Raw genomic sequence first — 57,671 nt, 5'->3', positions numbered from 1 at the left:
AACCGCCACTGCTCCCGCCTTCTTCTGACATGGCAGGCATTTTTATGGCTGCAGCCATGATCTGTAAAAAATCGTCCATGGAAAGATCAGAATTGCTTTGGCTTTTATTGCTCACCAGCTGTTCCGTCGATCCGATCGTAAAATTTGATGTGATATCCACTTTCTGTTCACCTCCTCATTATGCCAATAAGCTCAGCCCTCTTGAAGACTGTTTCGTCGTTGGTTTTTGTTTTGTTTCTGTTTTTTCTTTGGATGCTCTTTTTCTGGATTCTTGCCTTTCCATTTTTCGATGGCCTGGATCAGCTCCTTCGGAAAATGAAAAAGCCAAATTCGGATCAGTAACAACCGTAAGTGTCAACGGACTTTCAGAAACGCTATGTTTGAACGGCTCCATCAATAGTGGCAATTGCTCCTCCAATAGCCCCTTCGTTTCGGCATCCTGGACATGCAGGACGGCAGTGATGCTGTCTTTCGTTTTGATCAGCTGCACACGGATATCCCCGATATTATCGGGAGTAAGAAGTATTTTCACGACTGTAGTACCCAATAAAGGCGTTTTTTCTATCTGCATTTCAATTGTCTTTTGGATGTCTTCGATATGAGATGCAGTCACTTTTGACGGCTTGAGCCCAAACACAGTCTCTGTGGGCAGCTCACGGATAACTGGTCCTTGATTTACCACTGCTTTGTTTTCTTTTAAATTCGGTGTTTTTTCCGCTGCTTCCGGTTGGTCTCTATTATCTTCTCCATCAGCAATCCGGTGCGGAACTGTTGCAGAATTTTCCGGAAAGTTCGTTAAGGATTCATCAGGCGGGCTGCTTTCCTGGATAGGAAAGGCGCGATCCGTTTGTTTCATTTTATATTCCCGGGAAAGTGTAGCAGTATCTTTCAACAGATCATCTGCCGGTACTTGAGCATCAGAAATCAAGTTGTTCTCCGATCCCTGTTCGTAGAGGTTTTCAGGTTCTGCCAAATTAAAATCTACTTGTTGGCTCCGCATCTCAACCGCGGTCGGATAGAACTCTTTTTCTCCGTGTTCTCTTATCCCAATGCTTTCTGGAGTGGAGACATGCTCAGGTCGCACAGGTGTCGCGATTTCGGGCGCAGAGTAAGCAAGCTTAGCTGTTATCACTTGCTCTTTCTCTTCCACGCTGACAAGCCACGCTCCCGTCTGATCTGCTTTTTCATCTGTCGGAACATTCCTGACCGAGATCGCAGCTTTCCCATCCTGAAGTATTCTGTAAGGATAGAGATTCAAATAGCCCTGTTCTATTGCCTCCTGATCAGCGTTCTCTTCCGAATGCTCCGTTTCCGCGGAGACGGGTGGCTCTTCTTGTATGATGGTCGCTGGTTCCTTGCTTTTAATCCGGCCTGATAAAACATTGTCAAAAATTAAGCCGTCTGCTTTTGAGGCAGATGACTGAGTCGGATTGAGAACTTGCTCTGAAATTCCGGATGATGCACCAGTAATCAATTTTTCACCTCCTTTCGATACCCACCCTATACTATATCGACTTAAAAGTAGCTTTTTTTATACTGTAGGGTAGCGATTTCGTCAAGCTCCTTTTGTTCTTCACTTTTTACTTGCGCAAGCACCTGCACACTTTCGCGTTCTTTTAATTTTTCCATTATTTTCCGGTCTTTGTGTGCTTGCAACAACGCTTCTTGAAGCCGCTCCATGTCACTTTGCGCTTGATCGATAGCATTTTTTTGAATGACTATTTTTTCGTCGATCAGGCCTTTGAGGTGATGGTTATATCTTAAAGTGTGTATCTCGGTCAACTTCATTTGTTCGTGTTTCAATTTCGTATTTTCATTGACCAGATGCCTGAGTTGCTGCTGCTGCTGTTGCATCTGATTTTGGGCATGGAGCACGGATTTCCTGGCGTTCTCTTCTTCTGTGATTCGCCACTCCAGAATTTTTTCCATTGAGAACTTATGTTTTTTCACCTGATATCACCTTGATTTTCTGATCATTTGAACAAATTTTGTAAAGTAGCCACAATTTCATCATGAGAATGCGGTTCATCCACACGCTGTTTCAAGAAGTTTTTGATGATAGGCGCAAGCAAAATAGCCCGATCAATTTCAGGGCTGCTCCCTTTCCGATAGGCACCTACATCGATCAAGTCTTTCGCTTCTGCATAAATGGCCATATTCTCTTTCAGCATTCCGGCTGCACGGCTGTGGGATTCCGGAACAATATCTTTCATCAAACGACTCACACTGTTTTGGACATCGATTGCCGGATATTGATTCTCTGCGGCAATTTTCCTCGAAAGGATGATGTGACCGTCCAAGATCCCTCGGACCGCATCTGCGATGGGCTCGTTCATGTCATCGCCTTCAACCAAGACGGTGTAGAAAGCTGTGATAGAACCGTGTTCGGACATGCCGCTTCGCTCCAATAATTTCGGGAGCACGGTGAACACTGACGGCGTATACCCTTTCGATGTAGGCGGTTCCCCTGTAGCCAATCCGATTTCCCTTTGTGCCATGGCGACACGCGTCACGGAGTCCATCATCAAAATAACTTTTTTCCCTTGATCCCTGTAGTACTCTGCTATCGCGGTGGCAACATACGCACCCTTAAGCCGGACCAACGGAGGGGAATCTGAAGTAGCACAGACGACCACGGATTTACGGTAGCCTTCTTCACCCAAATCCTTTTCGATGAATTCCAATACTTCGCGTCCACGCTCTCCGATGAGGCCGATCACAATGACGTCCGCTTCGCAGTATCGTGCGATCATCCCTAACAAGGTACTTTTCCCGACGCCACTACCCGCAAAAATACCCACACGCTGGCCTTCACCGATTGTAAGCAGCCCATCGATCGCTTTGATCCCGGTAGGTATGACCTGCTCGATTTTGTTGCGTCTGAATGGATCAGGTGCGCTTCGGTTCACTTTGAACGGAACACCATTCAGTTGTTTAGATTGATCCATCGGTCTTCCCAGACCATCAAGAGTAGTCCCAAGCAATTCATCACTGACTTCAATCTGCAGCGTCTTTCCGGTCGGACGCACCAAACAGCCAGGTCCTATTCCATCGATTTCATCAAGCGGCATCAGCAACACGGTTGCATCCACAAAGCCGACTACTTCGCTTAGGACTGTGCTTCCGGTCGACCTGATCTGAATCTCGCAAACTTCACCAATAAAGGCATCCAGACCCTCTACTCTAATGATGATTCCGGTGACTTGACTCACCTTACCCATCTTTAGATAGAATTTTTTTTCTCTGATTTGTTTATGATAGGTTTCAAAAGGAATTTCAAACATGGCTATTGTCTCCCAGAACATTCAATTCTGCGACAATCGCATCCAATTGTTTCTTTATCTGCAAATCGATTATGGAGCGGCTGCACTCTATGATACAGCCATTCTTTTCCAGTGTCTCATCGCTCAACACGATATAACGCGCTGTAAATTCATCCGTTTCGTGTTCGTTTACTTTTAATTTGACCATTCCAGTATCTTTCGGACGCACTGTGATCGTTATGAAGGGCTCGTTTTTTTCCATTCTTTTTAGGATTGGATTGAGCAGAAGCATGATTTTTTCATCCGTCCTATCAATGGAATGGTGCACGATTTGTTCTGCCATCTGCGCAGCCAGCTCAATGATCGCCTCTTTATTATCTTTATAATAGGCCGATACAAGTGTATCTGTTTCTTTCAATTGATTCAGCAGGCTTACCCGGATTTTGGAAACTGTCTCCAATCCCTCATGCCGACCTTTTTCATAGCCGGCTAGAAAGCCTTCTTGCATACCCAACTCTTTCCCTTGCAGCATACCTTCTTCTTTTGCTTTCTGCTTTATGCGGTCTGCTTCTTCAACGGCTTGGGCAATGACACTTTGTCGTTCTTTCTGGGCCTCCAGCAAAAGCTGCCCAATCTGCTCGGCTTGAGCAGCGAAAGGGTTGGCTGTATCGGCTTGTCGGTTTTCATTCATCCCTTTGTTATTGGCGGAAAGCAATGCCGCTTTTTGGCTCAAGGATAATTTTGTATCGATATCTGAAGTCGTTTCATCCGACTTCCATTGATGCGACTTAATGATGTTATGAGATGACAGCATCTTGCTCACCTCTTCTTAAGTAAATTTCTCCAACTTCATCCAGCCTTCTGATGACTGAGACAACCTTCTGTTGCGCTTCTTCTACAGCAGATAAGCGTGCTGGCCCCATAAACTGCAACTCTTCCTGTAAGGTTTCGACGGCACGACTGGACAGATTTTGGAAAATAAATTGTTTGATGTCTTCAGATACGCCTTTAAGCGCCAATGCCAATTGGTCATTATCCACTTCACGCAGAACTTTTTGGACATCTCCACGTTCCAAGCCGACAATATCTTCGAACGTAAACAGATTGGCTTTGACTTCATCAGCCAATTCAGGTTGTTTCTCCTCCAGCATCGAGATGATGTTCTTCTCCGTGCTACGCCCTACAGAGTTGAGAATTTCAACCAGCGTATGGACTCCTCCCACTGACTCCGTTTCGTTATCCACAAAGCTCGAGAATTTTGTCTCGATTACTTTTTCGATTTTTTCTATTACTGCAGGCGTTGTGCGCGTTATCGTTCCGATTCTTTCCGCAATCTCTGCTTGTTTTTCTATAGAAAACTGGGACAGAATCATCGCGGCTTTATCCGGCTGCATGTAACAAAGGATCAACGCTACTGTCTGAGGCTGCTCGTGCAGGAGCAAATTCGTCAACTGCTGCGGATCGGCTTTTCTCGCTATATCAAAAGGACGTTCCCGTAATTGGATCTGATTCAGCATGTCAATGACTTCTTTGGCTCGCTGCGCACCCAATGCCATATTCAACAAGTTGCGGGCATACTCTACCCCGCCATCCAGGACATATTCTCTCGCTTGCGCCATTTCCAAAAACTCTGTAGCGATTTCGTCTACTTCATCTGGATTGACATAATCAATGTTTGCTATCTCATAGCTTATTTTTTGAATATAACTTTCAGGCAGTTGCCGCATTATTTCTGCAGAGGTTTCTGTTCCTAATGAGATAAGCAAAATTGCTGCCTTCTTGATTCCAGCTACATCGCTCACTTATATAACACCTACTTATCTTTCATCCATATTTTTATCATATCCGCAACCATTTCCGGATTCTCTTTCGCATAAACCTTCATTTTTGCATCCCGCTGGAACTTAGGATTTTGAGTAAAATCAAACAAATCATCCTCTTCATTGTTCACAGAAGGTGGTTGAAGACTATTTTTCTCTTCAACCACGCGTGTTGCATTAGCCATTTCCTCATCAAACGCGCGGTATTTCTTTTCCTTGCTGTTGCGGAAAATGAAACTGATAAGAGACAGGATCAACAGCCCGCCTATGCCCGCCGCAATATACAAACCATATTCTTTTAGGTAAAAGGCAAGTCCTGTTTCGTTTGCAATAACATCTTCTACGGCAGCTTCTGCAGTCACAAATGGAATCCCTTCGATTTCGACCCTGTCATTCCGTCCTGCATCAAATCCGATTGTTGCTTTTGTGATGTTATCAAGTTGAATCTTTTGTTCATTGCTCAAATTGCCATTGTAGATGACAGTAGCTGTTACCCTTTTTATCGTTCCAGGGGCACTTACCCGAACAGTAGTTGTCGAATCCAACTCATTATTGATCGTCTGTTCGTAGGATGACTGTCCACCGTCTTCTTCCGAGATGACAGAGTTTATCGTGTTATCATTTGCGGTCTCACCTGCCGCTTCATTCACATCAACTGTTCCACCGGTAGCTGCAACATTCTGGCTTCGGATCGCTGCATCTCCATAATCGACAATTTCCTGTTCCAAGGAATCAAAATCCATCTCGGCAGTCAAAGCGATGGAGAGATTATCCATTCCATAGATTGGCGCGAGTGCTGCCATCAATTTCTGTTGCAATTGCTGTTCGTAGCTGTTCACGATTGCACTGTAGCGGCTCACCAACTCAGGAGAATATTCATCCGCACCAGCTAATGCTGCATTTCCCAAGACATTCCCGCTTTTGTCGACGATTTTGATGTTGTTGGCCGGCAAATTTTCCACCGCACCAGACACCAAGGAAACTACCCCTTGAATCGTGGCGGAAGACAACTGTTGATTTCCCTTCGTCGCGATCACAACGGATGCACTGGCTTCCGGTTGTTCCGTCCCAAAGACGCTTCCTTCCGGAATGGATAAGATCACTTTGGCTGACTCAACGGATTGAAGGGAGGTGATGGCACGCTCCAATTCCCCTGTGACAGCACGTTGGTACATGATGTTGCGGTCTTCGTCCGTCGCCATCATGCTCGTCTCATCAAAAATTTCGAAACCTGTCGAGGTCTCCGGCATCATCCCATCAACAGCCAATTGAATCCGATATTTATCAAGTTGTGTGTCATCGATCAGAATCGTTCTCCCGTTATCCTCAAGCTTGTAAGAGATCGCTTTGGCTTCCAGATCATTTACGATTATGCCTGCATCTGCCTCTTCCAAGCCGGAAAATAAAGTTGTGTATTCCACGCGTTGGGAATAATAAGAGAGTCCTGAAACAAGAAGAAAGATTGAAAGAAGAGCTGTGATCAGCCCTGCTTTCTTTGGAGTGCTGAGACCAAGCCATCCTTCTCGAATCGCCCCCATTGTGCTCTTCAATTGATTCATGTAGCTTATTCCCCTTGCTTATCATTAAAATTGCATATTTTTGATTTCATTGAAAGCTTCCAAACTTTTATTTCTGACCTGTACTGCCAAATCAAGAGCCAACTGCGCTTCAGTAGCCTTTATCATGACCTCATGCAGGTTTTCACTGTCCCCCATAATCAGACTTTGCGTTGCAGCATCGGAGGCATTCTGTGTTTCATTCAGCAGCGTCATGGATTTTCCGAGAAGATTATCAAACGATGCTGCGTCGCTCTGGTTCTGAATGCCCGTCGTTCCACTTAACGAGCTGATTTCAGATGTAAGATTGGTGTTAGCGATACTACCGCCTAAATTATATATTGGTAAACTGATAGTCATGTGACACTCCATTCACTCATTTATTTATCAATCAGCTGAAATTTGCAACGCTCGCTTCAGCATGTCTTTACTCGCTGCCAATGCAGTAGCATTCGCTTCGTAGGTACGCATCGTCAGCATCATGTCCACCATCTCGTCTGCCATATTCACATTCGGTTTGGTGACGTACCCATTTTCATCTGCGTCTATATGTGTCGGGTCGTACTCCCTGATGACTGCCGTTTCATCTGAATCGATTGCAGTTGGGCGTACACCGAAGCTCTTTTCTGTCGAAGCGTTAAGTCCAGGAGTGTTTGTCCTTTTCATGCTCTCCTCAAAAGAAACCGTCTTTTTCAAATAAGGACCGCCCTCCTCCGTTCGAGTCGTATTGACATTCGCTATATTCGTGGATATGACATCCAACTTCAATCGTTCCAAACTAAGGCCGCTTGAGTTGATGTGCAACGAATCAAAAATGGACATTTGTTCTTTTAACCCCTTTCATTTATCAGCTGGATATCGCAGTATTCAGAAGTCCCAACTTTGCATTCATTTGCGTTACAAGCGCGTTGTAGTACAAACTGTTTTGAGCTTGATTCGCCATCTCCACATCGATATCCACATTGTTTCCGTTCTCTTTAACAGCTGTATCCGTCCTTTTTGTCACCACCGGATCAATTTGGGTCAAATCGTCGAAGCCAATATGCAATTCGTTCGTTTGTTCCATCATCAAACTATTTTTTGATTGACTTAAAAGCGATTCAAATTGAACTTGCCCCACCTTATAATTGTCTGTGTTAACATTCGAGATGTTACTCGAAATAATCTCTTGCCGCATAGAGGATGCATTTAATGCATTTCTCAGCAAGTTATAATTTATGTCAGTCATTCATTATCCCCGCTCTATGTACCGTTTTGTTCACACTTTAGTCACACAAATTTCATCAAGCTTATACATTATACACCACTTTCACTTTTCAAGTATTTAAAAATTGTAATTTCCTTCAATCCTGTTCATAAGTGTTCATAAGTGTTCATAAGCCTTTAGGATAGCCAGAAATTGAATACTATTTTCGATGGAAAGTGCGAAAGTATAAAAAATAATTCCTAATATTTTCCGAAAAATCAGTGCGCATACAAAAAGAACCCCAATCTGACATGATTAAGTCACCACAACACAACCATATCAGATTGGGGTTCTCTCAATGGATACACTACATGAAAAAAATGTGGAATTCAACTCAAAAATGACGATTTCAAATACAGATTGTTTGTTAATTAAATTATAATGAAGAAAAATATAATCTAATCCAAATAGTCGTATAATACTAACCAATTTATCCCACCTCTGCCGGGCACAATAGAGTAGGATGATCCAACAGGCTCCGACCTGTCACACCACCATGCGTACGGTTCCGTACACGGCGGTTCAATTATCTGTAGGATAGCCTGTTGAACGACTCTATCTCTCACTACAGGAATCCCTAGATTACGCATACTGCCATTTCCCTTGGATATAGATACACGTTTAAACGGTTGTGGCTCATAGGTTCCATCCAATAATTTCGCAATGATTGCCTTTTGGTATTTGGCCATATGTTCATCTATTTCGTAGACCGTTATGCCGTCTAAACCTGCAGCGCCTTTATTTTTGTAGACTTTCTCGCAAACAACCACTAGGTTGCTTGTTGTTGCGATTTTCTCGATTAACGTGATACCATCTTGTTTCCTCATATCCATGCTGTATATCTCTACGCTTCTCCATATCTCTTTCGTTTCCAACTTATCCCTACTGGAGACAGCCTTCATTTTGTTCTGTACCACGACGTTTTCTGTAGTATTGAGATACATCCACCCCCTTGTTTCTATCAAGGTTATTATTGTTCAGCCCTTCGTGACCCTAAGGTCACTGCTATAGCTTCTGCTGACTTCTTATGGCAAGCTTTACTCCATGATTCCTCATATCCATAAGACCTCCCCGAGTAAGAATGATAAACTTCCACTCATGTCACTGCCTCATTTACTGTAGGAGATTCGTGCACTATAGGACTTCGCTTTTTTGGGTAAGCTCGTCCATCTCCATTTAGCCTCGCATGAGATTTCTTTTCGTCAGTGCGAGTGTTTGCGTCCGACTTCCTTCAGATTCTACCTCACGGTGGACACCCTTGTCTTTCGCTAACAGTTCCTACTGCAAAGCCTGTAGTGGACTTTCACCACCAAGTTATCACCCATGCCGGGAAGCAACCCAAAAAAATAGAGCATGCGCGGGGCATACTCTATTTCTATAATTTAAAATTTAAACTTCAACCCACGATGCTCTCAAATCTTGCATAATGAGGCAACATTTTTTCACTTGATCCGCATCTTTGTCGATGTTCGCTTTTATCAGCGCTGCATGGATATGTCCATAAATCGTATCAAGTTCCTCAGCGATTACTGCTCCGTCTTCAAAATTTAATGTCCCCTTTAGTTCCATGACGATGTTCTGGGCCTTGATAAGATTGATATGCGCATTTTCCATTTTTTTGTCCAGGATCGCTCGTTCCGCCAAATTCATGAATTTGATACAGCCGTCATAAAGTAGGATGATCAATTTCTTTGGCGTTGCAGTCATGACTTGATTCTGTAAATAAACATTCTGCTTATTTCTGTTGTTCATTTTTCTCTCCCATTCACATGCCTCTATCAACAAAAACCGGCGTTTTTTTCATGTTTATATAGCTTTCGATGATGCGGCTTTTTTGATTCACTTTTTTTGCTTGCTGAAGCAGTTCTTCCTTGCTGTTCCTTAAAGTATACATGACTAATTTCTGTTTTTGAATAACCTTGACGAGTATTTCATTTTCCGGTTTGGAAAGTGGACTTATGTCTTCAAAGCTATCCAATATTTGCAGAGAAGCGATATGTGCTTTATTTTTTTCGATCACTTTGATTCCGTGTGTCGCCGTTCCGTCCCATGAATCAAATAATTGCTTCATTTCAAGTAAAACATCCAATCTTTGCTTAGCGAAATCTGCGTTCTGCATCTTTCACGACACCTTCTTTCCTCCGTGATCATTAGTCATTGGAACTCGTCAACTGGCTAGACAGATAGGACATCTGTGACTCGGCTTGCATCATCGCCGTGTCTAACGCCGTAAAGGTCTTGACGTAGCGCGCTCGCTGCGCTTCCATCCGTTCATTGAATGCTTCTATTTTCTTGGCGATGTCATCCATCGCTTTATCGTAGGTTTTGTTTTTGGCGGTGATCATGCCGTCTTTAGAATCGACGAAGCTGTTTACGACGGTCTGCAGTTTTTCCGCCAAACCAACTTTTTTCTTTTCGGTGGTCCCGTCAACCGTGATGCTTCGGCTGAAGAAGCCGGCAACCCGATCAGGTTCCTTTGTGATGACTTCCTTCAGTTTGGTTTCGTCGATGCTGGCTTTGCCGAAACGATCTACAGAAATGCCTAGCGAACCGATAAAATCGTATTTCTGTGTTTCGTTCGGGTCAGCAGGATCTGTTTTTTGGATTTCCACCCCACCGGTCAGCATTTGCCTCAGGCTGGATTGCAAACGCATTAAGGTGCTGTCGCCGCTAAGGGCGCCGGCCACATTGGTCTCGGAGGAGGGATTGCCGACCGACAATTTTTCCGTGACGAAACTTACAGTGGAATTGTACTGCTCGACAAAATCCTTCACAACCTTCAAGGTGTTGTCTGTGTCATCCGCAACCGATACGGATACTGAAGAGCCCGCTGTGGTCCCTTTCAGATTGAGCGTCATGCCTTCGATCGCGTCGGTGATGGTATTTGTATTCCGTTCCAACGTAATCATGTTGTTAACGATAATTTTGGCTGTGTTTCCGGTTGCTAATGTGGCTTTAGCGGTTCCGGTCGCGGCAGGGTTTAAGGCCAGTTTATCAGCCAAATCAGTTGTGCTTGTCGCCGAAATCGTGCGATCGCCCATCTGCGCATCGGTAAGCGACAAGCGTCCATCGATGATGGTAGCGGAAATACCACTGTCTTTTGTTTGGGCGTTTATTTTGGTGATGACGTCCTTTAAGCTATCCGTATTGGCAATGGTGAGATCCACTTGCTTCAGTGTTTTCGGGTCGCTTGAGCCTATTTCGTTCGTATCCTGACTCGTCAGTTTGAACGTACCTTCGAAACCTAAAGCTGTAGTGGTTGTTTGTCCAGTCGTCAGTATTTGTCCGGAAGTCAATCGAGATGCGGTTGCCAACCTCTCGACCGTGATTTCATACTGGCCGGAGACGGCATTGGTTCCCGCACTGACCGCGAGTTTTGTTTCATCGGAACTCGTTGTTTTTTTTGAAAAGAAGCTCTTTGGATCCATCAAGGTATCCATTTTCGTGTTGAGATTGGTCAATCGAGTTTGGATATCAAACCAGGCTGTTTTTTCTTTGGTTAGGGATTCTTTTTGGTTATTGTATTGGGTCAATTTGCCGGACTGCGCGGCAATCAAGGAATCGATTGATTCGGAAGTGATCCCTGAATAGGACCCCAAAAAATTGATATTGCTGGATACGCTCATTATTTCACTCCGTTCTGTACTGAGAGTATGGTCTAATTAGTGAAGCTGGCCGGTGCCGCTTAACGACATGATAGTATTTTTGATCCCATAAAGCAATCAAAGGCCAGCCACATGGCCGGCCTTTGATTGGAATATATTATTGTAACAAAGAAAGTACAGATTGTGGCATTTGGTTCGCTTGTGCCAACATAGAAGTTGCAGCTTGCGCCAAGATGTTTGACTTCGTGAATGAAGTCATTTCTTCAGCCATATCAACATCTGTGATGCGTGAGTTCGCTTCGGACAAGTTTTCTTTTGTTGTGGAAAGGTTGTTGATTGTGTGATCTAGGCGGTTTTGTTGAGCGCCGAATGTAGCACGCGCATCGGATACCGTTTGGATAGCAGTATCCAGTGCTGTTAATGAAGTGTTAGCTGCTGCTGCAGTCGTTACATCTACTGTAGCTGAAGTTAAAGTTGCAGAGTCAAAATTAGTACTCAAATCCAACGTAAGCGCTGCATCTGATGCATTGGCCCCGATTTGGATATTAACAGCAGCTCCCGCTGATCCGTCAAGAAGTGCTTTACCGTTGAATTTAGTGTCTGTTGAGATACGATCAATTTCTTCGTTCAATGAATCAATTTCAGTCTTGATAGCTGTTCTATCTTCAGTCGAATTGGTATCATTCGCTGCTTGTACAGTAAGATCGCGCATACGGTTCAGGATGCTATGTGTTTCACTCAAACCACCTTCGGCTGTTTGGATCAAGGAAATGCCGTCCTGGGCGTTGCGGCTTGCTTGCGTCAATCCGCTCACCTGGTTTTTCATTTTTTCAGAAATTGCAAGCCCGGCTGCGTCGTCCCCGGCTTTATTGATGCGTAAGCCTGAAGATAATTTTGCTAATGAGCCCGCTTTAGAAGCGTTTGCCGACTTCAAGTTTGAATATGTATTCATTGCTGCTGTATTTGTTCCGATTCTCATGTGTATTTCCTCCTAGTGTATGTTCGTTTTGTTAAGGCCTTGCCTATATCTATATAATCGGAGCGGGTCTGAAATAGTTAAGCATTATTTTGCTAAATTTCAAAAAAAAAAAAAAAAGACTATCTAAAGATAGTCTAAAATATTGGTTTGAAGAATTTTGGTGCCCATGGACAGAGCCGCTTGGAATGCCTGCTGTTCCATCGTAAATTCCATATACTTCTCGGCCAAATCCACATCTTGCTTATTAGAACGTATCGACTTGAGATTGATATTTTCGGAAGTATTCCGCTCTTGGGCAGATTTCAGCCGGTTGGAGATGGCGCCGATTTCGGTCCGCATATTGACGACATTTTCAGTCTCCGCGTTGGATCGCACCAACAATTTTCCTGAGAGGGCTTCTGTATCATTCGCATCCAGAGCTTTCAGTGCATCCGCAAGAAACCTGCCAAGATCATCTTTTTCTGCAGGTGTGCCCTGTTCATTCATCAGCTGTCTGCCATCCGTCTTCAGCGAGACATCCACGCCTGTCGCAATTGTGCGGGATAAGTCGGCTTTTACTGGGATGACGTTTCCGTCTGCATCCATCTCGTCCTGCGTTCCTTGATAAAGGATACCGGTCATTTCGCCTGCAGCATCCCGGCTGATTTCGAATGGTTTCGTAGTCGTGTTCATGCCGGAGAATACATACTTGCCGCCAAAATTCGTGTTCAACGAGTCGACCATTGTACTGATTTCTGTTTCCATTTCGGCTTTGATAGCTTGGCGGTCCGAATCCGACATTGTTCCGGTGGAAGCCGACTGGATCAGTGTCGTGATCCGTCTGAGTGAATTGGTGGCATTTTCCAACGCGGAATCCTGCATGTTGGTCCAATCGGTAGTGTCCGCAATCGTTACGGAAAACTCCTCATTCTGGATCAGGCTGTTGTTTAAATTCATAATTTGCGATGCCCTCAGTGGGTCATCGGAAGGCTTGCTGATTTCCTTCATCGAAGACAATTGGTTGTTGTATTTTTCCAACTTGCCTTGGCTTCGGTTAATACTTTGGATCATATTCGTTGAAGTTATTCTATCCGTTATGCGCATATTTTATACCCCCGTCCGGTTGATCAAAGTGTCCAGCATCTCGGAGGTGACAGCCAACACCTTAGCGTTTGCCTGAAACGCACTTTGGAATTTCATGATGTTCACAACCTCTTCGTTGATGGAGACACCTGAAATAGAACTCTTTCTTTGCTCCAAGAAGGAAACCACTTCATTTTGGTTCTCCATCATGAAATCGGCCTGTTGCTTCGAAATCCCCACTCGGGTGATGGTGTCATTGTACGCATCCGCCGTAGTCGTTCCGTTTGCCTGCGGTTTGATTTGCATTGTTTCAGCGTCAAATACAAGCGGCTCTTTTGAAGCATACGTGATCGCAGTTGCTTGGATCTCCGCGATGGCCCGCGCCCGGGAACCGTCACCGGCTATCTGACCCGTCAGCGATTTGCCTGAGACAATCTTGCTTGGGTCTTCCGTGATGGCGGAATTTACTTTCAAGTTGGAAATGATATTATCCGGATCATCGCCCAAATCAAAAAAGGGAATCCCGGTTCCATTGTCGCTGTGGATTACGTTGACCGCTTCCGCAACCGTCGCTACTAGTTGGTTCAGTTCCTTGATGCCCCGATCGATTTCGATTAGTGCTTCCTGGGAACCGCTGATATGGCCACTCTTACTGGATAGCTCCGTAAACTCGGCAGACCCATCCGCTGCAGTTTGCTGCAGCAACAACGTTCCGGCTGGGAAAGATTCTGATGATTCGACCGTTTTCGACGAGCTCCCGTTAGTGGAGACTAGTGAGCCGCTACCGGAAGTGTCGCCGATTGCTACACTCAACACTTGGCGCTTATTTGCTCCAAGTATTTCTTCACCATCGATACTGATGAAGGTCCGTTGGTAAGCATCCGTCTTCACTTCCAACGAAGTGATGCCTGAGAGTTCCCCCACCAACTGATCCCGTTGATCCAGTAGGGTATTCGGCATTTCTCCTTTCGTGATGACTGAGAAAATTTGCGTGTTGATCGATTCCAATTGCTCGACTTTCGTGTTGAAGTCCAAAACTTTCTTTGAAATTGCCTGAACAGTGCCTTCCTGAAGGCTGTCCAGCTGCGCGCCCATATGCGAAACTGTATCGGTCAGCGTCTGCGCCTGTTGACTGACCATCGTTTTGGAGGTGGTCAGTTCAGGATTGTTTCCCAAGTATTTCCAAGATTCATAGAACTTAGTCAATTTATTGTTGAGTCCTGTTTCGGAAGGCTCATTGAAAACGGACTCCAATTGGCCTAATACATCTGCTTTTTGCGTGAATTTTTCCAAGGAAGCATTTTCTGTGAACGTTTGCTTCACTAAATAATCGTCAACAATCCGTGTGACGGATTCCATGCGTACGCCTGTGCCGAGCTGACCAACACCGGAAAGCGTATAAGGATTGTTCGTTACCAAATTCACCCGTTGGCGGGAATAACCATCCGTATTTGCATTTGAAATGTTGTTGCTTGTTGTCTGCATCGCCGCCTGCGCTGCGCTCATGCCGTTCGTTCCTGCATTTAATACTCCAAATAATCCTGCCATGCTACCTCCACCTTACACTGATTGATTGAACAGACCTGCATTTTTGGCAGGGGACAGTTGCCCTTTCTTGGAGTACGTCCGGGATTTTTTTTCCATCCCTTCGCTTAAAGCATCCAAAACGCTGTCATGATAACTGATTGCTTGTCTTGTCAACAAAACGTTGCATTCCTGCAGCTCTTTTATTTCGTTTACTTCTTTTTCGATAGCAACACGGTTGCATTCTTCAAAAGATGCTTCCTCCAAATGGGACAAAAAAGCCTGCTTTTCGGTGACAATATTATTGAATGCAACACTATCATTCGCTATCAAAGCTTCCTTTTCACGCTGCAAGGTTTCTTTGAGTGCTAGCAACAACGATAAGCCATTTTGTCTGGTTTTCATTATTCCGAGCCAGCTCCTTGTTCTTCCATTGCTTTCATCATGCTCGCAGCAATTTTTTCGGCACTCACTTTATAGGTACCGTTTTGGATGGCTGCTTTTATCTCTTGGGCTTTGGCGCTAGGGGCGCTATCGATTGTCTTTTCAGCCAAGCGCTTCGCTTCTTCTGAAATCTCTACTTTTACAGCTGCCTCATTTGCTCTTGGTTTGAGCGGTTCAGCCTTGATTGTTTCTTTATGTGATGTGTCTTTTTGAATCGCTCTAAGGTAACTATTATAGCCGTTGCCGATTTTCATGCAATTCACTCCTTTTTACTGATTAGTATGTATCTATCTTATTGTATCCACATCACTATTGTCGACCACTTTCCTGAAAAGTTAAGTCAAAATCCAGAAAAAGCCCAAGGAATGATTGATAAATAGAAAGAAAGCAGCGCCTCTTTCCAAAGGTGCTGCTTTCTATAGCGTTTCGATGCGCTTTTCTTTGCTCAGGATGTTTGTGATGCGGATACCGAAGTTCTCATTTATGACAACAACTTCGCCTTCAGCGATCCGCTTGCCGTTTACGTAGATGCTCAAAGGTTCTTCCGTCAGTTTGTTCAGTTCCACAATGGAACCCGTACCTAACGAAAGGATATCTTTGATCGTTTTCTTGCTTTCTCCAAGCATCACACTGAATTCCAGTGGCACATCCAGTATAAGCTCCAAATTTTGTGGAAGATGTTGTCTATCGGATTTATGCAATTCCTGAAAGGCAGGTTTTTGAATCGGAACCACATCTACTGCTGGCTGCACAGGTGGTTGCGAGGGACGCTCTTCGTGCTTCCGTTCGATTGGAGCAAGCACTTCTCCTTGATCCGCCAACATGATTTCGGAAATTTCTTTGACAGCATCCATGGTGAACACCTGCATGATTTCACTCTGCAGGATGCCTTCGACTTCCAGTTGGAAAGCAATCAGACATACGTCCGAATGTAAATTTCCGATACCTATATCAACACTCAAGTTGTCTTTGTCATCAACCAAATGCACTTCCGGAGGCAAAATGTCTATCATTTTCCCCAACATAGTCGCCATGGCTGTTGCAGAAGAACCCATCATCTGATTCATGGCTTCGCCGACCGCACTCAGTTCCAATTCCGTTAACTCCGAACTGGTTACTTGGCCATCTCCACCCATCATCAAGTTGGCGATGATCACGGAGTCCTGCGCATCCATCAGCAAAAGATTGTTCCCTGTCAAACCTTTTTTGAAGCCGATCGAGGTAACAATTTTAGGTTTAACCGCAGCATCTATTACTTCACGGATACTTCTGACGGATACTTTAGGCGTTGTGATGTGTACTTTGTGACCTAAAATTTCGGATAATGTCGTAGCCGCTTGGGACATAGAGATATTACCGACTTCCCCTATGATATCGCTCTCCATTTGGCTGATGGTTGTGGATGTGGCAACTGGCGCTTGGGTTAATTCACTCATCATGCGATCGATTTCTTCTTGTGTTAGTTTTTCCGTGCTCATTTACTCCATGTCTCCTCCGATATAGTGTAATACCTCAACCGCCATTTTATTCCCCAGTACACCAGGCTTCACCAAATAACTTGGCAGATTCTCGATGGACATGACCAATGGCTCGTGTGTGGGTTTATCCAAGGTGATGATATCACCCAACTCTAATTGTAAAAAACTATCCATCGATACGATCGTTTTTCCAAGCAAAACCTCTATGGCCACCGGAACAGATTGCAGATTTTTAGTCAAATTATCTTTGTCTGAAGGATCCGTGGTGCGGCCTGAATGGAACCAATTACGAAAACTCAACTTCTCCAACATACTCTCAAAAAAGACATACGGAATGCACAAATTGATGAATGTCTGATCTTCAAGCAATTCAATGATGAACGTAGTCATGATGACAGGTTCATTGGGGGACATCGTCTGCAGCAACTGTGCATTCGTTTCCATTGCTTCCATCTTAACGTTCAACTCTACGATATCCCTGAAGGCCAATTGCAGTGCATGCCCAAAATTGCCGACCACTTCTTCCAAAATGGCAATCTCGATATCCGTAAAGCTGTCTTTGCTGTTTCCTGTATTTGATAATCTTGTATCCGGTCCGCCACATAATAACTGCAATAACTGCAGACAGACTTGAGAATTGATTTCGACGATCTGCATACCCTCTTGTGGTTCTGAGCGGAATAAACCCATCAAAGTAAAGTTAGGAACAGAATGCAAAAACTCATCAAAACTGATTTGTTCGATAGAAGCAACCCGCAGCGTAACATTTGAACGCACTTGAGTTGTTATTAAATTACTTGCAATCTTAGCGTATTCCTCGAGCAACATCGTTAAAGTCGTCATATATTCTTTCGAGAGCCGTGCCGGCCTTCTGAAATCGTATGTCTTGATCTTAACGTGTTCCGCTTCCTCTACTAAGTCGGTGTCAATTTCTCCACTTTTCACACTTTCCATCAACAAATCTATTTCCTGTTGAGATAGAACTTTACCCACGCTTACCCCTCATTTATAGAAAATAATGCTTCCATACTTATTAGACTGATCATTTTGTTGTTTAATCTGATGATGCCTGCTACTTCTTTTGCATTCGCGTAGTCGGTCATTTGTATATCATTTGAATCAATTTCCGAAACAGATTCAACAGAGTCTACCGCAAAAGCAACTTTTTTATCATTGTTCTTCAAAATGATGATACTATTGTAACATAGTTCTTCTGTTTCACTAGTGCTGCTAAGTAATTTATACAAATTAATCAAAGTGATGGCATTCCCTCGGATATTGATCAACCCTTCTACCCAGTAAGGGGCTTTCGGAACATGGGTAGAAGGCATTTCCTTGACTATTTCTTCGACATCTTCAGTAGGTATAGCATAATACTTTTCTTTTAAAGTAAAGACGATTATTTGCATGTTGCCCTCCTGATCAAATGACTTTATCCAATGCTTTGATGACGCGATCTGTGTCGAAAGGCTTCACGATAAAGTCCGCAGCCCCTGCCCGAATGGCATCCATTACCATACCTTGTTGTCCCATGGCGCTGCACATAACCACTTTCGCATTTGCATCGATCACTTTGATTCCTTTTAAGGCTTCGATCCCGTCCATTTCCGGCATCGTGATGTCCATCGTCACAATTTCCGGACGCACTTCTTTATACTTTTCGATCGCTTCGACGCCATTCTGTGCTTCGGCTACGACACTATACCCATTCTTTTCCAGAATGTCCTTCAGTTTCATCCTCATAAATGCTGCATCATCAACAATCATTACACTTTTCGCCATAATCAATTCTCCTTTTCAGTTGTGATTCCATTTAATAATTCATCTAAAACGCCTTGCTTTGGGATAAAGTACAAGGATGCATCCAGGCGTTCTCCCAAATAAGAAAATTCATTCTTTATGATGAACAGATTTTCTTCATATACACCTTGCTCCATGTAGATGCTGCTGATGATTGCGCCAAACATGTCTTCTATCATGAATGGGATGCCTGTCGTCACGGTCACATCAAACACTTGCGAGATTGCATTCAAAAAAGTGTTGACGATAATATTGACCAATTCGATAAAAGCGGACGCGGCCATTTCATGGTCGCCCTGTGTCTCACCCAGCATCAATGACACCAGTTTGTCGGCTTCATCATCCCTGATCACAAACAAAAACGCGCCTTCCAGTTCTCCATGAATCATCGTAATTGCAGCATTCACGTTGCTCTCATCGGACATGATCCCTTCAAACAATTCGGAATAGTCCATTGTTTCCACCAAGGGCACCGTCATTACGACAGGGTGATTGATCAACTGCGATAGACTTGTCGCTGCATTCCCTCCGCCTATCGAAAAAAACTCGGTTATGATGTCCAGTTGCATCTCTGAATAATCTTTATACATAGACAGCCACATTTCTTTCGTTGCATATTGCGGTGATATCCAGAATCAAGATGATATTCCCGTTCCCCATAATGGTGGCTCCCAGGTACTTATTGATAGTCTTCAGCTCTTTGCCTAGTTCTTTAATGACAATTTCCTGTTGACGGATCAGATTATCCACTGCCAAAGCGTACAGGCGCTCATCAATTTTTACGATTATCAGATAAGGTTTCTCTTCCACTCCGGTATGGATATCCAAACTATCCTGCAGGCGAACGACCGGAATCGTCTCGTCTTCAAAATAGTATACCTCACCGGTATGCGTCTGGACAATCTCTTCCGGTTCAGGGCGAATCACTTTTCTGACAACACCCAGCGGCAGCGCAAACTGCTCCGTTCCGACTGTAACAAGCAAAGCTTGGATGATCGACAATGTCAGCGGCAAGCTCATTCGGAATGCGGTTCCTTTATCAACATCACTGATGATCTCAATCGAACCGCCCAACTCATTGATTTTTTGCTTCACAACGTCCATGCCAACTCCCCGTCCGGAAATGTTGGTTACGTTTATTGCAGTGGAGAAGCCTGGATGGAAAATCAATTGTTGGATTTCCTTATCGGATAAATGGTCGGTTTCGATCCCTTTTCGGCCAGCACTTTCTTTGATGACTGTCGGATTCACACCTTTGCCATCATCGGATACCGTCAGGAACACTCTGTTGCCTTCTTGGTAAGCCGTTATCCGGATCGTTCCTTTAGGGTTCTTTCCTTTTGCCGTTCTGGCTTCAGGCGTTTCTACTCCGTGGTCCACAGCATTCCTCAGAAGATGGATGAGTGGCTCACCCAATTCTGATACGACTGTCTTATCCAATTCCGTATCATCGCCTTCGATGACCAGATCAATATCTTTTTCCAATTCGTTACTCAAGTCACGGATCATTCTGCCGAACCGATTCGTGACAACGCTGAGGGGCTGCATGCGGATTTTGAGCACCAATTCCTGGAGATCCGTCGCAATCCGACTCACTTGTTCCAATGGCTCCCGCAGTTCGGACCTTTGCAGATCCTCATTGATCTCTTCCAAGCGTGTACGATAGATGACCAATTCCGACACAAGATTCATAAAGGAATCCAATTTCTCGATATCGACCCGTATCGACTGATTCATCGCGTTGTTATGATTCGTGGCTTGTTTCGGCTTAGCAATAATTGTTGGCTTTATTTCGTTCTCTGCATTTTGTTCATCTGCTTCAGGATGAATAGCTGCTTCTACGACAGCAGTCTCTGCGTTGAGGTCCTCAGCCGTTATTTCATGAATGAGTACGCATTCTATTTCACTGGTTTCCAGAATCTGTTCTTCGACAGCCGTTTTTTCTGTCTTAGTTAGGTAGACGATGGTGAACTCATTCCCAAAGTCTTCATTCTCCATCGTCACAACATCGGGATCGGAATAAAGAATATCTCCGCTCTTCTCCAGTTTATTGATGACCACATAGACTCTGGCATTCTTCATCATGCTGGTTTCATCGAGACTGACCTTGATAAAAAATGCATGGTAGTTTTTCTCGTGGGCATCGCGGATGACCGAAATATCTGAGGAATCAAGTTTTTCCAATGCAAAGTTTGAATCATCAATCGTTGTCTCGTTTAAATTGACTTCGCTGACTGTCTCATCCTTCGGTGCTGCTTTTGTGCTTGCCAAAAGATTGTCCAATTTGTTTTTGAGCGTTAAAGTATCCTGCTCCCCTTCATTCTCAGCTCTCAGATCTTCCACAATGGCGGAGAGCATATCCAGACAATCGAAGATCAACGTAACAATCCCTTCGTCTGCAGCTAACTTGCCCGTTTTGAGCAATTCAAACACGTTTTCCATTTTGTGCGTCAATTCGGCCATGGTTGTATAGCCCATAGTAGCCGCCATGCCTTTAAGCGTGTGCGCGGAACGGAAAATCTCGTCCAAAATGCTGACTCTTTCCGGATCATTTTCCAGCTCCATCACTTGGTCATTCAAATTTTGCAGATGTTCATCGGTTTCTTCAAAGAAGAGTTCCCTGTATTTACTGTTATCGTCCATTGAATCCCAGCCTTCCTCTCGTAGTCCGCTGCTTTACTTATTTACACCTTTTCATACAGAAATGCAGCTACTTTTTTTAGCCCGTATTGTTCAGGTTTGTAGACAGACTCCGTAGCGCCTATAAAGAACAATCCCCCAGGCACTAACGAATCCGCGATGTTTTGGTATATCTTTTCTTTTACTTCATTCTTGAAATAGATTGTGACGTTTCTGCAGACAATGGCATGGTAGCCCTTTTCGTAGGAGTCCAGAATCAAATCATGTTTTTTGAAATGAACCGTTTTTTTGATGTCATCCGACAACACATACCGGTTGTTCTGCTCGGTAAAATAGAGTCTTTTTTCCATGGGAGGAACGTTCTGCACTTCCAATTTGGAGTACGTTCCAGCCTTAGCTTTTGACAAAATGGTTTCGTCTATATCTGTGGCGATTATTTTACTGTTCGCAGTCAGCTTGTTTTTTTTCAGAATCATAGCGATCGAATAAGCCTCCGCTCCCGTCGAACAGGCCGCACTCCATACTTTCAAGGCTTTGAATTTCGAGGAAAGTCTATTGATGAATACTTCTTCAAATTCCTCAAATATTTCCTTGTTGCGATAGAATTCCGTCACGTTGATTGTGATATAATCCAAAAAACTCTTTTTTATATTTTCATCGGTTTCAATCATTTTGGCAAATTGCTTCAAATCGGTTGCTCCGGATTTTTTCATGATGGTCTCAATCCGTCTTTGTAATTGCCCTTCTTTATATGCTATCAAATTCAAATGCAACGTTTTTTCTGACCAAGCATAAAACCAGTTAAAGTCCAACATTTATTTCCTCCCGCCTAATACTTGGTTTAGCGCATCTGTCAATTCTTCCAGATTGACTACTTCGTCGATCACCTTATTCTGGATGGCATTGCCGGGCATGCCAAAAACCAAGGAAGATTCTTTGTCCTGAGCGAATGTATATCCTCCATTAGTCTTTATTTTCTTTAGACCTTCCGTACCGTCTTTACCCATACCGGTAAGCACAACCCCAATCAGGCGGTTACCGTAACTTTCGGCTGCTGAGCTGAAAAGATGGTCCACAGCTGGCCTCACCCCATGAATTTTATCGGCTTGAGACAGTTGGATGCGGCGATTTTTCACCGTCATATGATAGTCTCCCGGGGCTACATAGGCTTTTCCACCCTCAACCGGCATGCCGTCGTAAGCCTCAATCACCTTTACTGGCGAAACCGCGTCCATACGTTGTGCAAATGATGCAGTGAACCCCTTTGGCATATGCTGCACTATAAAAATGGGCACATTGATCCCTTCCGGCAAGTTCTTCATCACTTGTAAAAGCGCCCTTGGTCCACCGGTTGATGCCCCTATTACTAAAGCCCGCACTGCATTTGGACGGGATTTAGCTGGAATCGATCCCTCATCATTGATCCGGGGAGCGGTCATCTCTTGGGTTCGATTGAAGAACTGCTTCATGACAAATTCAATTTGTTTTTTAAAAGACTCCCCTTGATTTCTTATGTCTGCGGGTTTTTCTATAAAATCAATCGCTCCAGCTTCCAACGCTTCAATCGTAATTTCTTTGCCGCTCAGGGAGCTCATCATCATCACGGGTATGTCGCAACTCGCTTTGATTACCTTCAATGTCTCCAGGCCATTCATACCAGGCATTTCGATGTCCAACGTGATCAGATCCGGATTGAACTGCTTAATTTTTTGAAAAGCTTCTTGGCTGTTCCTTGCTGTCGCGATAACATTCAGTCCATCGATTTCCGCTATTTTCTCTTTTAGTATCTGCCTCATGAATGCTGAGTCATCCACTAATAAGATATTTATTTCCATTACTGTTCCCCCCGTTGAAATTTATAGATCAAAAATTTCTCGATTCCCCATCCTAACTTTCACTTGAAGTGTGTGAAGATCGAAGAACATGGATCTCCCCATTGAACCTCCTGTATGATTTGCCAGAATAGGGATTCCTTGTTCTTTGAGAATAGTTTCAACAGCAGCTACATTGCGCAACCCGATATTCGCTTGAGGCGAATTCAAAGAGTTTTTGAACATGCTTGATCCACCAGCTATTTTCGCAACCAGCCTTCTTTTTGGTGTTTTTTTTGTAAGCTCCGAAATCATATGCGGAATGGCCAAATCGGCAAACTTTTCAATCTTTTTTTCCCCATTGAACATGCTGCTGTCGGGGAGCATAATATGGCTTAATCCACCTACACGGGTGGTTGGATCATAAATCGCTATGCCTACACATGATCCTAGTCCGATGGTAAACAAAGACTGTGGTGCTTCCCCAATTTTATAATCAGAAATCCCGACCTTGAGTTCTTTTTCCAAAGTACGTAATCAACCCCTTTTTCAACTTAACCCGTTATCCGTTTAATGCAACCAACTCTTCCCTGCCATCCGAATGGAATAAAGCATTGATGTCGATATGGATGATGATGTCAGTATCAGTCTTGAATAGGTGCTCAATATATTGGACTTTGTTTTCGACATTCCCGTTTACGGTCGGAAGTTCTTCATCGAATTCACTGACTGAAACGACGCTATCCACCGCAATTCCAAATCTCAGCTCATTGTCCGATACCACAATGATTTTGGATTTTTCTGTAATCTCCATATTGTTCTCAAAGAGCCGCTTGCTCAGATCGACGATAGGCATTGTGGTCTCAGCGTATTGGATAACACCACTGACGTATGGTGAAGCTTCCGGAATCAAGGTTGCCTTTCCTAAAGGCAATATTTTCTCAATGATTTCAATTGGAATGGCGAATTGCTGCTGACTGCAGATAAACACGATAAATTTTTTCATGATGTGACTCCCATCAATTTTTTGGTATATGATTCATACTATTTATGATTCTGGTATTCTTATCTTAATCGGCATACTTTTGAAATTATTTAGTCCTTCTGCATAATTACAGTTCTTCATACAATAGTCCCTTTGATTTTATTCGGAAAATGAATTTATGCTCAAAAAAAAACCCGCCAAAATCACTTTGGCGGGGAGAATCAGTTTTTATTACTGGAATTTAAAGTGGTTAACAATCGCATGCAGCATTTCTGCCAACCCGGAAATCTGTTCTGAATTGGTTGATACTTCTTCCATGGAACTGTTGATTTGCTGCGTAGCTGCGGAAGTCTCTTCGACACCAGCTGCAGATTCTTGAGAAATGGAAGCTATTTCCTCTATCGCCACACTCATACTTGTTGTATTTTCAGTCAAATTAGTCATTTTGTCGGAGACAAGTAAAATATTCTGGATCATATCATTTAATGAACTTTCCATTTCATTCAACATATCTGTTGTTCTTTGAATTTGTTCTGATCCGGCTTTTACCTCCGTATACCCTTGCTCCAAAGATACACTCACATCTCGCGACTCAGTCTGAATCTTACCGACAAATCCGGTAATGTCTTTTACAGAAACCGCAACTTGCTCAGACAATTTTCGGACTTCATCGGCAACTACAGCAAATCCTCTTCCGTGTTCGCCCGCTCGCGCTGCTTCTATCGCTGCATTAAGAGCAAGCAGATTGGTTTGGTCCGCAATATTTTGGATCAATCTCACCAGCGCCGTGATTTCTTGCGTTTGGAATTCCAAAGATTGCATTTTGCTGACCGCTTGCTTCATGATTGTTTCTATTTTATCCATTTGTTGACTTGATACATTCATTAACAGTTCACTCTCATTGGATTGGTCGATTACCTTACGGGAAGCATCCGCAATAATCAAAGAATTTTCGTTAACGGCTTTGAATTCTTCATTAAATGTTTCCATCACATTTGCAAGTGCGCTAGCATTGCTGGCTTGAGCCTCAGACCCCGTTGCCAATTCTTGCATGGTTAACGCAACCTGCTCAGATCCAATTTTCACTTCATTTGCAGATTGAGTCAATTCTTTACTATGACCTGCTAATTGTTCAGATGAATCCAGGATATTTACAACAATTGCAGTTAATTGTTCATGCATCGTATTAGTCGCAATCGCCAATTCAGCCAGCTCATCTCGGCCTGCTATTTCTATCGGTTCGACATTCAATCTGCCATCAGCGATTAATCCCATACGCTCCTTGATAAGCTTGATTTTACCGGAGATTTCATTTGAAAGTACGAATGCAATAACAACACTCATAATTACAGCAGCACCAGAAAGTACCACAGCAAGCCTCAGTGAATTTTGACCTCTAGCGATAATCTCATGGCCATTTTTATCGATCGTCTGAGCTTTTTGGTCAATCATGGTGCTTACAGATTCAATCTGCTCTCGAACGGCAGGATCCGCAATGTTCACCATAGTCAACACTGCTTCTGTATTGCCTGCTTGATAAGATGCAAGAACTTCTGATTCCATCAATTCTGCCCACTGATCGTTCGCTTCAAATAATGCAGTAACATTTTTTGAATTGTCTACAGCCAATATTTCTGCTTTGGCAACATCACTCTGTTCGCTAAATTGTGTAAACATGTCCTTGAAAGCCACATCGCCGGTCATCAAGTAGGCACGCGCCACTGCGATACGTTGAGAAATCAGAAATTTGAACTCTTCTCCGCTTTCTAAAACAATTATATCCTTTTCTATGATGTCCTTCGTGTTATCATTGATTTCTTTCGTCGTCACGTAACTGTTGATTCCTAAGATTGCTATCAAAGCAATGATAGTGAAGTACCCAGCCAACAATTTAATGCGGATACTTTTAAAATTCAATAATTTTGGCAGATTTATTTTCTTACTGTTGCTCATGATATTGCTGATAAAAGTTTCTCTTACTTCCAAATTTCCCACTCCCATTTCTATGATACTTCTATTTTCCCTTTTATGTAATCGGTATCTTTTTGATTATGTTTATATCTGGATGGATATTTTAATGTAAAAAAAAGATCCATACCCCGCTAACGAGTATGGACCTAAGTAAAAAATCTTAAATTGTTCAATCAGCTTCGTCGTTCAACATCGCTTCCCTGCGCTGGAATTGGTGTTCGCTGAGTGTTCTGAAGTGGTGCTGCAGTTCGGGATCGTCGGTCTTATCGGCCATCTCCAAAAGCAGGTGGCCGTTGATGTCGAAGTCGCAGAGCGTACCGAGTGCGGTCTGGACTTTCTTCATCTCTTTGATGGTTTCCTTGTCCTTCTCGCCCATAATCGGAGCGAGGTAGGTCGCGGCATACCGCAGTTTCTTGGCGTTGATGCGCAGGCTGTGGGTCTGTTCATGGTTGGAGAAGTCGACCTCTTCCCACTTACGCATCAGGCGTTTCTTCATTTTTTCCAGCTTTTTGATTGTCGCTTTTTTCTGCTGGTCATCATCCAGACTGATGGATTTCAGGAAGTGGGCTGTTGCGGCTTCCGCATCGAGGATGCGTTCGGTGAGGGCACCGCTTGTGATCAATTCATGAATGCTGGTCTGTTCGCCTTGGCGTTCTTCCATCAACCAAGTCATGACTTGACCATCCTCGGCAAGCATTTCCGGATACAACCCGCGGAGCTCACGGCACTCTTCCATCAGCACATCCAGCTCGCGTAGGTATCCGAACGTAGTTGCGATATCCCGCCAGTCTTCGCCCGCCTCCCGGTAGTATTTCTCCTCTCCGTTCGCTTTGTTGAAGTTCAATAGCGCCCGCAGTTGGCGAATTGCGACGCGCAGCGCATGCGCCGATTCCGGCTCGACGGGATCCTGTTGATAAGCGGCATAAGCATGCTGAACTCCGACTATTTGTTCGTTGATGATACCAGCGTACAACGTGCCTTCACCATCACACGGGTCGTATTTCGACGTCCCTTCGTGTTTATCCGCTGCATGCATTTTTTCAGCGGCATCTTCATATTTGCGTTTCGCCGATTCGCCTGGCGCCAGCAGCCACTCCAGATTGCCGATTGGCTCTGCGGTCATGTCGACCGTAAAGAAGGCGACTGCCCCTTTTTTGAACGGAATCGCGGCACCAATCAATTCTTTCGTCCAGTTGCTCATATAAGGTTCGTGCCCGACAAGCGCAAAATTGAAGCCATCGTCCTCCTGTTTCAATGCCTCCATAAAAGCGACAAAATCACCGGTCTCCAAAAATTCTTGCGGTTGGATCACTTCGACGGCCGTGGCTTCAGCCACCAATTCAGCAGTCTGACGCGCCCGGACCAATGGGCTTGTCCATATCTTCAGGTTTCCGCTCTCGGTAAGTAAGTGTGCGATGTCGGGCAGAAACGCAGTCAGTTCCTCCACTCCTGCTTCCGTCAGTTTTCTGTAGAAGTCATCCCCTTCAGGCGTGCGCTCTTCCGCGATTCCATGCCGAATCAGTATCAGTTGTCCTCCCATACTGCTCATCCTCCTTTATATTGCCCTCTTCTTTACGGCTAACAGATCACACTTTGTAACCGCTCTCTCATTGGATAGTATACCATTTTTCGCCAAATCATGTGAAAAAAATCCGCCTCTTTTTCAGAAAGAGGCGGATTAGCCGAGGCTTGTTGAATTATTTTGGGATGAATTTAGATCAGTTTCATCTTTTTCCATTTGCCGGACCGGAACCGCATCGCAATCAGGAACCAACGGATGATCTGATCCAACATAACGGCCAACCAGGCTCCGAGGATGCCAAGGCCGAGCACCTGAACGAAGAAGGTAGCGGCTGCGACGCGGATAATCAAAATTCCAAGGAAAGTTGAGATGAGGGGAAAAATCGTATCCCCGGCCCCACGCAATGAACCCGCGACGATCAGTTGATGCGACTGAAAAGGCTGCGTGATAGCAGCAACCCGGATGGCGATTGCGGCATTCCTGATGATCTCCGGATCACTGGAATAGAAGCTGACGATGTACTCGGCGCCAAAAAAGAAGGCCACTCCGAGAACCGCACCCCACAGGCTGCCGATTTTACCGGTCCGCGAGGCATATTTTTCGGCCAGATTTGCGTCACCGGCACCCAATGCCCTGCCGACCAAAGCAGACGCCGCAATACCGAAAGCTTGTCCGAGCGTGAATGACAGGGACAGGATATTCATGCCGATGTTGTGGGCGGCAAAGACGACGGTCCCCAAGCCCGACACGATCTGAATGAACAGAATCATCCCGGAGCGTAACGCCAGTTGTTCCAGTGCTGAAGGCAGTCCGATTATCGCCAAACTTTTCATCGTTTTCATCGAAAAGTGGAAAGGATGCGCGAAGGAAAAATTTAGCTTGCTCTTGCCGGAACGTAGGTAACGGATCAGCAGGAAATTCGCCACAAGATTGGCGATGACTGTCGAAATCGCCGCCCCCTCGATGCCAAAAGCCGGAATCCCGAAAAGTCCATAGATCAGCAAGGCATTTCCGACGACATTCAGGAAATTCGCGCGCAAATTCACGCCCATCGGAATCTGCGTTTCGCCTATTCCGCGCAAAGATCCGGAAATGCTGAAGTTGAAAGATTGTAACAGGTAACTGATGCAGATGATGCGGAAATAGAGCCGCCCGACTTCGACCGTATCGGGCTGCGCGCCCATAAAGGCCATAATCTGATCGGAATAAACAAAGGCGGCCAGGGCCAATGGGGCGGAAAGGATCATGCTGACAATCATGACATGCTTCATGACGTTTTCCATCCGGTCGTGTTTTCCGGCTCCAAAATAGCGGGCGATCAAGGCTGTGCCTCCGATGTTCAAAGCCTGTACTACGGCCAGCCCGAGGAATAAAGGTTGGTTCGTCACCCCGACCGCCGAAACGGCCGCCGCGGCATAGGCATGATCTGCGATGTTCCCCAGCATCATCATGTTGATCATCCCGAACAACGAACTCAGGACCAGTTCGATCAGAACAGGCCACGCGATGTTCATGATTTCCTTGTTGATCGGATTTTTCAACTGTTTTATGTCCTTTTGCTTCTCTTCCGCCATAATCAACCTCCTACGACTCGTTCGCTGATCAAGACATCGAACAATCGCTTGTCCACCAGCATTCTTCCTTTCAGTATAGCATATTTTTGTGCAACTATTCTGCAAATAAGTTTCTTTTCAATAAACCGGCATATATTACCTATGCCCTTTCATTCATACAGAAATCGTGCGCTCTTCCATAATATAATTACAATATGATTACGCGTTCCCACTGCCGGCTGCAGGAGAGAGCACATAATACCGTTGCAAAATTAATCCAGTCTTTTATCAATAATGGAACGCAATACCTTTTCCCGTAATTCAACCGTTTCGATTTTATTCTTTATTTCATATCCCCGCACCAGAGTCTCCGAAATGTACAATTGTGAAATTTTCCCGGCCAGCGATCCGCCATCAAAAAATTCTTCATTGGCAGTTTGCAGGACAATGTCACCTAATTCAGCAATCGGCGAGGATTTGAAATTGGTAATCGCAACGATAGGCGTATGGTTTTCTTTGGCTATTTTCAAAGAATCGTGGATATCCTTGGTACGACCGCTCAAAGAGAAACAGATCACGAGATCTTCCGGTCCCAGCAATGCCAAGGCATGAGCTTGAAAATGCGGATCAACGATATGGTTTGCATGCACCCCTACCCGGAGCAACATCTTTTCCAATGAAGCTGCCGACAAGCCACTCGATCCAACTCCAATGATGTATATCCGTTTTGCCTTGGTAATGGCTTCAATTGCTTGCAGGACCACTTCCGAATCGAGCAACTGCCGAGTCGATTCCAAAACTTTGATTTGGTTCTCCAAAATTCGGTCATAAAATTGATGGTCATTATCCCCTTCATATTGACTGGTGAATTCCTCTTTGGCGATGGCGATTTTCAAGTCAGAAAAACCATTAAACCCAATCTTTTGGGAGAAACGGATTAGAGTAGCATCCCCTACCTTCACCGCTTCGGTTACATCCTTCATTGTTTGATACACGGCTTGTTCTTTGTTCGCCAGCAAATAATCCGCAATCCTTTTCTCGGATTTCGTCAACGCATGGTATTTTTCTTGGATCAGGTGAGCAAGTCCCATAAAGTCAGTCCTTTTCATGTTTATGTCTCTCATTATACACGAACTTTTAAAAATGCAAATTACCTATTTACAAACATGAAAGCGTATGCTATATTTCATTTACGGAGATAAACTCCGTAATAAAATAAATAACGGAGGAAATATCCATGAAGAAGGAAGATTTCATCAACAAAGTCCGTGGCGGCATCATTGTTTCTTGTCAAGCGCAGCCAGGGGAACCTTTATACACAGAAGAAGGCGGCATCATGGTTTTGATGGCTCTTGCAGCTGAACAAGCTGGTGCAGTCGGGATTCGCGCTGAATCGGTGAGGGATATTCAACAGATTAAGGAAAGAGTTGATTTACCGATCATCGGGATCATCAAACGTGATTACCCCCCTCAATCACCATTTATTACGGCTACCATGAAGGAAATCGATGAATTGGTTGAAACGGGTGTTGAAGTCATTGCATTAGATTGCACTTTGCGGGAACGCTATGATGGCAAAACAATCAATGCCTTCATCAAAGAAATCAAGGAAAAATATCCCGATCAATTGTTCATGGCGGATATTGCCACCTTTGAGGAAGGCCTCAATGCTTTCCAGGAAGGAATCGATTTTGTCGGCACAACGCTAAGCGGTTACACTGAGGCAAGCATCAAACAGGATGGTCCGGATATCGCCTTGATAAAAAAATTGGTAGAAGCAGGTGTGGATGTCATCGCTGAAGGTAAAATCCATACGCCTGAACAAGCCAAACTAATCCAGCAAATGGGTGTTGTAGGAATCGTCGTAGGAGGTGCAATCACACGGCCAAAAGAAATAGCGAAACGTTTCATTGACAACTTAAAATAAGGAGTGAAAAACATGTTTAAAAAATTCTCTCAAATTGGAAGAGCTATGATGCTCCCAATCGCCATTTTACCTGCTGCCGGCCTTTTACTTGGTTTTGGTGGCGCATTGACCAATCCAAGTACATTGGCTGCTTATCCTTTCCTTGACATTGGCTGGTTGCAAGTGATCCTGAGCATCATGAGTTTTGCCGGAAATGCCGTCTTTGCCAATTTGGCTCTCATCTTCACCATCGGGGTCGCTGTCGGTCTCGCGAACGGAGATAAAGGGACTGCTGGTTTGGCCGGCGGTGTGGGTTACGTTGTTTTCGTCGCAACCATCAGTGGTTTTCTGCAATTATTTTCCGCAGAAGGTGCTTCTATCGACACTGGGGTTGTTGGTTCAATAGCTGTCGGAAGTACCGTTGCCTTCCTGCATAATCGTTATCGTAAAATCGAATTGCCGCAGTTTTTGGGTTTCTTCGGAGGCTCGCGTTTTATTCCGATTGTGGCATCATTTGCAGCTATCATTCTTGGGGCATTCTTTTACCTGATTTGGCCACCGATCCAAGGCGCACTGACATCCGCCGGTACAGCCATCGCAGCTATGGGCAGTTTTGGAACCTTCTTGTACGGGTTTTTGCTTCGTTTGACAGGCGCGGTCGGTTTGCACCATACGATATATCCGCTGTTTTGGTATAGCTCTTTGGGTGGAACCGAAGTTGTAGCGGGTGAAACCATTGCTGGTGCCCAAAACATCTTCTTCGCACAATTGGCTGATCCAAATCATACTGGCCTTTTCACTTACGGAACTCGTTTCTTCGCAGGTCGTTTCGCTACAATGATGTTCGGTTTGCCGGCTGCTTCTTTAGCAATGTACCACTCCATTCCGAAGCAGAACCGCCAAAAAAATGCCGGTCTGTATTTCAGTAGTGCTCTTACTTCATTCTTGACCGGTATTACTGAACCACTTGAATATATGTTCTTGTTCGTCGCACCTTGGTTGTATGTGGTTCATGCTTTTCTTGATGGTGTTTCCTTCTTCGTTGCTGACTTGTTGAGCATCCGTATCGGAAATACATTCTCAGGTGGGTTGATCGACTTCTTGCTGTTTGGTCCGTTGCAAGGTAACGCCAAAACAAACTGGATATGGGTGATCCCGATTGGAATCGTTTGGGCATTGATTTATTACTTCGTATTCCGCTTCTTCATTACGAAATTCAAAGTGATGGTGCCTGGTATGGATGAGTCAGAATCTGACGCAAGCGTTCCGATCACGACCTCCGGCAAGGCTTCTACTTTGAATGATGAAGCGCAAATCATCATTCAAGCATTGGGAAATGAAGCGAACATCGAATCCGTCACTGCTTGTGCAACCCGTCTGCGTGTTTCCGTGAAAGACGGTTCGATCGTTGATAAAAATTCCATCAAGGATCTCGGAGCAACTGCTGTTTTCGAAGTTCAAGGTGGCATCCAAGCTGTATTCGGTGGCAAGGCAGACTTGCTGTCACAAGAGATTAATCAGATTTTGGGAACTGAAGACTGAATCAAATAAATACTTAGTGAACAAGAAAGGGCTGTGTCAAAACCAGAATAGGATTTTCTGGTTTGATACAGCCCTTTCTAATATGAAATTGAATTAACGCCCAGTGATCACCCATCAAAGCCATTTTGGCGGGGAAAACCTGTCACCGAACATCAAAAAATAGGCAGTCTCATTGCGAGACAGCCTATTTTGATGTTCGGTCTTTAATCAGGCTTTGATGCCTTCTTTGCGTCGTTTAGCGAATTCTGCAGTCGCCGTGAAGAGAACATCTGTCGATGAGTTGAGGGCTGTTTCGAATGAATCCTGCAGGACTCCGATGATGAAACCGACACCGACTATTTGCATGGCCACATCGTTGGGGATGCCGAACAGACTTGCTGCCAATGGGATAAGCAACAGCGAGCCACCAGCAACACCCGATGCCCCGCAAGCACTGACCGCTGCAAGGATGCTAAGGATGAAGGCTGTCCCGAAATCCACAGGGATACCCAGCGTATTGACCGCTGCCAAGGTAAGGACGGAAATCGTAACTGCCGCGCCGGCCATATTAATGGTCGCGCCAAGCGGAATGGATACGGAGTAAGTGTCTCTGTCCAGTCCCAAGTCATCACACAGTGTCATGTTCACGGGAATGTTCGCAGCAGAGCTTCTTGTGAAGAAAGCTGTGATACCACTTTCCCTCAAGCATCTGAAAACGAGTGGGAACGGATTGGAACGGATATAGATGTAGACGATGAGTGGGTTGATGATCAACGCCACGAACAGCATACAGCCGATCAGGACCGCAAGTAGTTTCCCGTAGCCCAGCAGAACACCGATTCCGCTTGTCGCGATGACATCGAAGACAAGCCCCATGATTCCCAAAGGAGCGAAGGCAATAACGATTCTGACCATTTCCGTCAGTGCATCAGAAACATTTGACAGCATCAGTTTGGTTGAAGCTGCGGCATTCTTCAAAGTAAACCCGAGCATAAGAGCCCATGACAAGATGCCGATATAATTGGCATTGTAGAGCGCTTTGACTGGATTGTCCACGACGTTCAGAAGCAGTGCCTTCAGGACTTCCACTACACCACCTGGCGCTGTGACGTCCTCAGCTCCGGCCCCTAATGTCAAAGTCACCGGGAAGATGAAGCTTGCGACCACTGCTACGAGTGCCGCCGAGAAGGTTCCTAAAAGGTAGAGCACTATGACAGATTTCATGTTCGTCTGTTGGCCTTTTTTGTGCTGCGAAATCGCGGATGCAACCAAGAAAAAGACAAGCATCGGCGCAATTGCCTTCAAAGCACCGACAAACAGCGCTCCAAAAATGGTAATCGGCTGCGCGGCGTCCGGCATCGTTACACCAAGGATGATACCTATAATCAGACCGATGATGATACGTTTGACAAGGCTCAGCTTGTACCAGTGATTTAATAGTTTATACAATTCAAATTCCTCCTGATGTATGTAAAAAATTACAATAAAATGAGTACGCAGAGTTCCATATTACCATAATTTAATCCCTCGCGGAAGAAAACCGTTCAGTTTCCGGTTTAGCACAATACATCAGCAGGCCCCCTTTCAAAAACTGTTTCTGCCTTTTTGGGCAGTTTTTTTAAATTCCTCTTTTCTGATCGTCCGAAAAGCGTTATAATGTCATTTATGGAGAATTACTCAAGTCCGGCTGAAGAGGACGCACTCGAAATGCGTTAGGTGTCGAAAGGCGCGCGGGGGTTCGAATCCCCCATTCTCCTTAACAACTTTTAATTATTGTCCGACAAAAGGCTGGCACTCCCGAAACGGGGGGCTGGCCTTTTGTTTTGTCGAAATAAACTTGTTTCCCTCTATTATGTTATGCAGGTTTCGGTGTTTTCGCCATTCCAGTCGAAGATCCGCCGTTACGTCCCTACGAAGCTATGCACCTTGGCGACATTAATGAAGATATCAGCTCCCATTTGGCAATGGCGGGTAATACCATCATCGCCAAAATAGAAATAGTTGCTATTTGAAAGTAATATACCCGCGGTTAGGATTGAAATTGATACACCGCAAAATGCTGTTGTAGCAAGTTTAGTAATAGTCATTTGATACTGCATGAATTATACAGGTGAGGTATAGCCTATTAATACAATTACGGTAGTAGTCGTTTATAGTCCTATAAGACTATAAACGGTGGGGGTCATGATATCCATGGAATAATATAATTACATTCGAAAGTAAAACGTTGTTTTCTGTTTCCTTGTATTTTTCGCGGAAACTACATGCTCTCCGAATCACCTTAAATGAATGGAGTGGAATGATGAAAAAAAAAATAAGTCAAAAAAATCGGGCAAAGCAAAGTAGGATTGGTATGCTGATTGGCATCCCGGTAATTCTTTTCGTATCCGGCATCACATTGCTTTCCTTGGCTTTTTTTGATAATGTCTCCTACGCTTTTCACCTGTCTCGGATGTTTTTCCCGCAGGAAGTCGCCATTGCGCAGACGAATCTGAAAAATAGCAGCACGGTTGTGGAGGAGACCTCCGCAACGACCCCACTCTCTTTTCCGAAATATGGGGATGAATACGGGACGCTGAGCGTGGATACGGCAGGCATCGTCTCGCCTGTTTTCGTCGGCGACGGTGCAACCCAATTATTAGATGGTGCCGGCCAATATTATGGTTCCGTTTTTCCGGGGGATATCGGGAACACAGTCATCACTGGGCACACAAATTCGGTCTTCAAGACGCTGGATGAAGCGCAGATCGGCGATGAAATCCGCCTGGAGCTGACCTACGGTACCTACATATATGAAATCAGCAACATCGAAATCAAGAGCAATAACGACGAAAGTATTCTGGCGCCCTCCGAAGAGAAAATTTTGACTTTGTACACTTATTATCCTTTTGACTACATCGGTAACACTCCTGACAGATATGTTGTGACCGCAAAATTGGTCGAGGGCAAGCCACTGTCGGAAATCAATTTTCAAGGAGCATCGTGATGCGAAACATAAAAAAATCGGCAGAGTGATCCTCAGCTTTCTCCTGATGTTTGTAGTGGCTGTCTTGATCGGAGTCATCTTCATGAAGCAAGTCCTAATGAACGCAAGCGACCTCAATCAGCAGCGGGAAGACAGCTCCTACTACACTCAAATGGAACAATAATGATTTATCATCGGCTGACAGATGAATTGAAAGGAGGTGAAAAATATATGAAAAAAGTCATCGTATCTCTTTTGTTTGCATTCGTGTTGTTCTTCGGAGCGCTATCGAATGTTTCTGCTGCAACTGAAAATGATATCATCTCAACTTTGAAAGCAAGTAGCTTACCATCCAATTATGTGCAGCAAGCAAAAAATTATTTGATGTCCAATGATGTGACTGTTGAAGAAGCGGATCAAATCATCGCCCACATCAATAATGCGCAATCTGTCGTGAACGCACGCGGAGCGAAAAGCATGAATCAGCTTACTAAAGTTGATAAACAAGCCATATTGGCTGAGCTTACTGCAACTGCTGCTGTATTGGATATTACTGTTTCTGTGACTTCAAAAGAAGTCGTTTTCAGTGATGCAGACGGCACTATTATCGCTACTTTTCCGACAAAGGGAAATGGTGTAAAATAGACTTAAGTAAAACAATCTATACTTGGCAGGCGGAATCCCCTTGCCAGTATCTGCAGCTGGAGCAGCTGTTGTTGCTAAAAAACATTTCAATTTGCAGTGTAGACTTAAGCGCACTTTGCTGAGTTTGCATAAACGATTGTAAAACACCCTTGGATAGACGGAGGACCCACCCTGAGCCTCCACTTTGCAGGGGTGTTTTTTTGCGATATGGTCCAGTCGGTGGGCACGGCTCCGCTCTGATTTCGGTGCGCTCTTTTTTGTGCTTCCATCCCCAATAGGACGCTGGGTGGATGCTTCACGATCGGATATTCTCTTTTGAAACAATCTATTATCCACATCTTGCTTCCTAATGATGGATTTTCATGGACATCAGCAGTTTTTTGTTTTACACTTGAAAGTATTATTAAGAAAAAATTAAAGGTTAACATTTTTATGTTGCCTGCAATATATTGGCTAAACCATTTTTTTACGAAAATAGACCGGACTGGCCTGCCTATTTCCGCGGAAATGGGAGGCTGCATCAACTAAAATGAATGGAGTGGAATGATGGGGAAAAAATCAAGTCAAAAAAATCGGGCAAAGAGGCGGAGTCTCGGTGCGCTGATCGGCATCCCGGTAATGCTTTTCGTATCCGGCATCACGCTGCTTTCCTTGGCTTTTTTTGATAATATCTCTTATGCCTTTTACTTGTCGCGGATGTTCTTTCCGCAAGAAGTTGCGATCGCGCAGACGAACCTGAACGACAGTAGCACGGTTGTAGAGGATGCCACGGTGGCAACCCAAGTATCCTTCCCGAAGTACGGGGATGAATTCGGGACGCTGAGCGTGGATGCGGCAAGCATCATCTCACCTGTTTTCGTCGGTGACGACGCCACGCAATTATTGTATGGTGCCGGCCAATATTATGGTTCCGTATTTCCAGGAGATATCGGCAACACTGTCATTGCCGGGCACACCAATTCCGTCTTCAAGACTTTGGGGGATGCTCAGATCGGCGACGATATCCGACTCGAGCTGACCTATGGAACCTATGTGTATGAAATCAGCAACATCGAAATCAAGAGCGGGACCGACCAAAGCATCCTGGCACCTTCCGAAGAGCAGATTTTGACGCTGTACACTTGTTATCCTTTCGACTACATCGGAAACACACCTGACAGATATGTCGTGACCGCAAAATTGGTCGAAGGCAAGCCACTGTCAGAAATCAATTTTTAAGGAGCATTGTAATGCGAAACATAAAAAAAATCGGCAGGGCGATCCTCAGCTTTCTCCTGATGTTTGTAGTGGTCGCCTTGATCGGAGTCATCTTCATGAAGCAAGTCCTATTGAGCGCAAGCGACCTCAATCAACAGTTGGACGACAGTCCTTACTACACACTAGTTGAGGAAAGCCTGGCCGCTAAATTTAAGACATTGAGCTTGGAAACGTCCATACCAGAGGAAGTCTTCGTGGAAGCCGCGAAGGACCAATATGGCCTGCAGCAACTTGCCCGCACGAACAATGAACAAGCGCTCAACTATCTGATTGATTCTGATGCAACTTACGCAGCAGCGACCGATCGCAGCATGTTCGAGGAACCCGTGACAGCTTACGTTCAGGTTTACGCCGCAGAGCACAACCAACCGTTCGATGAAGGCCTGCAAGCGCAGACTGCTGCGATCATCGATGAAGCCACCGCCATTGTCGGTAGCCACACTATGCTGTTCAATCTTGACAACGTCATTGCTTTCCCACAGTTCCAAACCGTCAGGAAAATAATGCAAACCGTTCTTGCTTATTTCTATCTCGTACCACTGGCATTCTTTTTGATCGCTGCGGCACTCGTCGGCTTGAACTGGAAACTGCCTCACCGCTCCCTGATTTGGATCGGCAGTGGCTTAGTTTCCGGCTCCGCCTTCGTCATCATCCCAGCAATCGTGGCTTTGGGTCTTAAGATTCCGCAGCGCATCACTGTTTCTGCCGATTACATTAATACCGCCCTGCGCACGTTGGCTATGCATTACACTACCTTCATGTTGGGCGCCGGTGCACTGGTCTTCCTTTTGGGAATAGCATGCCTAGTCGGCTACAGTCTGATCAGCAAGGCCAAACGAGCGGCCTACCGCCGGGAACGCGACTACGCGGCTGAAATGCAACAATACTGATTCATTATCGGCTGATATATACATTGAGAGGAGGTGAAAAATATATGAAAAAAGTCATCGTATCTCTTTTGTTTGCATTCGTGTTGTTCTTCGGAGCACAACCGAATGTTGCTGCTGCAACTGAAAATGATATCATCTCAACTTTGGAAGCAAGTAGCTTGCCATCCAATTATGTGCAGCAAGCAAAAAATTATTTGATGTCCAATGATGTGACTGCTGAAGAAGCGGATCAAATCATCGCCCACATCAATAATGCACAAGCTGTCGTGAATGCCGGCGGAGCGAAAAGCGTGAATCAGCTTACTCAAGCTGAGGGACAAGCCATCTTGGCTGAGCTTACTGCAGCTGCTGCAATTTTGGAAATGACTGTAACCATGAATTCAAAAGAAATCATCATTTATGGTGCAGACGGCACTGTTGTCGCTACTTTCCCGACAAAGGGAAATGATGTCAAACAGACTGGATCAAACAATCTCTACTTGGCAGGCGGAATCTCCCTGTTGGTAGCTGCAGTTGGAACAGCTGTTGTTGCTAAAAAAAGATTTCAATTTGCAATGGAAGCATAAGCGCACGTCGCTGAGTTTGCATAACAGATTGTAAAACACCCCCGCTTAGACGAAGGCTCCATTATGGGCCTCCGCTAGGCAGGGGTGTTTTTTTTCTTGGTAATTTCCAAGCCGGGATCGCAGCTCCGCTCAGTCAGAACAGCCCCCCGGAAAAATCCCGGTAAGCTGCCTTCACTTCCGCATAGAGATCTGGGTAGGCTTGGCTCAATGAGGACAGGATCCCGATCGCAAGCTGGGAACTGTGGATCGTCTGAATTTTATGGACGCGGATATAGGAGACGTCCGCATTCAGGCTCAGTTTGGGGTAGCGGTCCTTTTCGACTTTGATGTCGTGGATGGGATCGATGTTTTGGCTCGTCGACACTTTCGAAATCGGAAAGGCTGTGAAGTCGCACGGCAACGTATCATATTCCGCACCGATGATCAAAAACGGGCGCGATTTGAAGGCAATTTTGTCTGTCTCAAGGTCATGGTAGGCAAATCGGGTCTTCACGATGGCCCCAATATAGGCTTGCGTTTCGTTCATGGTTCCAGCACCCCCCTTCGAATTCCTCCAATTCATCCAGATAAACATCGAACAACGTGTCATAGATCCTCACTTTTTTCGCATCCTCGCGGATATCCGCAAGTTCCAGCAGTTTGGGTTCGGTCACTTCTTCCGCGACACTGGGTCTGCTATTGCGCCAGGATGTTTCGCGGCGCGCCAAATCCGACAAATACCAGCCTTCGTACTGACCGTAGGCAAAGACTACGCGGTCCAGGATGAACTGTTCGCGCTCCGTCAACTTCTTCATCTCCAGTGGTTCGAAGGGATCGTAGCCTTCCTCAAAGAAGAAATGCAGTTCCGGCAGCACAGGACCCTCTTCCCAGCCTTCAAAGCTTCCCTCGAACAACGGCACTCCGACTACCGCCAGACATTCCCGCTGCGCGAAATACAGCATCGTCTGCAGCCTCAGCTCATTGTCGCCGAACCTGGCTCCTGTATGGTTTTCGTAAGAGTAGACCAGGTAACTCGCCAACTGACTCACCTTCGGCATAGCGTTCTCCCCTTTTCTTTACTCATTTTGCAAAATATTCTTCCCAGACGTCCGCCAAAAAGGCGCCCGCATCGGTCTGGACGGCCAACTGGAAGGTCAGCGACTGCGGCACAGGCGTTCGGTTCAGCAAGACGGCGTAATGGCCTTTGAAATAGTGGACGATGCTCGCAGCCGGATATACGGCCAACGAGGTGCCTATGACGACCAGCATGTCTGCCGCGCCGATTGCTGCGGCCGCGCGCTCCATTGCCTCCTCGTCGAGCATTTCGCCGTAGAGGACGATATCGGAACGCACCATCCTGCCTTGGGAATCGCGCTGGATGCCTTGCGCGTCCATGTTGATTGCGGTGGCATCGGCGGGTTCGTCCGTGTCGAACGTCCGCCATCTCGTGCCGTTCCCGTGGAGCTCGATGATTGTGCTGCTGCCGGCGGACTGGTGCAGATTGTCGATGTTCTGGGTGACGACGGTGACTTCTTTGCCTGTCTTTTCGAGGCCCGCAAAGAAGCGGTGCCCGGCGTTCGGGAGCGCCTGTGAAAAATCGAAATGCTCCGCATAATTGCGGAAGAAAAGCGCGGGATACGCCTCCAGGAAACCTATGCTGAGCGTCTCCTCACCGCTGAAATGGCGGCCGCTCAACCTGTCGAAAAGCCCGCCCGCCGAGCGGAAATCCGGGATCCCACTCTCCGTGCTGATGCCCGCACCAGTGAAGGCAACGATGCGCTGCGATTTACGGATCATATCCGCGAAGCGTTCTTTATCTTTCATGTTCGGACTCCTTTCTTTTGTTGTTCTTTCTACTTTCATTATAGCTTTCGCGAGGGTTGACTGGGTACTATTTCGCATTATAGGCCGAATCGGATTTGTTGTGGTCATCGGATACAAACAACGGATTGTCCTCTCGGCTGTTCGCGACCCACTTTTCCCGAAACAGCCAACGCCAATGCTCTGTCTTGACTGTTAAGCATTAGTCCCATTCGGAACAGTCGACACCCGCGCCCTGTCTCGGCTATTCAGCATTCATCTCCTTCGTGAAACACGACACCCCGTTTCCGACGCACTCCACACACGTCTTATTGGCCGATATATTATTACAAACACATCCCCTTCCATCCAAACAACGTTTTCATCCGTTTACATCAGCCAACTCCTTGACTGTTCCCCTTGATTTATTCGGCGAACAGAATTAACATATATAGTATGAGACATGAACCGACAGCACAACATCTAGTGTTTTCGCCATATATAAAGGAGTGAGTATTGTGGATGCAACAAAGACCACATTTAAAGCAGGATTTGAAAAATTGAACAAGGATATCGAGCGGTTCCCGCATGTGTTTCCAATCACGGAAGATATGCACGTGACTTATGAGGGCGTGTCCCGCCTCGTTATGTTGGATCGCTACTCCTACAAGGATTCCACCAAGGAGACTCTGTCCGAAGGCGACCTCGTGATTCTGACGGTCAAGGAGGACCCAAAATATCCGGCCCGCGGAACAGGAACCGTCCTTTCCGTAAACCACAAAGAACAGACTGTGCGCATCAAAGTTTCTGAGGAATACCAGCACAATATCGACGATTTCGAAGTCGAAGAAGGCGGCATCGTGACGCGCCGGATCCTGACGTTGGACAAACCACTGGAGCTTTTCTACGAACAGATTGCGATGCGCAACGCTCATGGTCTAGCCGAGGTTGAAATCACGCCGGAACTGCGCCATGAAGCGTTTCTGAAATTCTACGAAGAACAGAAAGCCTTGAACTTCATCCCGGCCGGGCGCGTGCTTTACGGCGCCGGCTCCGGTACCGATGTGACCTATTTCAACTGTTACGTCATGCCTTTCGTGCCCGACTCGCGCGGCGGCATTTCCGATCACCGCAAAAAAGTCATGGAAATCATGAGCCGTGGTGGCGGCGTCGGTTCGAACGGATCGACGCTGCGTCCGCGCCACACAATAGTGAAAGGAGTCAACGGGCGCTCTTCCGGCTCCGTTTCCTGGATGGACGACATCGCTAAATTGACGCATCTGGTCGAACAAGGTGGATCCCGTCGCGGCGCCCAGATGATCATGCTGGCCGACTGGCATCCGGATATCTTCGAATTCATCATTTCCAAGATGCAGAATCCGCGCATCCTCCGCTACATCATCGAAAATTTCGAGGATGAACAAATCCGCATGTTGGCAAAGGAAAAGCTGCATTTCACGCCTTTTTCTTCCAAAGACATCAACATGTATACCGGCATTGTCAACTACAAGCACATCCCGGGGCATGGCGGTTTTGACGCATCAGTCATACATGAAGCCGAGAAAAAACTGCGCGATGGCGGCACTTACACCGTCAACAATCCTGAGTTCCTGACTGGCGCCAACATTTCCGTCTGCATTACCGACGACTTCATGGACGCAGTGATGAGGGGTGAAGAATACGCGCTTCGTTTTCCGGATGTCGAACATTACGATGCGGATGCGATGGCTCACTACGATGCAGAATGGACAAACTGCGGCGATGTCCGCGATTGGGAAGCTTCCGGAAACGCCGTCCGCACCTACCGGACCGTCAAAGCGCGTGAATTGTGGCGCCTGATCAACGTCTGCGCCACTTATGCCGCCGAACCAGGCATCTTCTTCATCGATAACGCAAACAAAATGACAAATGCGGTAGCATACGGTCAAAAAGTAGTCGCCACCAATCCTTGCGGCGAGCAACCCTTGGCAGCCTATTCCGTCTGCAACTTGGCGGCAGTCAACTTGGCCGAAATGGTGAACAAGGACCTGCAGATGGTCGATTTTGCCAAATTGGAACAGACTGTCCGCACCGGTATCCATATGCAGGACAACGTCATCGACTCCACCCCTTACTTTCTGGAGGAGAACAAAAAACAAGCGCTTGGCGAACGACGGATTGGCCTGGGGATCATGGGCTTGGCCGACATGCTGATCTATTGCGGTGTCCGCTACGGTTCACTGGAAAGCCTGCAGCTGATCGATCAAGTATTCGAAACGATCGCCGTGGCGGCCTACGAGGAAAGCATCGAGTTGGCGAAGACGCGCGGCAGCTTCCCGTTCCTGGTCGGGCAGACCGGAAAAGAGACTCAAATCCTGCGCGAGCGTTTCATTAACACTGGCTATATGAAAAAAATGCCGGAGCATGTCCGTGAAGGCGTCCTGAAATACGGCATCCGCAACTCGCACTTGTTGACGGTGGCGCCTACCGGTTCGACGGGCACGATGGCCGGCGTTTCCACCGGTTTGGAGCCCTACTTCTCGTTCACGTATTACCGCAGCGGCCGTCTCGGCAAATTCATCGAAGTGAAGGCGGATATCGTCCAAGAATATCTGGATCGTCATCCGGATGCTGATCCGAACCAGTTGCCTGATTATTTTGCGACTGCCATGACGCTTGCTCCTGAAGAACACGTCGATGTGCAGACGACAATCCAGCGCTGGGTGGACAGTTCCATTTCAAAAACGGTGAACACGCCGAAAGGCTATACCGTCGATCAAGTCGAAAAAATCTATGAACGCCTCTACCTGGGCGGAGCCAAGGGTGGTACGGTCTACGTCGACGGCAGCCGCGATTCGCAGGTGCTGACGCTGAAAGCCGAAGAAAACGTTTGGGATGATGAAGCCAAGCTCGAAGAAGAGAAAGAACACGTAAAAGTCAACAAGGACAAGACTTTCCTAGTTGATTCGATAGCAAACCTCACGTCTACCGATGTCACAATCGGCAACGAAATCGGTGATACCTGCCCAATCTGCCGACAAGGTACGGTAGAAGATCTGGGCGGCTGCAATACCTGCACCAACTGCGGTGCACAGCTGAAATGCGGTCTCTGATCATATAAAACAAAAAAACGAGCGCGGCCATCCGATTTGGATGAGCCGCGTTCGTTTTTTTGTATCCAGTTGATTACTCTCCGTCCAAAGGTTCCGGCTTGCCAGCTTCAAGCAAGACCCGGTCGCGGATGGCAAAGAAGGCCACGACCATCAGGAACACGCCCGATACGGCCATCAGGATTTCGATCGCCATCCGGTCCGCCAGCGGTCCGAAGATCAGCATCCCCAGCGGCATCATCGAACTTGCGACCATGCTTTGGACGCCGAAGACGCGGCCAAGGAAATCTTCCTCGACCTTTTCCTGCAGCAGCGTCATGCTTGGAGCGTTCAGGAGCGGGATGACGAGACCGACGAGACCCATCAGGAAGAGGTAAATCCAGAAATTCGGGATGACACCCATCCCGAAAGTGCATAAGCCCATCGCTCCGATCGCAAAAGCGATGGAATGGATTCGATTCTTGAAGCCGCCCCACGACGCGATCCAGAGTCCGCCGCCGATCATCCCGATGGAAAAGGCGATTTCGATCGCTGTCAAACGCCAAACATCTTCACCGAATGAACGCGCGACCTGCAGCGGGGAAAGAAACGATACCGGAGCGGCCATCAGGAAAGCCAAGGAAAAATACAGGAACAGCCTTTTGATGAAGGCGTGATTTTGGATATAGCTGAAGCCAAGCTTCATGTCCTCCAGATAATTGCTGACCTGTTCTTTGCTGGCTTTTTCATGTGTAGGGACTTTCAAAAAGAACACCATGATGGCGATCGCCATAGCCGCTGTCACGATATCGATCATGAAAATGCCCTCCATCGGCGCAAATTGGTAAAGCGCGCCGCTGATCATCGGCGAAATCAACATGACGACGGCCTGGACGCTGCCGTTTAGTCCGTTGATTCGGGTCAATTCCTTTTCCGGAACAATCTGCGGCAGGATGGCGCCGACCGCCGGCATCTGAATGCCCGCACCGACTGCGCGGATTGCCGATGTAGCCAACAGGATCCAGATCGAACGCTGCCCCGCCAGGAACAGTAGGACTAGCACCAATGTTGAGAGCGCGGTGATGCCGTCGGAAAGGACGATCAGGCGCTTCCGGTTATAGCGGTCGGCCCATACCCCGGCGAACGGCGATATGAAGAAAGTCGGCAGAAATCCGAAGATGGTCGATAAGGTCATGATGACGCCGGATTGCGTTTCCAAGGTCAGATACCAGAATATCGCGTATTGGACAAGCGATGAGCCGAACAGGGAAATCGTCTGGCTGCCCAAAAAGAGCGCGGTTTGACGCTGCCACTTTTCATATTTCATTTTCTTGATCACACAGTTTGCACTTCCTTGCTGGAGAGGCGGTTATCGTCCCCAAAATGACTGCGTTCAGAATCAAACGACTGAACGTATGTTTCCATTCATGTTATACTATTCTTAACAAAAAGTAAAAGGATTGAAACGGATGAGCAGAGAAGAAATCAACCAAAAATTGGCGCTGCTGCCCGATTTGCCCGGCTGCTACATCATGCGGGACAAGGATGACGAAATCATCTACATCGGCAAGGCCAAAAATTTGAAGAACCGCGTGAAATCCTACTTCCACAGCAAGCACGAAGGCAAGACGCAGCTGTTGGTCGCGGACATCGACCGGTTCGAAACGATCGTCACCAAAACGAACAAAGAATCGCTGCTGCTGGAGATCAACCTGATCAAGCGTTACCAGCCGAAATACAACATCAAACTGAAGCAAGGGACGATGTATCCTTATCTCAAGGTCACGAATGAAAAGGATCCCCAGCTCATCATCACCTCGACGGTCGAGGATGATGGTGGCCTCTACTTCGGCCCCTATCCGCACGTCTACGCGGCGACGGAGACGCAGGAGTTCATCCAGAAGATCTACCCGCTGCGCAAGTGCGCTAAAAATTCCAAACGTGCCTGCCTCTATTACCATATGGGCCAATGCATCGGCTGCTGCGACCATGAAGTTTCGAAAGAAGAATACGATGCCCAGATCAAACGCATTGCCGCTTTCCTGAACGGCGAGGTCAAGGAGATCAAGAAAGATCTGCGGGAAAAAATGCACCGCGCTGCCGACATCCTGAACTTCGAACAGGCTGCCGATTACCGCGACCAGATCAGCTACATCGAGGCGACCGTGGAAAAACAGACAGTCATGTCGCGCGACTACACGAACCGCGATGTCTTCGCGTTCCATATGGACAAAGGCTGGCTGTCGATTCAAGTCTTCCTGTTGCGCCAATCGTCGATCATCAAACGCGAAGCCGCCCTTTTCCCCTGCTATGACACGCCTGAGGAAGAGTTGGCTTCCTTCATTATGCAATTCTATCAGGATCCCAATCACATCCTGCCGCAGGAAGTCCTCGTACCGAAAGGCGTCGACACGGAATTGCTGCAGGAAGCACTGGGAACGAAAGTGCACACCCCTGTCCGCGGCAGCAAGCGCAGCATCCTAGAACTGGCAATCACAAACAGCGAGTTGGCATTGACGGAGAAGTTCATGATGATCGAGCGTGACACCCACAAGACGGTCGGCGCCATCCAAGAACTTTCCGAGGCGCTCGGTATCGAATATCTAGAGATTATTGAGTCGTTCGACCATTCGAACATCCAAGGAACAAATCCGGTCTCGGCGATGGTCGTTTACAAGGACGGCAAGCCTGAACGAAAAAACTACCGAAAATACAAAGTCAAAACGGTCGAAGGCAGCAATGAATTCGCGACGACACAGGAAGTTATCCGCCGCCGCTACAGCCGTTTGTTGCGCGAAGGACGCCCCATGCCCGATTTGATCCTGATGGACGGTGGCAAAGTCCAGGTACATGCCGCCAAGGAAGTGCTGGAGGACGAGCTTGGACTGGACATACCGGTGGCTGGCATGGTCAAGGACACGAAACACAAGACGTCCTCTCTCATCTTCGGTGAGAATGATGAAATCGTTGAGCTCAGTCCAAACAGTCAGGCTTTCCATCTGGTGCAACGGATCCAGGAAGAGGTCCACCGCTTCGCGATCACCTTCCATCGCCAAGTGCGCGCCAAGAACAGCATTTCTTCGCAATTGGACGAGATCGAAGGCGTCGGACCGAAAACCCGCACGAAGATTCTGAAGCATTTCAAGACGATGAAGAACATTCGCGAAGCCAGTCACGAAGACCTCAAAGCATTGGGCATCCCCGAGAAGACCGCGCTGCTCATTAAGAAGGAACTCGGCGAATTGAACGATTGAGCCTTTATTTTACAGCGGCACCGCTCATCTTGGACAGCCATTGCGCTGAAATTTTTAAAACTGGCGAAACGTGCTATACTGTAGAGTAATCCACGGAATATCCCGTGAAAGAACTCGCGCTAGAGGAGGCGTTTATTATGAAAATATTTACCGATAGTGCTTGTGACCTGGCTTATGCCGATCTGCAGGAAAATGATGTGGAAGTCTTCCCGTTGACGACTCTGCTGGATACCGGCGAATACGAAGATATGATCGAAATCCAAGCCGACAAAGTCTATGAAATGATCGCACGCGGCGGTCATCCGAAAACGAGCCAAGTGTCCTTGGAAAAATTCCTTTCCGGTTTCCGGAAAGCGGCCGAAGCCGGTGAATCGGGCATCTACATTTCCCTTTCCTCCAAGCTATCTGGTACCTACCAAGCGGCCTTTCTGGCTTACCAGCAACTGAAGGAGGAGTTTCCGGATTTTGATCTGCGTTTGGTCGACTCCATGAGCGCCTCCGTTGGTGAAGGCTTGTCCGTCGTCGAAGCAATCGAAATGCGCGATGCCGGCTTCACTTTGGATGAGATCGAATCGCGTGTCCGTTTCACGGCTGCGAACGTCGTTTCCCTTTTCACCGTTAAGGATCTGAATTACCTTGCGGAAGGCGGCCGCCTTTCGAAGTCCAGTGCTTTTCTCGGGGGATTGCTGAATATCCAACCGTTACTGGAAGTCATCAATGGTGAATTGGTGCCCGTCGAAAAACTGCGTGGGCGCAAAAAAGTCATGAACCGGATGTACGAACGCCTGCGCGATGAGGCCGATATGATTCAGGAACAAAATGTGTTCCTCTGCCACAGCGACGATGCCGAAGCCATCGAGGAAATGCGTCAATACATCGAAGAGCATTTTCATCCGCGCCGCATCTATGTGAACACGATTGGTTCCACGATCAGTTCGCATACCGGGCTAGGAACTTTAGGCTTGTTCTTCCTGAAGAAATACGAATAACTGCATTTAAAAAAAAGTGAGGCGGAGAATCTGATTCGGATTCTCCACCTCACTTTTTTACTTATTTGTTGATGTACGTACTGATGATTCGGACAAAAATCGGCATCAACAGGATGACCGAGAAGAGCCGGACGAGATGGATGGAGGACACGATGATCGTGTCGGCCTCAAAGGCCGCCGCGAGGATGGTCATATCCGTCAATCCACCCGGTGATGTCCCAAGCAATGCCGTAATCAGATCGATTCCGGCAACTTTATGCAGGATATAGCCCGCAATCACTCCCACGGTCAACAAAATCAGTACGGAAGTGACGGCAGGGAAAAACACCTGTTTCATTTCGGCCAAGCTGCTCTTCGTGAAGTTCATGCCAATCGTCCCGCCGATTATGATTTGGCCGATGATCTTCAGATTGGCCGGCATATAGCCCATCTGTGAAAAATAATTGTAGATTGCGACCGCGACTAGCGAGCCGATCATTCCACCAGCCGGTACCCGGAAACGGATCCCAGCCCAGCCTCCGATGAATGCCACGATCAATGTACCCAATAGTTTCCCGAAATTCATATATTTATGCCCCTTTATGTCAAATTAACGCTCTCTTCCCATTTTCGACTTTCCGGCGAAATAGTCAAGTTCATTTCGGCATAAAAAGAGGAACACCGTGTTCTTTCGGTGTTCCCCTTCGTTCTTTGTAGAATAGTATAAAGTTTTCTGAACTAAAAGTGCTTCACCGCAGGTGTTTCACAGGATTGCAAAATATTTTGTGCATCCCAAGACGTTGGCTAGCTGCACGGGTTAGCCCTTCGGAAAGGGTAAAGGAACCTCTTGTCTCTGCGAGCCAAGACATACTGTTCGACTAACCTGCTGACGCAGGAAGTCTCTCAGCAATTGCGCTCTACGATGCTCATTCAGGGCCAGATTTCCTAAATTTCTTTCAGGGCTGAACGAACCCGTTCCGCTTTTCTTTTTCTTATTCGTATTTCTTTTTCTTTGGTGGCGGGAACGGCAGGATGATGCCTTGACCCTGCTCAGTCGGCTGCGCCTGGAAAAAGGTGCGTTTCAGGACAATAGTGATTTTCGGGCGTTCCATCTCGACTGTCGGCGATTCGAGGATCGCGTATAGACGCTCTTCGGCATCGAGCAGACTTGCCAAGACGGGATTCTCCGAGCGCGGCACATAACCCAACATATAGCCGGCTTGCGTCGCAACGGCGATGGCATTCGCGTCATAAGCATTATCGGCCTCCCGGACAAGCTGCAGTAGGTCCCCCGGTTTCAGGAAATCGGCGACTCCGCTCAGCTCATGGAACTGCGTGCCGGCGATATACGTATGCAGCAATTCCTTGTCCGTATGGGCATGGCTCAAAGGCGGCTGCTTCATCTTCAGATAACGGTTTTCTTTTTGGTTCTTCAGATTTTCCGGCTGCAACAGTCTATCGATTTGCCGCTTCAGTTTGATGTTCGGCTCTTTTTCAAGCGCAATCTGGAGTTCAATTTCTACTTGGTTGGACCATTTTTTTTCTGTGCTGTTGCAGCACCTGCACTGCTTTTTTGCGCACACCGGCATGACGGTAATGGACACCACGGATGCACCAGGCTTCATTGTATTTGCGTTTCTCGCTCATCACTTCAAACAGGCGCAGCAACCATTCGTCGGCGCGCATCAGATCCGTAACGCTCGCATTTTCCGGCTCTTCTGTTTCCAGAGGGAGCGCGTAAAGATCCGGATTCAGGATCGCTTCGAGGTATTCGCAGACATCGTCGAAATAGAATTCGGGATTGATTTTCAGGAAGAAATCGAGCATGTTGAATCCCAACGGTTGCCGACTCAGCACTTCCATGAAGGCCGGAAAATCGGGATGCATGTTCAGATAGACGAGCACTTTCATAATCAGGCTATCCGATTCCTTTGGGGCGGAAATTTCTTGATACACGATATGGCGCCATTTTGGCTGATGCAGGAAACTTTCGACTTTATGCACCAGCTTTTCGTAGCGGGCGATGCGGGTATCCCACATGGTTTTTGTGCGGCGGTATTTCGTTTCATTTTGACTGATGAAGTCGTAATCCTGCTGCCAGTAGTCGACTACCTGATACCAGATGCTGACGAGCGCGCCCAGATCGATGAAGTTCGTCGCATAGTCGCGCTTATCGATGAACTTATACAGGAAGTCCAGTTGGGCATCGATGGTCACGCTGTCATTGTTGTAATCGCCATAACAGATCAGGTAAGCGAAATCCGTAAAATTGGCGGCCGTGATTTCCGTCTTCTTGAAATAGGCGCGCATATCCGTTTTCTGGATACAGAGGTTGGCGTAAATGTTGGCAAGGAATTCGCTCTTGATGCCTTCATGCATCATCCAGTGCTGCTGTTCCCACCTGACCGGCTTCAGCAGGAACATGGCCGCCAGTTTCCCGTATCCTACCGTGTGCTTGGCCAGTTCAAAGATGAAATTGTTCTGCAGAGGGAAAATGAACTGGATGCTCTCGAGCACGTACAAGGTATACTCGCTGTGGTAACCCAATGTGCGCATAATTTGTTTGGTAGTATCGTACGGGAAGAAGCCCAAAAGGATGATGCCCAATTTCACCTGTTCCGGATTGGTGCCGCTGCGTGCGAGCCGCATGCCGAGGTGATAAAGACGCTCCCGTGCTCCTGATTCCGCTTCCAAAGTAATCCTCACTCTTTCGCGCAATTCCAGGAAATAACTGCAGATCGGATAATGCTCCAGAAAATGATGCAGGACAGGATCGGTCAGGATTGCTTCTTCTTTGTTGACGAGGTCCTTCAGAATGCCGCAACACTCCTTCGCCAAGTCCTCTTTTCGCCAAAAAGGGATCCCTTCGGATGCAAGTACATAAAGCACATCTTTTTGCCCAGCTGTCCGCTCATCCTGGAATCGATAAGGCAGGCCAGGCTGTTCTTCCCTCAAACGACAAATTGTATCGAAAATGCTCTGGTTATTCTCCAATTGGCAACCCTTCTTTCCGTTGACTCCGATGCTTTCTTTCTTCAATATTACCATAGATTATAGAGCGTCACTATGTTAGTTTTTAAAATTATTAAATTAACAGGAGCAAAATGCACAAAAAAGCGCTCGGTTTTTATCCCCCGAACGCTTTCCATTATTACCTGATTATTCTTGAAATCCTAAAGAGGCATAACGCCTGTGATGCCGTAGACGAAGATGTAGATGAACAGGATTGGCCACGCAAACTTGATGTAGCCTTTTTGGAAGTCGACAAAGTTGATTTCCGTGTATTCGCAAAGCATATACAAAGCAGGAATGACCGGGCTGATCAAGCGGAATGCTTGCCCTACCATCGAAGCGACAGCAGCCTGATCCGGTGTGATGCCGAACTGGCCCATTACGCCAGCCATTACGCTGGCAATTCCGAAGTAGAAAGCATCTTGCGGCAGGAATGTGATCGCTGGTGCAGAGATGATGGCATAGATTGGCGCCATATGCGTACCCAATGCTTCAGGGATAATTTTGGTGATCCCTTCCGCCAAAGCAGTAGCCATTCCGCTTCCTGTCAAGATTCCGGAAAAGACACCGGCTGCCAAAGTAGCCAAGGCAGGCGCTAAAGAATCAGCAGCAAGTGCATCCAAACGTTCCGTAACCAGTTTGGAAGAGCGATAATTCGCAGTCAAAGCGATTGCGGCTCCCAGCATGAACAGGATACCACCGTGGGCAATGTCCATGATCAACATCGCCAAAAGCGCTAGCGTCATGATCAGGTTGAACCACCACATTTTAGGTCTTTTCAATTCAGGTTCATTATCGCGGATTGCATTCAACATACCTTGGATCGTTTCAGGCGAAACATCTTTAGCATCCTTCGGATTAAAGTTCAGACGTTTTCTTTCCTTAAGTCCGATGATGTAGGCCATGAAGACTGCGTATACAGCCGCAACCAATAGTCCAGGCAACAACGCCGCGAACAAAGTGCTGATTTCAACGCCCATTGCTGTGCTGGCCGCGATTGTCGGGCCGCCCCAAGGCAATTGGTTGAAGATACCGATTGGCGTAACGATGATGACCGCCAAGTAAAGCAAGTTCATCTTCATCTGTTTCCGAAGTTCGATGAAGGCTGCCACACAGATGATGATTGTAGTTGTCGTATCGCCGTTCATGGTTACGACCAATGAAGTCAAAACAGTAGCCAACGTCACTTTCAAAGGGTCACCTTTGGCTTTTTTGATGAAAAATTCGCACAAAGGATCGAACAGACCGACATTCAGCATGACGCCGAAGTACAGTACCGCAAACAGGATGACGATTGCGGGAGAGATAACACCCATCGATACTTTTCCTGTCTCCGCATTGACGCTGTAGAATAGCCCTGTTTTGATCCATTCGAACATGTCCGTCAAAGGCACCTTGTTCACGAAAGTTGCGATAATACCGAAAATCAATGGGATTAAGGTCAAAGCCCCAAAAATGGAAAGTTTCTTTTTCGCCAGTACGACAATAAAGATGGTGATCATTGCGATTGCAAGGAATGTCAATAGCATAAATAATTATGTCCCTTCTTCGTTTGAGTTGTTGGCTCGCTTCAAAATGAACGAGCCTATTAAAAAGCGCTTACAAATAATAAGAATACGCTACTCCACTCAACAACTGGTGGCTTTCCCATTTTATAAAATACTAGCATACTCTCGTCTTATAAAAAAGATTATGCTAGCATTCTCTGCAACTTTAAGGAAGGATGATCGTAACGTTTTGGATCGGTACATCGTAGAACGGATCTTTCTTTTTGCGCAGAAATGGTTCAGCCAGATTTGGGAACAGGGCATACGTCAAGACATCTTCCGTCGTGTCTGCGTAAGTTGCCGTTCCCTTTTTGAAGCTCGCCATCCCTGGTTCAATCAGGTCTGCCGGCCGTACCGTGCAGATTTCCTCATTGCCGATGATTTTTTGTTTGATTTCTTCGAATAGCGGCGCAGGCGATTTCCCATAAGAACCTTTTACGTAATCTTTGATCTCTTTCGGTACCATCTTATAGCGTTCCCCGCTCACCACGTTCATGACGGCCTGTGTGCCGACCATCTGCGATAACGGCGTCACAAGAGGCGGATAACCTAGGTCTTTTCTTACGGCCGGGATTTCCTTCAGCACGGCTTCATATTTATCCTCTTGGTGCGCCTCTTTCAGCTGCGAAAGCAGGTTGGAAAGCATCCCGCCGGGAACTTGGTACAACAAGGTATTCGGCTCGACATCCATCACTTTCGGATTCAAGAGGCCCTTGCTGCGGAAGTCTTCTTTGATCGGGCGGAAATGATCCGCGATCTCCTTCAGGACTTCCATATTCAATCCGGTATCATAGCCCATCTCCTCCAAGGCGATTGCCATCGATTCCGTCGCCGGTTGGCTCGTTCCGCCGGAGAACGGCGAGATAGCGCAATCGATGCCGTCGGCGCCCGCTTGTGCGGCCATCAAGTAGGTCATTTCGGCAATGCCGCTGGTGCAATGCGTGTGGACATGGATCGGCAGCACCGTGGATTTCTTCAGCGCGCTGACCAATTCGAAGACATTCTTCGGCGTCAGGATGCCCGCCATGTCTTTGATGCAGATTGAATCGGCACCCATCGTCTCCATTTGCGCAACCAGCTTCAGGTAATAGTCATTGTTATGCACTTCGCTGGTCGTGTAACTGATCGTCCCTTGACAGTGTCCGCCATACTTTTTGATGGCTTTGAAGGACGTCTTCAGGTTCCTCAGGTCATTCAGCGCATCGAACACCCGGATGACATCGATGCCGTTTTCGATCGCTTTCTGGATGAATGTTTCGACGACATCATCGGGATAGTGCTTATAGCCCAACAAGTTTTGCCCTCTCAAAAGCATCTGCAGCTTCGTGTGCTTCACTTCGCTCCGGATTGTGCGCAGTCTTTCCCATGGGTCCTCGTTCAGGTACCGCAGGCAAGCATCGAAGGTCGCGCCGCCCCAGACTTCAAGCGCATCGTAGCCGGCTTCGTCCATTTTTTTCAGAATCGGCAGCATCTCCGGGGTCGACATGCGGGTCGCCACCAGACTTTGATGCCCATCCCGCAGGACCGTTTCCATAAAACGGATCTTTTTCGTCATTTTCATCAACTCCATCATTTATCGGTCGGGAACCGTTTAATCAGTACAATACAAACCACATACAGGAGGAAGAGTACGAGAAAGATCCCTCCCATCCCAAAAAGCATCAGTTCCAGGGCGATTTGAAAATTTTCAAATGTGCTCATGTCAATCTCCTTTCAAAAGAATAATAGGTTAGCTGAAGAAGCCAAGCACCAAGCCACCCGCGATAACGGATGCGATCTGTCCGGAAACGTTCGATCCTACCGCATACATCAAGACGAAGTTCTGTGGGTCTTCTTCCGTTGCCATTTTTTGGATAACACGGCTTGACATCGGGAATGCGGAAATACCGGCACCACCGATCATCGGATTGATTTTTTGGGTCCTGAACAGGTTCAGGAATTTTGCGAATAACACGCCACCGATCGTATCCATGATGAAGGCAACCAGACCGAAAGCGATGATCATCAATGTCTGCAAGTTCAGGAATAATTCAGACTGCATTTTGACGGAAATCGTCAGACCCAAGAGGATGCTGATGATGTTGACCAATTCGTTTTGGGCAGTCAATGAAAGTCTGTCCAAGACGCCGCATTCGCGCAACAGGTTACCGAACATCAGGAACCCGACAAGCGGCAAGGAGATTGGTGCGATGAAACCCGAAATCAGCGTGATGATGATCGGGAACAGGATTTTTGTCATCTTAGAGACGCCTTCTGCTTTGTAGGTCATGCGGATGCGGCGTTCGGCTTTGGTCGTGACGGCTTTGATGGCAATCGGTTGGATGATCGGCACCAAAGCCATGTAAGAGTAGGCGGCGACGGTGATCGGTCCCAACAGGTTAGGGGCCAGTTGGTTGGATACGAAAATGGCTGTCGGGCCATCGGCAGCGCCGATGATGCCGATCGAAGCGGCTTCCCTGATGTCGAATCCGAAAAATACGGCTACCGCAATCGTGAAGAAGATCCCGAATTGGGCAGCAGCACCGAATAATAGCATGAATGGGTTCTGTAGGAGCGGGCCGAAGTCGATCATGGCCCCGATGCCGATAAAGATCAATAAAGGGAACAACTCGGTGCTGATACCGGCTTCGAAAAGGACATCCAGAACGCCTTCCGATTCGCTTCCGTTGACCATCTGCGTCAAGACGCCGGTCCCCGGGAAGTTGACGAGGATTGTTCCCAATCCCATCGGCACCAACAAAGTCGGCTCATATTCTTTCTTGATTCCCAGATACATCAGCACACAGCCGATGACCATCATGATCAGTTGGCCAGGCGTGACGGATAATATTCCTGCAACAATTTGTTCCAATTTTTATTTCCCTCCGAACGTTTTTTTATTGAATGATTACGATTGTTTGACCGACGTCGATCTGTGCTCCTTTTGTGGCAATGACAGCTGTGATCGTGCCTGCCCGTGGCGCAACGATTTCATTTTCCAGTTTCATGGCTTCCAATACGGCCAGCACTTGGTTTTCTGTCACGACGTCGCCGACGTTCACATTGATGTCCAGGATTTTCCCGGGCATCGGCGCAGTGATTGGGTCGCCTTCTCCACTTCCGACAACTGGTGCAGGTGCCACTGGAGCGGCTGCGGCTACTGGTGCTGCGACTGGCGCGGCTTGTACGGCTACTGCTTGAACTGGTGCCGCGGCTACAGCCGGCGCTCCGAACTCTTCCATTTCCACCATGTATTCTTTTTCGTTGATTTTGATGCGGAATTTCCTTAACATTCTTTTTCCCTCTTTCCGACTAATCTATTCTTGCGATGCTCTTCAACCTAAATTGCGAAGCAGGATGATCTCCTGCAGCAATTGCGCCAATGATGGCCGCAGCAATTTCTTTTTCCAGGTCGATTCCTGTGATGCTCTTCACTTGGACAGTAACATCCGTATCGTCATGAACAAGTATCGCTGAGGCGATCGCTGCAACCAATTCTTTGTCCTCCTGTGAGACAGGCAACGAAAAATCGACTGTTTCCAACGGTTTTACTTGGGCAACGGATGCGTTTGCAGCTATTGTCGGCTGCACAACCTCATTTTTACCTGAAAGAAGTCCACGTAATTTTGATAGCAGGGCCATAACTCTTCCTTCCTACATCCTTAGATGTGCAGTTCTTCACTATGGTTACAATAAGTAAGAGAGTCCGAAAACCTATATTACGATTAAGGACTCCCGCTCATTGCAGCTTACTTTTATTTGATGAAACTTACTTGTTTGCTGATTTCTTCGATTGCTTTGTCTTTTCTTTCATTGAAGATGATTTTGTTTTGTTCAAATAAATTTCCGCCATGTGTGTCGATCGAAATGATCAGCGGGCCAAATTCCTTCACGCGGCACACCCAAAGTGTTTCCGGCATTCCAAGGTCACGCCAGTGTGCTGCTTCGATCTCTTCCACTTGTGTAGCCGCCAATACTGCACAGCCGCCAGGGAAAACTGCGTGGACTGCTTTGAACTCTTGGCAACCTTCCATCGTTCTTTGTCCCATGCCGCCTTTTCCGACGATCAATTTGACGCCTGTTTCTTCGATGAACTCTTTTTCGAATCTTTCCATACGCATGCTGGTTGTTGGGCCAACGGCAACCATTTCAAATTTTTCGTTGCCTAAATCACGGACGATTGGGCCGGCATGGAAGATCGCTCCGCCGTTCAAGTCAACCGGCAATTCTCTTTTTTCTTCAATCAATCTGCGGTGGGCAACGTCACGGCACGTAACGATGTGTCCGTTCAAGTAGACAATGTCGCCGATGTTGATGCTCTCCAAGTCTTCGTTAGTGATTGGTGTTGTCAGAATTTTTTTACCGTTCATTTCGCTCACGCTCATAGTGTTACCCCCGTATGTGAAGTGATTTCATAGTTCAGATTTTTATCAAAGATGATATGTCCACGTCTGTGTGACCAACAACCTGTGTTGACTGCCACTCCGATAGTGGATGGGTGGCGAGCCGAATTTTCGATATGAACGCCCATGACGGATTTTTTGCCGGATAGTCCTTGTGGTCCTAAGCCGATTGAGTTGATGCCATCTTCCAATAATTTTTCCATTGAAGCAGCGCGCTCATTCGGGTTGTGGCTGCCGATCGGTCTCATCAAGGCTTTTTTAGATAAAATCGCTGCTGTTTCTACAGATGTAGCGACGCCGACACCTACCAATAATGGCGGGCAAGCATTGATTCCGTATTCAGTCATGACATCCAATACAAATTTCGTGATGCCTTCGTATCCAGCAGATGGCATCAATACCATTGATTTCCCTGGCAATGTGCAACCGCCGCCTGCCATGTAGACATCCAATTCCAATTTGTCGCTGTTAGGAACGATATCCCAGAAGATGGATGGTGTGCCTTTTCCAATGTTTTTGCCTGTGTTGTACTCATCGAATGTTTCTACACTGTTGTGACGCAGTGGGGAATTTTTGGTAGCTTCAAGTACGGATTCAGTCAATGCCTCTTCCAAGTCTCCGATGAAAGGGAAATTCGATCCGCATTTGATGA

Annotated in this window: 59 protein-coding genes and 1 tRNA gene (2 of these 60 cut by a window edge); 11 read left to right on the top strand and 49 right to left on the bottom strand. The window is 46.5% G+C overall.

Annotated elements, in window-relative coordinates; genetic code table 11:
- From BLV66_RS08895 to BLV66_RS08735, 33 genes are all read right to left on the bottom strand, one after another.
- Positions 1–160, bottom strand: partial view of a flagellar hook capping FlgD N-terminal domain-containing protein gene (locus BLV66_RS08895; RefSeq protein WP_086985755.1) — the 5' end (the start) only. Its footprint begins 260 nt before the window's first position; the window shows 160 of its 420 coding nt (coding positions 1–160); its start codon is at positions 158–160; its stop codon lies off the left edge, out of view.
- An 18-nt stretch (positions 161–178) separates the two neighbouring features.
- A complete protein-coding gene (locus tag BLV66_RS08890; protein WP_086985754.1) occupies positions 179–1,474 on the bottom strand; it encodes a flagellar hook-length control protein FliK in 1,296 nt (431 codons plus the stop codon).
- A 41-nt stretch (positions 1,475–1,515) separates the two neighbouring features.
- A complete protein-coding gene (fliJ, locus tag BLV66_RS08885; RefSeq protein ID WP_086985753.1) occupies positions 1,516–1,950 on the bottom strand; it encodes a flagellar export protein FliJ in 435 nt (144 codons plus the stop codon).
- A gap of 23 nt (positions 1,951–1,973) precedes the next feature.
- On the bottom strand, positions 1,974–3,284 hold the full coding sequence (gene fliI, locus BLV66_RS08880; RefSeq protein ID WP_086628570.1) for a flagellar protein export ATPase FliI: 1,311 nt from the start codon (positions 3,282–3,284) through the stop codon (positions 1,974–1,976).
- On the bottom strand, positions 3,277–4,077 hold the full coding sequence (locus tag BLV66_RS08875; RefSeq protein ID WP_086985752.1) for a FliH/SctL family protein: 801 nt from the start codon (positions 4,075–4,077) through the stop codon (positions 3,277–3,279). The genes fliI and BLV66_RS08875 overlap by 8 nt, the downstream gene beginning before the upstream one ends.
- Positions 4,061–5,065 carry a flagellar motor switch protein FliG gene (gene fliG, locus BLV66_RS08870; RefSeq protein ID WP_086985751.1) on the bottom strand — a complete coding sequence of 335 codons (1,005 nt, stop codon included), beginning with the start codon at positions 5,063–5,065 and terminating at the stop codon, positions 4,061–4,063. The genes BLV66_RS08875 and fliG overlap by 17 nt, the downstream gene beginning before the upstream one ends.
- Positions 5,066–5,076: 11 nt before the next feature.
- The gene (gene fliF, locus BLV66_RS08865; protein WP_086985750.1) at positions 5,077–6,642 is read right to left on the bottom strand and encodes a flagellar basal-body MS-ring/collar protein FliF; all 1,566 of its coding nucleotides are present in this window, start codon (positions 6,640–6,642) and stop codon (positions 5,077–5,079) included.
- Between the two features lie 24 nt (positions 6,643–6,666).
- Positions 6,667–6,999: a flagellar hook-basal body complex protein FliE gene (gene fliE / locus BLV66_RS08860; protein WP_086985749.1), complete on the bottom strand. Its 333-nt coding sequence runs from the start codon at positions 6,997–6,999 to the stop codon at positions 6,667–6,669.
- A 27-nt stretch (positions 7,000–7,026) separates the two neighbouring features.
- Complete coding sequence (gene flgC, locus BLV66_RS08855; RefSeq protein WP_086985748.1) at positions 7,027–7,461, bottom strand: flagellar basal body rod protein FlgC; 435 nt, start codon at positions 7,459–7,461, stop codon at positions 7,027–7,029.
- A gap of 25 nt (positions 7,462–7,486) precedes the next feature.
- On the bottom strand, positions 7,487–7,867 hold the full coding sequence (gene flgB, locus BLV66_RS08850; RefSeq protein WP_086985747.1) for a flagellar basal body rod protein FlgB: 381 nt from the start codon (positions 7,865–7,867) through the stop codon (positions 7,487–7,489).
- Positions 7,868–8,283: 416 nt separating this feature from the next.
- The gene (locus BLV66_RS08845; RefSeq protein ID WP_143033119.1) at positions 8,284–8,718 is read right to left on the bottom strand and encodes a reverse transcriptase family protein; all 435 of its coding nucleotides are present in this window, start codon (positions 8,716–8,718) and stop codon (positions 8,284–8,286) included.
- A 556-nt stretch (positions 8,719–9,274) separates the two neighbouring features.
- Positions 9,275–9,637: a flagellar export chaperone FliS gene (fliS, locus tag BLV66_RS08840; RefSeq protein ID WP_086985745.1), complete on the bottom strand. Its 363-nt coding sequence runs from the start codon at positions 9,635–9,637 to the stop codon at positions 9,275–9,277.
- A gap of 13 nt (positions 9,638–9,650) precedes the next feature.
- On the bottom strand, positions 9,651–10,004 hold the full coding sequence (locus BLV66_RS08835; RefSeq protein ID WP_086985744.1) for a hypothetical protein: 354 nt from the start codon (positions 10,002–10,004) through the stop codon (positions 9,651–9,653).
- Positions 10,005–10,035: 31 nt separating this feature from the next.
- Complete coding sequence (fliD, locus tag BLV66_RS08830) at positions 10,036–11,511, bottom strand: flagellar filament capping protein FliD (RefSeq protein WP_086985743.1); 1,476 nt, start codon at positions 11,509–11,511, stop codon at positions 10,036–10,038.
- 136 nt (positions 11,512–11,647) lie between these two features.
- Entirely contained in the window at positions 11,648–12,469 is an 822-nt protein-coding gene (locus BLV66_RS08825) for a flagellin N-terminal helical domain-containing protein (protein ID WP_086985742.1), read from the bottom strand.
- 123 nt (positions 12,470–12,592) lie between these two features.
- The gene (flgL, locus tag BLV66_RS08820) at positions 12,593–13,552 is read right to left on the bottom strand and encodes a flagellar hook-associated protein FlgL (protein WP_086985741.1); all 960 of its coding nucleotides are present in this window, start codon (positions 13,550–13,552) and stop codon (positions 12,593–12,595) included.
- Between the two features lie 3 nt (positions 13,553–13,555).
- Positions 13,556–15,079, bottom strand: a complete 1,524-nt coding sequence (gene flgK, locus BLV66_RS08815) for a flagellar hook-associated protein FlgK (RefSeq protein WP_086985740.1) — start codon at positions 15,077–15,079, stop codon at positions 13,556–13,558.
- Positions 15,080–15,091: 12 nt separating this feature from the next.
- The gene (locus tag BLV66_RS08810; protein ID WP_086985739.1) at positions 15,092–15,460 is read right to left on the bottom strand and encodes a hypothetical protein; all 369 of its coding nucleotides are present in this window, start codon (positions 15,458–15,460) and stop codon (positions 15,092–15,094) included.
- Entirely contained in the window at positions 15,460–15,753 is a 294-nt protein-coding gene (gene flgM / locus BLV66_RS08805) for a flagellar biosynthesis anti-sigma factor FlgM (RefSeq protein ID WP_086985738.1), read from the bottom strand. The genes BLV66_RS08810 and flgM overlap by 1 nt, the downstream gene beginning before the upstream one ends.
- Positions 15,754–15,915: 162 nt before the next feature.
- Positions 15,916–16,977: a flagellar motor switch phosphatase FliY gene (fliY, locus tag BLV66_RS08800; RefSeq protein ID WP_086985737.1), complete on the bottom strand. Its 1,062-nt coding sequence runs from the start codon at positions 16,975–16,977 to the stop codon at positions 15,916–15,918.
- Positions 16,978–17,970 (bottom strand): flagellar motor switch protein FliM, encoded by a 993-nt coding sequence (gene fliM / locus BLV66_RS08795; RefSeq protein WP_086985736.1) that lies wholly within the window; start codon positions 17,968–17,970, stop codon positions 16,978–16,980.
- 2 nt (positions 17,971–17,972) lie between these two features.
- Entirely contained in the window at positions 17,973–18,386 is a 414-nt protein-coding gene (locus tag BLV66_RS08790) for a chemotaxis protein CheW (protein ID WP_086985735.1), read from the bottom strand.
- Positions 18,387–18,399: 13 nt separating this feature from the next.
- Positions 18,400–18,759: a response regulator gene (locus tag BLV66_RS08785; RefSeq protein WP_086985734.1), complete on the bottom strand. Its 360-nt coding sequence runs from the start codon at positions 18,757–18,759 to the stop codon at positions 18,400–18,402.
- Between the two features lie 2 nt (positions 18,760–18,761).
- Complete coding sequence (locus tag BLV66_RS08780) at positions 18,762–19,367, bottom strand: chemotaxis protein CheC (protein ID WP_245826660.1); 606 nt, start codon at positions 19,365–19,367, stop codon at positions 18,762–18,764.
- A complete protein-coding gene (locus tag BLV66_RS08775) occupies positions 19,360–21,420 on the bottom strand; it encodes a chemotaxis protein CheA (RefSeq protein WP_086985733.1) in 2,061 nt (686 codons plus the stop codon). Before BLV66_RS08775 ends, BLV66_RS08780 begins: the two co-directional genes overlap by 8 nt.
- 41 nt (positions 21,421–21,461) lie before the next feature.
- The gene (locus BLV66_RS08770) at positions 21,462–22,232 is read right to left on the bottom strand and encodes a CheR family methyltransferase (protein ID WP_086628548.1); all 771 of its coding nucleotides are present in this window, start codon (positions 22,230–22,232) and stop codon (positions 21,462–21,464) included.
- Positions 22,233–23,252: a protein-glutamate methylesterase/protein-glutamine glutaminase gene (locus tag BLV66_RS08765; protein WP_086985732.1), complete on the bottom strand. Its 1,020-nt coding sequence runs from the start codon at positions 23,250–23,252 to the stop codon at positions 22,233–22,235.
- Between the two features lie 21 nt (positions 23,253–23,273).
- A complete protein-coding gene (locus BLV66_RS08760; RefSeq protein ID WP_086985731.1) occupies positions 23,274–23,756 on the bottom strand; it encodes a chemotaxis protein CheD in 483 nt (160 codons plus the stop codon).
- A 34-nt stretch (positions 23,757–23,790) separates the two neighbouring features.
- Complete coding sequence (locus BLV66_RS08755; RefSeq protein WP_086985730.1) at positions 23,791–24,234, bottom strand: chemotaxis protein CheW; 444 nt, start codon at positions 24,232–24,234, stop codon at positions 23,791–23,793.
- A 210-nt stretch (positions 24,235–24,444) separates the two neighbouring features.
- A complete protein-coding gene (locus tag BLV66_RS08750) occupies positions 24,445–26,199 on the bottom strand; it encodes a methyl-accepting chemotaxis protein (RefSeq protein WP_176974192.1) in 1,755 nt (584 codons plus the stop codon).
- Positions 26,200–26,353: 154 nt separating this feature from the next.
- Positions 26,354–27,724 carry a CHAD domain-containing protein gene (locus tag BLV66_RS08745; RefSeq protein ID WP_176974191.1) on the bottom strand — a complete coding sequence of 457 codons (1,371 nt, stop codon included), beginning with the start codon at positions 27,722–27,724 and terminating at the stop codon, positions 26,354–26,356.
- A gap of 173 nt (positions 27,725–27,897) precedes the next feature.
- On the bottom strand, positions 27,898–29,280 hold the full coding sequence (locus tag BLV66_RS08740; RefSeq protein WP_086985727.1) for an MATE family efflux transporter: 1,383 nt from the start codon (positions 29,278–29,280) through the stop codon (positions 27,898–27,900).
- Between the two features lie 251 nt (positions 29,281–29,531).
- The gene (locus BLV66_RS08735; RefSeq protein WP_086985726.1) at positions 29,532–30,350 is read right to left on the bottom strand and encodes a MurR/RpiR family transcriptional regulator; all 819 of its coding nucleotides are present in this window, start codon (positions 30,348–30,350) and stop codon (positions 29,532–29,534) included.
- A gap of 146 nt (positions 30,351–30,496) precedes the next feature.
- On the opposite strand from BLV66_RS08735, the gene BLV66_RS08730 reads away from it, so the two are divergent.
- Positions 30,497–31,186 (top strand): N-acetylmannosamine-6-phosphate 2-epimerase, encoded by a 690-nt coding sequence (locus BLV66_RS08730; RefSeq protein ID WP_086985725.1) that lies wholly within the window; start codon positions 30,497–30,499, stop codon positions 31,184–31,186.
- A gap of 12 nt (positions 31,187–31,198) precedes the next feature.
- Positions 31,199–32,707, top strand: coding sequence for a PTS transporter subunit EIIC (locus BLV66_RS08725; protein ID WP_086985724.1), 1,509 nt, complete (start codon positions 31,199–31,201; stop codon positions 32,705–32,707).
- Positions 32,708–32,914: 207 nt separating this feature from the next.
- On the opposite strand, the gene sstT is transcribed toward BLV66_RS08725, so the two are convergent.
- Complete coding sequence (sstT, locus tag BLV66_RS08720; RefSeq protein ID WP_086985723.1) at positions 32,915–34,135, bottom strand: serine/threonine transporter SstT; 1,221 nt, start codon at positions 34,133–34,135, stop codon at positions 32,915–32,917.
- Positions 34,136–34,353: 218 nt separating this feature from the next.
- On the opposite strand from sstT, the gene BLV66_RS08715 reads away from it, so the two are divergent.
- The 6 genes from BLV66_RS08715 (at position 34,354) to BLV66_RS08685 (ending at position 39,009) form a co-directional block, all read left to right on the top strand.
- Positions 34,354–34,443: transfer RNA gene (locus tag BLV66_RS08715), tRNA-Ser, on the top strand.
- A gap of 596 nt (positions 34,444–35,039) precedes the next feature.
- On the top strand, positions 35,040–35,672 hold the full coding sequence (locus BLV66_RS08710; protein WP_176974190.1) for a class D sortase: 633 nt from the start codon (positions 35,040–35,042) through the stop codon (positions 35,670–35,672).
- A 210-nt stretch (positions 35,673–35,882) separates the two neighbouring features.
- Positions 35,883–36,296 carry a hypothetical protein gene (locus tag BLV66_RS08705; RefSeq protein ID WP_143033117.1) on the top strand — a complete coding sequence of 138 codons (414 nt, stop codon included), beginning with the start codon at positions 35,883–35,885 and terminating at the stop codon, positions 36,294–36,296.
- Between the two features lie 546 nt (positions 36,297–36,842).
- Positions 36,843–37,514 carry a class D sortase, LPxTATN-specific gene (gene srtD / locus BLV66_RS08695; RefSeq protein ID WP_176974189.1) on the top strand — a complete coding sequence of 224 codons (672 nt, stop codon included), beginning with the start codon at positions 36,843–36,845 and terminating at the stop codon, positions 37,512–37,514.
- Between the two features lie 11 nt (positions 37,515–37,525).
- Positions 37,526–38,443, top strand: a complete 918-nt coding sequence (locus BLV66_RS08690; RefSeq protein WP_086985718.1) for a hypothetical protein — start codon at positions 37,526–37,528, stop codon at positions 38,441–38,443.
- Between the two features lie 44 nt (positions 38,444–38,487).
- Complete coding sequence (locus tag BLV66_RS08685) at positions 38,488–39,009, top strand: hypothetical protein (protein WP_086985717.1); 522 nt, start codon at positions 38,488–38,490, stop codon at positions 39,007–39,009.
- Between the two features lie 133 nt (positions 39,010–39,142).
- Here BLV66_RS08685 and BLV66_RS08680 read toward each other — a convergent pair whose 3' ends face one another.
- The 3 genes from BLV66_RS08680 to BLV66_RS08670 are packed head-to-tail and all read right to left on the bottom strand — an operon-like array spanning position 39,143 to position 40,812.
- Positions 39,143–39,535, bottom strand: coding sequence for a hypothetical protein (locus tag BLV66_RS08680; protein ID WP_086985716.1), 393 nt, complete (start codon positions 39,533–39,535; stop codon positions 39,143–39,145).
- Entirely contained in the window at positions 39,477–40,046 is a 570-nt protein-coding gene (locus BLV66_RS08675) for a Panacea domain-containing protein (protein ID WP_093114556.1), read from the bottom strand. The genes BLV66_RS08680 and BLV66_RS08675 overlap by 59 nt, the downstream gene beginning before the upstream one ends.
- A 22-nt stretch (positions 40,047–40,068) precedes the next feature.
- Positions 40,069–40,812, bottom strand: coding sequence for an NAD-dependent protein deacylase (locus BLV66_RS08670; RefSeq protein ID WP_176974188.1), 744 nt, complete (start codon positions 40,810–40,812; stop codon positions 40,069–40,071).
- A 491-nt stretch (positions 40,813–41,303) separates the two neighbouring features.
- Here BLV66_RS08670 and BLV66_RS08665 point away from each other — a divergent pair, with 491 nt between their 5' ends.
- A complete protein-coding gene (locus tag BLV66_RS08665) occupies positions 41,304–43,880 on the top strand; it encodes a vitamin B12-dependent ribonucleotide reductase (protein WP_086986037.1) in 2,577 nt (858 codons plus the stop codon).
- Positions 43,881–43,953: 73 nt separating this feature from the next.
- Here the strand turns inward: BLV66_RS08665 and BLV66_RS08660 are convergent, their stop codons facing one another.
- A complete protein-coding gene (locus tag BLV66_RS08660; protein ID WP_245826659.1) occupies positions 43,954–45,195 on the bottom strand; it encodes an MFS transporter in 1,242 nt (413 codons plus the stop codon).
- A 130-nt stretch (positions 45,196–45,325) separates the two neighbouring features.
- Here BLV66_RS08660 and uvrC point away from each other — a divergent pair, with 130 nt between their 5' ends.
- On the top strand, positions 45,326–47,110 hold the full coding sequence (gene uvrC, locus BLV66_RS08655) for an excinuclease ABC subunit UvrC (protein WP_086985713.1): 1,785 nt from the start codon (positions 45,326–45,328) through the stop codon (positions 47,108–47,110).
- A 137-nt stretch (positions 47,111–47,247) separates the two neighbouring features.
- On the top strand, positions 47,248–48,099 hold the full coding sequence (locus tag BLV66_RS08650; RefSeq protein ID WP_086985712.1) for a DegV family protein: 852 nt from the start codon (positions 47,248–47,250) through the stop codon (positions 48,097–48,099).
- Positions 48,100–48,160: 61 nt separating this feature from the next.
- Here the strand turns inward: BLV66_RS08650 and BLV66_RS08645 are convergent, their stop codons facing one another.
- The 11 genes from BLV66_RS08645 to ttdA all read right to left on the bottom strand — a co-directional run.
- Entirely contained in the window at positions 48,161–48,664 is a 504-nt protein-coding gene (locus tag BLV66_RS08645) for an AbrB family transcriptional regulator (protein ID WP_086985711.1), read from the bottom strand.
- Between the two features lie 406 nt (positions 48,665–49,070).
- A complete protein-coding gene (locus BLV66_RS08640) occupies positions 49,071–49,667 on the bottom strand; it encodes an HIRAN domain-containing protein (RefSeq protein WP_176974186.1) in 597 nt (198 codons plus the stop codon).
- Positions 49,591–51,072, bottom strand: a complete 1,482-nt coding sequence (locus BLV66_RS08635; RefSeq protein WP_143033116.1) for a hypothetical protein — start codon at positions 51,070–51,072, stop codon at positions 49,591–49,593. Before BLV66_RS08635 ends, BLV66_RS08640 begins: the two co-directional genes overlap by 77 nt.
- A gap of 179 nt (positions 51,073–51,251) precedes the next feature.
- Positions 51,252–52,619, bottom strand: coding sequence for a citrate:proton symporter (locus tag BLV66_RS08630; RefSeq protein ID WP_093114555.1), 1,368 nt, complete (start codon positions 52,617–52,619; stop codon positions 51,252–51,254).
- Between the two features lie 184 nt (positions 52,620–52,803).
- On the bottom strand, positions 52,804–54,192 hold the full coding sequence (locus BLV66_RS08625) for an oxaloacetate decarboxylase subunit alpha (protein ID WP_086985707.1): 1,389 nt from the start codon (positions 54,190–54,192) through the stop codon (positions 52,804–52,806).
- 14 nt (positions 54,193–54,206) lie between these two features.
- The gene (locus BLV66_RS15785) at positions 54,207–54,338 is read right to left on the bottom strand and encodes an OadG family protein (RefSeq protein ID WP_086985706.1); all 132 of its coding nucleotides are present in this window, start codon (positions 54,336–54,338) and stop codon (positions 54,207–54,209) included.
- Positions 54,339–54,366: 28 nt separating this feature from the next.
- The gene (locus BLV66_RS08615) at positions 54,367–55,437 is read right to left on the bottom strand and encodes a sodium ion-translocating decarboxylase subunit beta (RefSeq protein WP_425445308.1); all 1,071 of its coding nucleotides are present in this window, start codon (positions 55,435–55,437) and stop codon (positions 54,367–54,369) included.
- Between the two features lie 76 nt (positions 55,438–55,513).
- Positions 55,514–55,909 carry a biotin/lipoyl-containing protein gene (locus tag BLV66_RS08610; RefSeq protein ID WP_086985704.1) on the bottom strand — a complete coding sequence of 132 codons (396 nt, stop codon included), beginning with the start codon at positions 55,907–55,909 and terminating at the stop codon, positions 55,514–55,516.
- A gap of 19 nt (positions 55,910–55,928) precedes the next feature.
- Positions 55,929–56,258 (bottom strand): hypothetical protein, encoded by a 330-nt coding sequence (locus tag BLV66_RS08605; RefSeq protein ID WP_086985703.1) that lies wholly within the window; start codon positions 56,256–56,258, stop codon positions 55,929–55,931.
- Positions 56,259–56,371: 113 nt separating this feature from the next.
- Complete coding sequence (gene ttdB, locus BLV66_RS08600; RefSeq protein ID WP_245826658.1) at positions 56,372–57,001, bottom strand: L(+)-tartrate dehydratase subunit beta; 630 nt, start codon at positions 56,999–57,001, stop codon at positions 56,372–56,374.
- Positions 56,998–57,671, bottom strand: partial view of a L(+)-tartrate dehydratase subunit alpha gene (ttdA, locus tag BLV66_RS08595; RefSeq protein ID WP_086985702.1) — the 3' portion only. 238 nt of this gene lie beyond the right edge of the window; only the last 674 of its 912 coding nucleotides appear in the window; its start codon lies beyond the right edge, outside the window; its stop codon occupies positions 56,998–57,000. Before ttdA ends, ttdB begins: the two co-directional genes overlap by 4 nt.

The sequence above is a fragment of the Trichococcus collinsii genome (assembly GCF_900107505.1).
Lineage (GTDB): Bacteria > Bacillota > Bacilli > Lactobacillales > Aerococcaceae > Trichococcus > Trichococcus collinsii.
Note: the sequence above shows the minus strand (reverse complement) of the source record. Positions and strands in the feature narration are given on the sequence as shown.

Bases quoted from the DNA above. Each gene is read 5' to 3' on its own strand.
- BLV66_RS08605 (WP_086985703.1), bottom strand. From the start codon at position 56,258: ATGGCCCTGCTATCAAAATTACGTGGACTTCTTTCAGGTAAAAATGAG.
- BLV66_RS15785 (WP_086985706.1), bottom strand. From the start codon at position 54,338: ATGAGCACATTTGAAAATTTTCAAATCGCCCTGGAACTGATGCTTTTT.
- BLV66_RS08775 (WP_086985733.1), bottom strand. From the start codon at position 21,420: ATGGACGATAACAGTAAATACAGGGAACTCTTCTTTGAAGAAACCGAT.
- BLV66_RS08680 (WP_086985716.1), bottom strand. From the start codon at position 39,535: ATGAACGAAACGCAAGCCTATATTGGGGCCATCGTGAAGACCCGATTT.
- flgC (WP_086985748.1), bottom strand. From the start codon at position 7,461: ATGTCCATTTTTGATTCGTTGCACATCAACTCAAGCGGCCTTAGTTTG.
- BLV66_RS08690 (WP_086985718.1), top strand. From the start codon at position 37,526: ATGCGAAACATAAAAAAAATCGGCAGGGCGATCCTCAGCTTTCTCCTG.
- BLV66_RS08790 (WP_086985735.1), bottom strand. From the start codon at position 18,386: ATGCAAATAATCGTCTTTACTTTAAAAGAAAAGTATTATGCTATACCT.
- fliY (WP_086985737.1), bottom strand. From the start codon at position 16,977: ATGAGCACGGAAAAACTAACACAAGAAGAAATCGATCGCATGATGAGT.
- BLV66_RS08685 (WP_086985717.1), top strand. From the start codon at position 38,488: ATGAAAAAAGTCATCGTATCTCTTTTGTTTGCATTCGTGTTGTTCTTC.
- BLV66_RS08745 (WP_176974191.1), bottom strand. From the start codon at position 27,724: ATGGGAGGACAACTGATACTGATTCGGCATGGAATCGCGGAAGAGCGC.
- BLV66_RS08875 (WP_086985752.1), bottom strand. From the start codon at position 4,077: ATGCTGTCATCTCATAACATCATTAAGTCGCATCAATGGAAGTCGGAT.
- BLV66_RS08650 (WP_086985712.1), top strand. From the start codon at position 47,248: ATGAAAATATTTACCGATAGTGCTTGTGACCTGGCTTATGCCGATCTG.
- BLV66_RS08785 (WP_086985734.1), bottom strand. From the start codon at position 18,759: ATGGCGAAAAGTGTAATGATTGTTGATGATGCAGCATTTATGAGGATG.
- BLV66_RS08825 (WP_086985742.1), bottom strand. From the start codon at position 12,469: ATGAGAATCGGAACAAATACAGCAGCAATGAATACATATTCAAACTTG.
- BLV66_RS08625 (WP_086985707.1), bottom strand. From the start codon at position 54,192: ATGACGAAAAAGATCCGTTTTATGGAAACGGTCCTGCGGGATGGGCAT.
- BLV66_RS08780 (WP_245826660.1), bottom strand. From the start codon at position 19,367: ATGTATAAAGATTATTCAGAGATGCAACTGGACATCATAACCGAGTTT.
- fliE (WP_086985749.1), bottom strand. From the start codon at position 6,999: ATGACTATCAGTTTACCAATATATAATTTAGGCGGTAGTATCGCTAAC.
- BLV66_RS08755 (WP_086985730.1), bottom strand. From the start codon at position 24,234: ATGAAAAAATTTATCGTGTTTATCTGCAGTCAGCAGCAATTCGCCATT.
- BLV66_RS08610 (WP_086985704.1), bottom strand. From the start codon at position 55,909: ATGTTAAGGAAATTCCGCATCAAAATCAACGAAAAAGAATACATGGTG.
- BLV66_RS08835 (WP_086985744.1), bottom strand. From the start codon at position 10,004: ATGCAGAACGCAGATTTCGCTAAGCAAAGATTGGATGTTTTACTTGAA.
- BLV66_RS08645 (WP_086985711.1), bottom strand. From the start codon at position 48,664: ATGAATTTCGGGAAACTATTGGGTACATTGATCGTGGCATTCATCGGA.
- srtD (WP_176974189.1), top strand. From the start codon at position 36,843: ATGGGGAAAAAATCAAGTCAAAAAAATCGGGCAAAGAGGCGGAGTCTC.
- BLV66_RS08670 (WP_176974188.1), bottom strand. From the start codon at position 40,812: ATGAAAGATAAAGAACGCTTCGCGGATATGATCCGTAAATCGCAGCGC.
- flgM (WP_086985738.1), bottom strand. From the start codon at position 15,753: ATGAAAATCGGCAACGGCTATAATAGTTACCTTAGAGCGATTCAAAAA.
- flgB (WP_086985747.1), bottom strand. From the start codon at position 7,867: ATGACTGACATAAATTATAACTTGCTGAGAAATGCATTAAATGCATCC.
- flgK (WP_086985740.1), bottom strand. From the start codon at position 15,079: ATGGCAGGATTATTTGGAGTATTAAATGCAGGAACGAACGGCATGAGC.
- BLV66_RS08845 (WP_143033119.1), bottom strand. From the start codon at position 8,718: ATGGATATGAGGAAACAAGATGGTATCACGTTAATCGAGAAAATCGCA.
- BLV66_RS08705 (WP_143033117.1), top strand. From the start codon at position 35,883: ATGAAAAAAGTCATCGTATCTCTTTTGTTTGCATTCGTGTTGTTCTTC.
- fliD (WP_086985743.1), bottom strand. From the start codon at position 11,511: ATGAGCGTATCCAGCAATATCAATTTTTTGGGGTCCTATTCAGGGATC.
- BLV66_RS08735 (WP_086985726.1), bottom strand. From the start codon at position 30,350: ATGGGACTTGCTCACCTGATCCAAGAAAAATACCATGCGTTGACGAAA.
- BLV66_RS08675 (WP_093114556.1), bottom strand. From the start codon at position 40,046: ATGCCGAAGGTGAGTCAGTTGGCGAGTTACCTGGTCTACTCTTACGAA.
- flgL (WP_086985741.1), bottom strand. From the start codon at position 13,552: ATGCGCATAACGGATAGAATAACTTCAACGAATATGATCCAAAGTATT.
- BLV66_RS08770 (WP_086628548.1), bottom strand. From the start codon at position 22,232: ATGTTGGACTTTAACTGGTTTTATGCTTGGTCAGAAAAAACGTTGCAT.
- ttdB (WP_245826658.1), bottom strand. From the start codon at position 57,001: ATGAGCGTGAGCGAAATGAACGGTAAAAAAATTCTGACAACACCAATC.
- BLV66_RS08740 (WP_086985727.1), bottom strand. From the start codon at position 29,280: ATGGCGGAAGAGAAGCAAAAGGACATAAAACAGTTGAAAAATCCGATC.
- fliF (WP_086985750.1), bottom strand. From the start codon at position 6,642: ATGAATCAATTGAAGAGCACAATGGGGGCGATTCGAGAAGGATGGCTT.
- BLV66_RS08730 (WP_086985725.1), top strand. From the start codon at position 30,497: ATGAAGAAGGAAGATTTCATCAACAAAGTCCGTGGCGGCATCATTGTT.
- BLV66_RS08630 (WP_093114555.1), bottom strand. From the start codon at position 52,619: ATGCTATTGACATTCCTTGCAATCGCAATGATCACCATCTTTATTGTC.
- BLV66_RS08640 (WP_176974186.1), bottom strand. From the start codon at position 49,667: ATGCCGGTGTGCGCAAAAAAGCAGTGCAGGTGCTGCAACAGCACAGAA.
- BLV66_RS08810 (WP_086985739.1), bottom strand. From the start codon at position 15,460: ATGAAAACCAGACAAAATGGCTTATCGTTGTTGCTAGCACTCAAAGAA.
- uvrC (WP_086985713.1), top strand. From the start codon at position 45,326: ATGAGCAGAGAAGAAATCAACCAAAAATTGGCGCTGCTGCCCGATTTG.
- fliS (WP_086985745.1), bottom strand. From the start codon at position 9,637: ATGAACAACAGAAATAAGCAGAATGTTTATTTACAGAATCAAGTCATG.
- BLV66_RS08615 (WP_425445308.1), bottom strand. From the start codon at position 55,437: ATGATGGTCATCGGCTGTGTGCTGATGTATCTGGGAATCAAGAAAGAA.
- fliI (WP_086628570.1), bottom strand. From the start codon at position 3,284: ATGTTTGAAATTCCTTTTGAAACCTATCATAAACAAATCAGAGAAAAA.
- BLV66_RS08725 (WP_086985724.1), top strand. From the start codon at position 31,199: ATGTTTAAAAAATTCTCTCAAATTGGAAGAGCTATGATGCTCCCAATC.
- BLV66_RS08765 (WP_086985732.1), bottom strand. From the start codon at position 23,252: ATGGAAATAAATATCTTATTAGTGGATGACTCAGCATTCATGAGGCAG.
- BLV66_RS08710 (WP_176974190.1), top strand. From the start codon at position 35,040: ATGCTGATTGGCATCCCGGTAATTCTTTTCGTATCCGGCATCACATTG.